The organism is Pseudarthrobacter sp. GQ63, assembly GCF_059758765.1.
In genome coordinates this window covers 57,101-112,156 of record NZ_JCAXEF010000010.1, presented here as the reverse complement: position 1 = coordinate 112,156, position 55,056 = coordinate 57,101, and the positions used below count along the sequence as shown (strand labels likewise).

Below are 55,056 nucleotides of genomic sequence, written 5' to 3'. Positions count from 1 at the left end.
ACCAACCTTGCCGACGAACTCGCCACCCGGGGCTGGACCAACATCACGGTGGTGGAACAGGGCCCGCTGGAACTTGCCGGCGGCTCCACCTCGCACGCGCCGGGCCTGGTGTTCCAAAACAACCCGTCACGAACCATGACCGAATTCGCCACGTACACCGTCAACAAACTGCTCGCCCTGAGCAAGGACGGCCAGTCCTGCTTCAACCAGGTGGGCGGCCTGGAGCTGGCCACCACCCCCGAGCGCCTGGCCGACCTCAAGCGCAAAATGGGCGTCATGACCTCCTGGGGCGTCGAAAGCCGGATCGTGGACGCCGACGAATGCGAAAAGATCTACCCCCTCCTGAACACAGGCAAGCTCACCGGCGGCCGTGAAGTCCTGGGCGGCCTGCTCATTCCCACCGACGGTCTGGCCCTGGCCGCCCGTGCGGTGCAGCTGCTGATGGAGCGCTCCAGCGAGGCCGGCGTGAAGTACCAGGGCAACACCACCGTGACCGGCATCGCCCAGGAGGGCGGCAAAGTGACCGGCGTGGAAACGGACAACGGACTGATCCCGGCGGACATCGTGGTGTCATGTGCAGGTTTCTGGGGCCGTGAACTCGGCAAGATGGTGGGCCTGGAAGTCCCGCTGCTGCCGCTGGCCCACCAGTACGCCATCAGCAACCCGCTGCCCGAACTCGAGGGCGTCAACGAGCTCCCTAAGGGCGCCAGCAAGCCCATCCTGCGCTACCAGGACAAGGACCTGTACTACCGCGAATGGGGCGACCGCATCGGCATCGGCAGCTACGCCCACCGCCCCATGCCGGTGGACATGTCCGCCCTGCCGAAGGTCTCCGCAGAGGAAATGTCGGACCACCGCATGCCCTCCCGCCTCGATTTCACCCTGGAAGATTTCCTGCCCGCGTGGGAGGACAGCCAGGACCTGCTGCCGGCGCTGCGCAACTCCGGGATCCAGGACGGCTTCAACGGCATCTTCTCCTTCACTCCGGACGGCGGCCCGCTCATGGGCGAGGCTCCCGACCTGCAAGGCCTGTTCGTGGCCGAAGCCGTCTGGGTGACACACTCCGCCGGTGTGGCCAAGGCAATGGCGGAGCTCCTGGTGGACGGCCACCCCCAGACGGACCTGCACGGCTGCGAGCTCACCCGGTTCGAAAAGGTGCAGACCTCCGACGCGTACGTCAGCGAAACGTCCCAACAGAACTTCGTGGAAATCTACGACATCCTGCACCCGCTCCAGCCCAAGGAATCCCCGCGGGACCTGCGTGTCAGCCCGTTCAACGTCCGGCAGAAGGAGCTGGGGGCCTTCTTCCTGGAGTCCGCCGGCTGGGAGCGTCCGCACTGGTTCGAGGCCAACCGCGGCCTGCTGGAGGAGCTTCCCGCAGAGTGGCAGGCGCCGGAGCGCGACGAGTGGTCCGCCATGTTCTCTTCCCCCATCTCTGCGGCCGAAGCGTGGAAGACGCGTACCGCCGTCGGACTTTTCGACATGACGCCCCTGAAGCGGCTCTCCGTGGTGGGTCCCGGCGCGCAGGCGCTGCTGCACCGGCTCAGCACGGGCAACATCGCCAAGAAGCCAGGTGCCGTGACCTACTGCCTGCTCCTCGAGCACGACGGCGGCATCCGCAGTGACGTGACGGTGGCGCGGCTGGCGGAGGAGGACTTCCAGCTGGGCGTCAACAGCAACGTGGACTTCGACTACCTCCGGGTGGAGGCCCGGAAGCAGTCGGCTGCCGATCCCGCACAGTGGGTGCATGTTTCCGACATCACCGGCAGCACCTGCTGCATCGGGCTGTGGGGGCCGCTGGCCCGCGAAGTGATCGGCAAGGTCTGCTCCGACGACCTGACCAACGACGGGCTCAAGTACTTCCGCACCAAGGAAATCTCCGTTGGCGGCATCCCCGTCACGGCCATGCGGCTCTCCTATGTGGGCGAGCTCGGCTGGGAGCTGTACACCACCGCCGAATACGGGCTGAAGCTGTGGGACCTGCTGTTCGAGGCGGGCCGGGAACACGGCATCATCGCCGCCGGCCGCGGCGCGTTCAACAGCATGCGGCTCGAGAAGGGCTACCGGCTGTGGGGCACGGACATGACCTCGGAACACCACCCGTACCAGGCCGGCCTGGGCTTCTCAATTGCCAAGGACAAGACCGGGTTCGTGGGGTGTGAGGCCCTTGCTGCGCGCAAGGAGCAGCCTTCCGCGCGGGAGCTGCGGTGCCTGACGGTCGACGACGGCACGTCCCTCGTGCTGGGCAAGGAACCGGTGTACGTGAACGGTTCCGCAGCTGGGTACGTCACGAGCGCCGCCTACGGTTACTCCGTGCGGAAGCCGATCGCGTACGCGTGGCTGCCCGCCTCGGTGTCCGTCGGTGATTCGGTGGAAGTTGAGTACTTCGGCAAGCGCATCGCCGCCACGGTCTCTGCCGAGCCGCTGTTCGATCCGGGCATGGAGCGCCTCCGGGGCTAGTCCGAAACCTGTCCGGACTTATCGTCGGCAACCGGGGGTCGCTTGTACAGGCGACCCCCGGTTTTTCGTGTGCTGGCTCGGTTCCCGCGTCATTGTCAGACCCCCTTGCGATGATGGGTTTATGGGCGGGGAAGCGGTGGCGGGGCGTTTGCGGATATCAGGGCCGCCCTTGCCGTGCTCAACGCGGAGGTGGACGGGTGCGGTGCGGAGCCGTTCTCGGCTGCTGATCCGTTGGCCGGGCTGGCGGATGGGAGCCTGGACATCCTTGCCGGCGCGGCGGCTGTGGAGGCCGGCGTGGCGGGCCTGAAGGCCCGAGCTGCCATGAAGTACGCCGGCACCGCCCATGCCCTGGCCCCTCCCGGGATGCCGGTGCAGGCGCAGGAAATGGCTGTGGCCGCCGAGATCGGGTGCGTGCTGGCCATTGGGCCGCGGGCCGCCAGCGCGTTCCTGTCCGTATCCCACGCCCTGACCAGCACCTTGCCGCTGACCCTCTCGGCCCTGCAGGCCGGCACGATCTCGTGGCAGCACGCCCGGGGCATGGCGGACGAGGCAGCCACCCTCGACCCCGCTGGCGCCGCCGGCCTGGAGGCTCACTTCCTGGACCCGGACACACCACGGCCTGCCGGTGCGGCGACGATCGGGGAGATGCCGGCGTACCGGTTCAAACACAAAGCCCTGACCTGGCGGGAACGCCACCACGCCGAATCCATCGGAAAACGCCATACCAAGGCCGCCGCGGACCGGCGGGTCGAATACAGGCCAGACCAGGACGGCATGGCCTGGCTTTCGGCCTACCTCCCCGCCCACCAGGCAATGGCAGGCTGGAACCGGCTCAACGCCCTCGCCCGCGCCGCACAAGGACCCCACGAACCCCGCACCCTCACCCAGCTCCGGGCCGACCACTTCGCCGAAGCCATCCTCACCAGCGGCACCAGCACCAGCAGCGGCGACGGGGCAGAGACAGGAACGGATCTCACCCCTTCGTCGCGGATCCGGGCGCAGGTTCTCGTCACCGTGCCGGTCCTCGCCCTCATGGGAGTGACCGACGAGCCAGCAATGCTCGACGGGTACGGACCCATCCCAGCCTCCATGGCGAGGGACCTGGTCGCGAACGGGGCGGAAGCGTTCCACCGGGTCCTGGTCGATCCGCGGGACGGGGCCCCGCTGGAGATCGGCCGGGCCAGCTACCGGGTCACCAAAGCCATGCGGAACTGGCTCCGGCTGCGGGACGGCAAATGCTCTTTCCCCGGCTGCAGCAACCCCTCTTTGGACAATGAGGCAGACCACCTCCTCGCCTGGCACCACGGCGGAACCACCGGCATCAGCAACCTCGGACAACCCTGCCCGAAACACCACAAACTCCGGCACACCAGCGGCTGGACACCAACACCAGCCACCAAAAACCAACCTCCCGGCTGGACCTCACCCACCGGCCGCCACTACAAAAGCGAACACCAGGACTGGCAACCACCCCACTGGCCGGACGAACTGATGCCGGAACTGATGCGCCTCAACGGATCAATCGTTGGGTTTGCAGACTTCGCCTACATCGGATTGTCCCCGGGGGAAGAGGGCCTGGCGCGCTTCCTGCACGCCCCACCCGCCTGATCGGCGGACAGATTCTGGAGGAATTTCAAAGCCGGCACCAGAGCGGGGTCATTCCCGCGGGCCCTGGGTGTCACCTGCTCAGTGCCAGCCTTGCTGGCACTGGACTGCCCTTGTCCCCATTGCCTCTTGCCCTTGTCCTGCAACTGGTGCTTGGCTGGAGGGATGGCTGATGACGAGGTTTCCAAGAACATTCCGGACGACGAGCACCTGCGGCAGGATGTCGCGCCGGAGTCGGGGGGAGAGCCCCAGGACGATCAGGGCAGCGGGTTCACGCCCGGACAGACCAACGCCGGACAGCAGGTGGCCGGGCTTGCCTCGGCCAGCGGCTATGGCAAGGACCTGGATCCGGAGGCCCAACCTGACGGCAGCAACCCGGTGTAGCCACACGGGGCACTAAAGAGCAGAAGACAGCGACGGCGACATCGGGCAAGTGCCGGAGGTCGCCGTCGTCGTCCTGCCCGTAGGAGTCCTGCGGGGACTATCCCGCCGTGGCAGGCTCCAGCTGCTCGGAAGAATCCTGGTCAGTGGTTTCCGCGAGGTGCGGCACGAACCGGACGAACATGGCTTTGAAACCTGGCGTGTTGGATTCCCGGGCCACGTTTTCCTTGTGGACCAGGGCGTTGGCTTCAGGGAAGTACGCGGCGGCGCAGCCCTTGGCGGTGGGGTAGGCGATCAGGCGGAACTTGTCGGCCTGCCGGTCGTGGCCGCGGAAGGTGCTGACCACGTCCACCAGGTCGCGGTCCTTGAAGCCCAGCTCCACCAGGTCCTCGGGGTGCACCAGGATGACGCGGCGGCCGCCGGAGATGCCCCGGTAGCGGTCGTCCTGGCCGTAGAAGGTGGTGTTGTACTGGTCGTGGCTGCGGATGGTCTGGAGCACCAGGTGCCCGCTTGGCGGGGTGAGGTATTCCAGCGGGCTCACGGTGAACCGGCCCCGGCCAATGTCGGTCTTGAAGGACCGGGTATCGCGCGGCGGGTTGGGCAGGACGAACCCGTTCTTGGTCCGGACGCGGGTGTTGAAGTCCTCGAAGCCGGGCAGCACGCGGGCGATGTGGTCGCGGATCACGTCGTAGTCCTCGGCCATGGCCTTCCAGTCCACGTGGTGGTCCGGGCCGAACGCCGCCTCGGCCATCCGTGCCACGATGACGGGTTCGGCGAGCAGGTGCTCGGAGACCGGCGTGAGCCTGCCCTGGGTGGAGTGGACCACGGACATCGAGTCCTCCACGGAGAGGAACTGTGCGCCGTTGGGGTGCTTGTCGTCCTTGTCCGTCCGGCCCAGGGTAGGCAGGATCAGCGAGGTGCGCCCGTGCACCACGTGGGAGCGGTTGGGCTTGGTGGAGATGTGCACGGTCAGGCCGATCCGCTGCATCCCGGCTTCCAAGGTCTCGGTGTCGGAGCAGGCCAGGGAGAAGTTGCCGCCCATGGACACAAAAACGTCCACCTCGTTGCGTTCGAACGCCTCCATCGCTTCCACGGCGTCATACCCGTGGTGGCGCGGAGAGGTGATCCCGAACTCGGTGTCCAGCGCTTCCAGCAGCCATTCCTTGGGTTTTTCCCAGATGCCCATGGTCCGGTCGCCCTGGACGTTGGAGTGCCCACGGACCGGGCAGGCGCCGGCGCCGGGCTTGCCGAAGTTGCCCTGCAGCAGCAGGACATTGACCATCTCCTTGATGGTGTCCACCGAGTGCGGCTGCTGGGTGACGCCCAGGGCCCAGCAGAAAATGGTGGCCTTGGACTTGATGAGCATCCCGGCCACAGTCTCGATCTGCTCCCGGGACAGCCCGGTGGCCTTCTCGGTTTCGGCCCAGTCCAGGCTGCCGCGGGCATCGCGGTAGGCGGCGAACCCGTCCGTCTGCGCCTCAATGAAGGAATGGTCGACGACGGTGCCCGGGTTCCGCTCTTCCTCCGCCAGGAGCAGGTGGCCAAGGGCCTGGAACAGTGCAAGGTCACCGCCCACCTTGATCTGCAGGTATTCATCGGCAAGCGGCGTGCCGCCGCCCACCACGCCGGAGGCGGTCTGCGGGTCCCTGAAATTGAACAGCCCGGCCTCGGGCAGCGGGTTGACCGCCACCACCTTGCCGCCCTTGTCCTTGCATTCCTTCAGCGCGGACAGCATCCGCGGATGGTTGGTCCCGGGGTTCTGCCCCACCACGAAGATCAGCTCGGAATCATGGATATCGTCCAGGGACACGGTCCCCTTGCCGATCCCGATGGTCGGGTTCAGCGCCGAACCCGAGGACTCGTGGCACATGTTGGAACAGTCCGGCAGGTTGTTGGTGCCCAAAGCCCGCGCGAACAGCTGGTACATGAACGCGGTCTCGTTCGCGGTGCGCCCGGAGGTGTAGAAAACGCAGCGATCGGCCGTGGTGGCCCGCACATGCTCGCCGATCAGGTCGAAGGCATCACCCCAGGAGATCGGTGAATAGTGGGTCTCGCCTGCCCGGATCACCACGGGTTCACTCAGCCGGCCCTGGTTGCCCAGCCAGTACTCGGTCTTCGTCGAGAGCTCGGAGATCGAGTGCTTCGCCCAGAACTCGGCGCCCACGGTCCGGAGGGTGTTCTCCTCCGCCACCGCCTTGGCGCCGTTCTCGCAGAACTCGGCGGTCTTGCGCTTCTTGTCCGACTCCGGCCACGCGCAGCCCGGGCAGTCGAAACCGCCCCGCTGGTTCAGCCGCAGCAGCGAGTGCGCCGTGCGGGCCACCCCGGCCTGGGCCACCGCGCGTTCCAGCGCCACCATCACGGCCTTCACACCTGCCGCCTCGGCCTTGGGCTTATGGACTTCGAGGTTGTCCTCGTCAATGTCCGCAACGGGGGCGGGCTGCTTACCGAACTTCATTGTTCCAACTTCCTTACCGGCATGCGTGGTGTTTGTACTGTGTTGCCTGGGCGCCATGAAGGCGCGGTTGCCTCTGGCGCCACGAAGGCGCGCCGGGCAATACCGGCGCGCCCTGCGCGATTCTCTCGAACCCGCCGCCTACTGAGAAACCTTCGCCAGCGTTTCCGTTTCCGCCGCGATGGTGGTGTTGTCCCCGTGGCCGGTGCGGACCACAGTCTCGGGCGGGAGGGTGAGCAGGCGTTCCCGGATGGAGGCCAGGATGGTGGGGTAGTCGCTGTAGGACCGTCCGGTGGCCCCCGGGCCGCCGTTGAACAGCGTGTCCCCGGTGAAGACCGTCCCCTCGCTTTCCAGGTAGAAGCACGTGGAGCCCGGGGAATGGCCGGGGGTGTGGATGGCCTTCAGTGCTGCACCGCCCACCTCGAACACGTCGCCGTCGGCCAGTTCCCGGTCCGGCTTGGAGTCCGGGTACACCTGTTCCCAGAGCACCAGGTCCTCGGGGTTCAGGTAGATGGGGGCGCCCACGGCGTCGGCAACCTCACGCGCAGCACCGATGTGGTCGTTGTGCGCGTGGGTCTGGAGGATGGCAAGGACCTTCCGGCCCCGGACCTGGCTGATGATCGCGGCGGCGTCGTGCGGGGAGTCGATGATCACGCACTCCTCGTCATTGCCTACGGTCCAGACGTTGTTGTCCACGTCCCAGGTGCCGCCGTCGAGCGAAAATGTGCCCGAGGTGACCAGGTTCTCGATGGTGACTGCCATTAGAGCTCCACCACCGAACGCAGGACCTTGCCCTCGTGCATCTTGTCGAAGGCTTCCTCCACCTGGTCGATGGTGATCCGTTCGGTCACGAACGCGTCCAGGTCAAGGTTGCCCTGCTTATAGTGCGCCACCAGCATGGGGAAGTCGCGGGAAGGCAGGCAGTCGCCGTACCAGGAGGACTTGAGCGAGCCGCCGCGGCCGAAGACGTCCAGCAGCGGCAGCTCAAGCTGCATGGCCGGCGTCGGGACGCCCACCAGGACCACGCGTCCGGCGAGGTCGCGGGCGTAGAACGCCTGCTTGTACGTTTCAGGGCGGCCGACGGCGTCAATCACCACGTCCGCTCCGTTGCCTCCGGTGAGGGCACGGATGGCCTCGATGGGGTCCTCTTTGCTGGAGTCGATGCCGTGCGTCGCTCCCAGTGACGTGGCCATGTCCACCTTATTGGCGTCGATGTCCACGGCGATGATGGTGGTGGCGCCGGCGAGCTTGGCGCCGGCGATCGCGGCGATGCCCACACCGCCGCAGCCGATCACCGCCACGGACTCGCCGCGCTTGACCTCGCCAGTGTTGATGGCGGCGCCGATGCCGGCCATGATGCCGCAGCCCAGCAGGCCGACGGCGGCAGCATCAGCCTCGGGGTCCACCTTGGTGCACTGCCCTGCAGCCACGAGGGTCTTCTCGGCGAAGGCCCCGATGCCCAGCGCGGGGGAGAGCTCCGTGCCGTCCTCCAGGGTCATCTTCTGGGTGGCGTTGGCGGTGTTGAAACAGTACTGGGGCTGTCCCTTGGCGCACGCGCGGCATTCACCGCACACGGCACGCCAGTTCAGGATCACGCGGTCGCCGGGGGCGACCGAGGTGACACCGTCACCTACGGCGCTGACCACACCGGTGGCTTCATGGCCGAGCAGGAACGGGAAGTCGTCGTTGATGGCGCCCTGCTTGTAGTGCAGGTCCGTATGGCAGACGCCACACGTCAAAATGTCCACCAGGGCCTCGCCCGGACCGGGATCCGGCACCAGGATGGTCTCCACTGACACCGGAGCGTTCTTTTCCTTGGCGATGACTGCCTTGACTTTATGAACCATGATTCCTGTGTTCCTTTCGTTGGCCGGACAAAGATCCCGGCCCGACTATCAAGTCTAGAAGCTGCGGCGCCTCCGGGCGGCTACCCAAAGGGGCGGGTGGCAGGCACCGAAAGGGTGGCCGTTCCACTCAAGGTCCTCCGCCTTGCCCCCTCTAATTGCGTAATGCACAACACGGTGCGTACAGCGCTTACTCGAAATATGTCAGCCGCCATAGGGGGTGTCAATAGGCCGGCCCGGTGCGACGTGCCTCAACGCCAGGCGGTTGGGGTCAGTGTGCGGCCTTTCCGCAACTCTATTGCATCTGGAGCAACTCCCTAGACTCGGGTCTCCATGCCTGTCCATGCCGCTCAACTGCTGGAGATGCCCCTCGCGTTCTTCGAACCAGATCGTCTCAATGGATTAACTCCCCACCTCGAAACCATTGACTGTGGTGGCCATCACGCCCTAGTCTGTTGCAACAGCGTTGCGCTGAATGCAACCACAACACTTTGGTGGATACATGAGTAACGAAACTTCCTCCCCGGGCAGCATCGTGAGCGGTCCGCGTCCCGCACCTGCCGACAGCGCGGTCAGCAAGGAAACGCGGCGCCGGGTCATCGCTGCCAGCTTCATCGGCAACTTCGTTGAATGGTTCGACTACGCCGTTTACGGCTACCTGGCCGTCACCATCGCAACGGTCTTCTTCCCGGAATCCGATCCGCAGACCGGGCTGCTGCTGACCTTCGCCCTTTTTGCCATCTCATTCCTGGTACGCCCGCTCGGCGGCTTCATCTGGGGCCATATCGGCGACAGGGTGGGACGGCGGACGGCCCTCTCCCTGTCAATCCTCATCATGTCCGGAGCCACGTTCTGCATAGCCCTGATTCCGGGCTATGACACCATCGGCATCTGGGCGCCCGTCCTGCTCCTGATCATCAGGGTGGTCCAGGGCTTCTCCGCCTCCGGTGAATACGCGGGAGCCTCGGCCTTCCTGGTGGAGTACGCCCCCGCCAACCGGCGTGGCCTGTACGCCGCCGTCGTCCCCGCGAGCACCGCCGCCGGCCTGCTCCTGGGTTCACTCATGGCCGGCCTGCTGACCACCCTGCTCTCCACCGAGGCGATGCAGAGCTGGGGCTGGCGGCTGCCCTTCCTGCTGGCGGCCCCCATGGGCCTGATCGGCCGGTACATCCGGACCAAGCTTGAGGACACCCCCGTATTCCGTGAACTGGCCGCCGAGGACCACGCTGTCAAGGCCCCTGTCTCCAGCCTCTTCCGCAACCACTGGCGCCAGCTGCTGCAAGCCGTCGGCGCCGTGCTGCTCAACGCCGTCGGCTTCTACGTGATCCTCAGCTACATGCCCACCTACCTGTCCTCGGAACTGGGCCTGGGCGAAACGGAATCATTCCTTGCCACCACCATCGCGCTGATCACCTACATCGGCTTCATCTTCCTCACCGGCATGCTCTCGGACCGGTACGGGCGCAAGAAGGTGCTGATCAGCGCATCGGTTGCCTTCATTGTCCTGACCGTCCCCGCCTTCGCGCTGCTCGGCACCGGCAACTTCCTGGTCATCGTCCTGGTACAGATCCTGCTGGGCGCGATGCTCACCCTCAACGACGGCACGCTCCCCAGCTTCCTGGCGGAAATGTTCCCGACCCGCGTGCGCTACAGCGGCTTCGCGGTCAGTTTCAACCTTTCCAACGCCCTGTTCGGCGGCACCGCCCCGTTCATGGCGACACTCCTCATCGCCGCCACCGCAAGCGACCTGGCTCCGGCCTGGTACCTGGTGGCTGCCGCCGTCGTCTCCCTCATCGCCGTGTCGCTCTCCAGGGAAACCTGCAAAGAGCCCCTGCGGCACGAATAGCTTCCCTCCACACCAAACCAGCTGCACCTCAACAAATGCACGAGAGAAAGGCATCGTCACGATGACCATCACCACCGAAAACGCCACCACTGTCGCCGAACTCGAGCGCACCAAGATCCTCAAGAACGGCGAGAAGGTCAGCCTCACGTTCTCCGACACCGAGTTCGAGCGCCGCCTGGCCGGCCTGCGCCGCATCATGGCGGAGAAGGACCTCGACGCCGTCGTCCTCACCAGCTACCACTCCATCAAGTACTACTCCGACTTCCTCTTCACCACCTTCGGCCGCTCCTACGGCATGGTGGTCACCAAGGATGACACCGTCACCGTCACCGCCAATATCGACGCCGGTATGCCTTGGCGCCGCAGCTACGGCGACAACATCGTCTACACGGACTGGCGCCGCGACAACTACATCTTCGCCATCCAGGAAGTCCTGCGGACCCGCGGCATCAACCCGCGCCGCCTCGGCGTCGAGGACGACTCGCTGCCGCTGGACAACCGCAACAAGATCCAGGCAGCGTTCCCGTCCGCAACCCTGGTGGACGTGGCCCAGGCAGCCATGCGCCAGCGCATGATCAAGTCCGCCGAGGAAATCGAGGTCATCAAGCACGGCGCCCGCATCGGCGACCTGGGCGGCGAAGCCATCCGCAACGCCATCACCGCCGGGATCACCGAGTACGAGGTTGCGCTGATCGGCACCGAGGCCATGGTCCACGAAATCGCCAGGACCTTCCCCGACTCCGAAATCCGCGACACCTGGGTGTGGTTCCAGTCCGGCATCAACACCGACGGCGCCCACAACTGGGCCACCACCCGCAAGATCCAGGAACATGACATCCTGTCCCTGAACTGCTTCCCCATGACCTCCGGCTACTACACGGCCCTTGAGCGCACCCTGTTCTACGGTGAACCGGATGCCCGTTCACTGGAGCTGTGGAACATCAACGTGGAAGTCCACAAGCGCGGCCTGGAACTCATCAAGCCCGGCGCCGTCTGCAAGGACATCGCCGCCGAGCTCAACGAGATCTACGTGGGCTACGGGCTCCTGGCCAACCGCACCTTCGGCTACGGCCACTCGTTCGGCGTCCTGAGCCACTACTACGGCCGTGAAGCCGGACTCGAGCTCCGCGAGGACATCGACACGGTGCTGGAACCGGGCATGGTGGTCTCCATGGAACCGATGATCACCGTCCTCGAGGGCCAGCCGGGTGCCGGCGGCTACCGCGAGCACGACATCCTGGTGGTGGGCGAGGACGGCGCGGAGAACATCACCAAGTTCCCGTTCGGACCCGAGTACAACATCATCGGCGCCTAACGTCCCCCACGGGCTCCACCAGCCCGGCGAACACCCGGAAGCGGCGTCATCCCCATGGCGCCGCTTCGGGCCCTCCCTTAGGGAATGATGGGTAACACCATGAGTGCAACAGAACCCGAGACCACAGGCAACGGCGACAGCAAGGGCGCTTCCGTCATCGTCAACGCGATTGCAGTCCTCCGGACCTTCTCGGCGGACGAGCCCCTGCTTGGCGTCACCGAGATCGCCAACCGCGTGGGGCTGCACAAGAGCACGGTCTCACGGATCCTGGCCACCTTCGAGCAGGAGCACCTGGTGGAGCGGGACGCCGAAACGCGGCGGTTCCGGCTCGGGCTGGGGCTGATTGCCGTGGCCGGGCCGCTCCTCGCCGAACTGGAGGAGCGCCGCGTTGCCTATCCCGTGCTCCGCGAGCTCTCGGAGCAGACTGGCGAAACAAGCGCACTGATGGTGTGGAGCGGCGATGAATCCATCTGCGTGGAGCAGATTGCCAGCCACCACCAGATCAAGCACACCACCCCGCTGGGGGCACGATACAACGACGCCCTCAGCGCCTCCGTGCAGGTCTTCCTGGCCCGCGAACCCGAACCCCGGGTCCGGTCCCTGCTCAGCAGCGGCGCCATCAGCTACCCGGGCCTGGACGACTCCAGCCTGGACGCCTACCTGGTCCGGCTCAAAGACGACATCCGGCGCGGCTGGGCCGTCAACTACGGCGAAACCTCCATCGATGAAGTGGGACTGGCAGCACCCGTCTTCGACCACCGGGGCGAGGTGGTGGCCGCCGTCCTGATCCCCGCACCCCGGTTCCGGGTGTCCCAGGACAGGCTGCAGGCCTTGGGGGAGGCCTGCGCCGCAGCCGCAGCGAAAGTCACCGCCCGGCTGGGCGGAAGGTCCCGGCGGGCCGGCCCTGGAGCGGCAAAAGACACAAAGTGATCCGGGCCTGGCTGTACGGAGTTTCCAGCGCATCCGGAGAGCGGTGCTGATTCGTCAGGCACGTTCGACAGGGAGCCACAACTCGCAGCTTGCTGTGCTGAAGTCGGCGCTGCGATCCAGGACTGCCACCATCGAGGGGCCCGGGCGCAGCCGCCACGGGTTCGACGGGAACCAGTCAGTGGCTGTGGATGCCCACGTGGACTGCAGAACCGCGGGGTACGCCCCTTCGGCACGGAACACCGCCCAGGTGCCTGCGGGGACCTCGATCGCGTCGAGCTCCCGGGGCACCGGCGTCGTGGGGGTGACGGCGACGCCATGGAGGTAGGTGAGCTCGCTGCCTTCCGTGTAGTCCGGGTCGACGTCGGCGCTCACCTGGAGCAGGCCCCTGGGGTCGGTGTTGCCCAGTGCTTTGAGCCGGGCGTGCTCTGCTGCCGGCAGTGAGGCGATATGCGCCTGGATGTGCGGGTTGGGGCCGTGGTGGATAAGCGGCACACGGGCCGAATGGCCGATGAGCCGGAAAGCCGGCCTGTCTGCGATGCGGGTGTCCATCGGGGTGTTCCCTTCTACGGTCAGGCGGAACCTGAGCTGCGGTTGCGTGCGAAGGGGTCCGCCTTCCCGGCGCACGTCGCTGGGCCCGGCGCCGTGCACTGACCGGAATGCCCGGCTGAAAGCCTCGGTAGAGCCGTAGCCATACCGCACCGCGATTGCCAGCAGCTCGCCGCCTTCGAGAACGTCCGTTGCCGCCACCGTCATGCGGCGCCTGCGGACGTACTCGGAGAGCGGCATGCCGGCCAGTGATGAGAACATGCGGCGGAGGTGGTACTCCGTCATGCCGAGACTGACCGCCAGGTCATCAATGGCGATCTCCTCAGTGAGGTGACCGTCGATGTAATCGACGAGTTGGTTGAGCGCTGAGATCACGGTTCCCCCTTCACCTATAAGCCTGCGCGCATGTGTCACCCCGCACCCTACTATCGCGGTTCGATTCGATCGCGCTCACCGTGGGCAGCGCCTTAAACCGGTCCCCACAGGGTTTTCCGGCCCATCCCGCAACGTAGACTGGCAGGATGCGGTTGGTAGCAAGCGATATAGACGGAACGATCCTCGGCCACGATGGCAAAATCAGCGACCGCACCGTCCGTGCCTTCCACGCCTGCCGGGAGGCCGGCGTCGAACTCGTTTTTGTCACCGGACGCCCGCCGCGCTGGCTGCACCCCCTGCAGGACCAGCTGGGCCACACCGGCACCGTCATCTGCTCCAACGGAGCCGTGGTCTGGGACCTTGAGGCCGAAAAGCTGGTCTCCGCCCGGACGCTGACCCTCGACGCTGTCCTGGAAGTACGCCGCGTCATCAAACGGCTGCGTCCCGCCGCGCTGTTCGCCGCCGAAACGCTCGGGGGGTTCCACCTTGAACCCGGCTTCATCGAAAACGGCTCCAGTGAGCTGCTCTCCGAATTTACGCCGGCGCCGCTGGCCGAAACGCTGGTAACGGACGACGCCGTGGTGAAGTTCCTGGCGATCGTCCGCGAAGGCACTGCCGACGACTTCCTCGCCGAGGTGGCCCCCGCCGTCGAACATCTCGCCTCCGCAACGCATTCCTCGCCGGGGGTGTCGATGCTCGAGCTCGCCCTGCCCGGGGTCAACAAAGCCGTCACCCTGGCCGAATACGCCGCCGCCCTGGGCATCGGCGCCGAGGACGTGGTGGCATTCGGGGACATGCCCAACGACATCGAGATGCTCCGCTGGGCCGGGCACGGCTACGCCATGGCCAGCGGGCACCCGGAAGCGATCCGCGCGGCCGGGCAGCAGGCACCACACTTTGACGACGACGGCGTTGCCCAGGTTTTGGAGTCCCGGCTGGCCTCGCTGGGCGTGCAGATTTCCTGATTCCCGGCGCCGGACTCCCTCGCCGGCCGGACGCAGCGCCGTTTTCACAGCTGGCGCTCACCTCGCGTTCATCTTCGCTCCCTAACGTTGGCGATGGAGGGCCCAACCCCTCCATCCCGGCTCCGGGTAACAGGCTCAAGGGGTAACGATGGCAAGAAAAGTGAAGCTTGGAACCGCTGACGCGCCGCCGCGCCAGGCAACGCCCGCACCGCACTGGAAAAAGCTCACGCCGGGCGACCGCGTCCGCGTGCTCCTCGCCCCGGGATTCGAAGCCGGCGGCCTGGTTGACGCAGTCACTGCCGACCACTCCGCGGTGTGGATCGATTTCGACGGCGGCCGCGGCCGGACGCTGCTGCACTGCAGCGACGGCGTGGACATCGTCCTCCAGGCAGACGCCGTTGCGTACGAGGGCTGACGCTGCCTGACCGGGGGCCGCCGCTCCTGGAGTACGCTCGCAGTGTGACCCTCCCGTTCTTCGACCATGCCGCCGCGGACGGGTCCCCGATACCCATCGCCATGGCGCATCGCGGCTTTTCCCGGGACGGCCTGGAAAACTCCATGGCCGCCTTCCGCGCCGCCGTCGACCTCGGCTACCGCTACCTTGAGACTGATGTCCACACCACAGCCGACGGCGTGGTGCTCCTCTTCCACGATGAAACGCTGGACCGGGTAACCGACGGCAGCGGCCGGGTGTCCGAGCTCCCCGCCCATGAAATAGCCAAGGCGCGGATCGGCGGGCGTGAGCCCATCCCGCGGTGGGACGAGCTGCTTGCGGAGTTGCCCGGGGTCCGGCTCAACGTGGACGTCAAGGACTGGAACTCGGTCCGCAGCATCGCAGCCGCAATCGAAGAGCATCAAGTGCACCACAGGGTACTGCTGACCAGTTTCTCTGACCGCCGGCGGCGGGCGGTGCTGAAGCTGCTGAGCCAGCCCGTGGCGGCGTCGGCAGGTGTTGTGTCCGTGGGTTTGTTCACCGTGCTGGGCCGCCTGCTCCCCGGGCCGGTCTTCAGGCGGAGCATGCGCTGGAACCTTCGCGGAGTCCACGCCCTGCAGGTTCCGGTGCGCTACGGCAGGGTGCACGTGGTGACGCCGGGCTTTGTCCGGCGCGCGCACTCCCTGGGCCTCGTGGTGCATGCCTGGACCATCAACGATCCGGACGAGATGCGCCGTCTCCTGGAGATGGGCGTGGACGGGCTGGTCACCGACCGCGCGGACCTGCTCCGCGAGGTGCTGCTCGAGCGCGGAGAGTGGCCGCACGGCTGACTGCGCCGGCGGCCCTGTCCGAGGCAGGATTGCCCAGGACTCGCGCTGACCTCCGGCTGGCTGCGCCCTGTGCTGCTAGCCGCCGGCCTGTGCTGCTAGCCGCGGCCAGTGCTGGTGGACGGGTCCTGGTCGCCTTCGGACGGGTCGGCCCGCAACTCGTCCGGGTTGGGCTCCGGAAGGCCGCCTGACCCGGGGACGCCGCGTTGGGACGCAGGCGATCCGCCCGCCGGTGCGGACGCGTCATCCCCCGGTGCGGACGCCCCGCCAGCCGGCCCGCCGTCGTCGTCCGCCCCGTCCGGCTCCAGGTCCCCGCCAAAGGGGGATTCCGAGGCAGGGCCCGGAGCTGCTCCGGTTGTGGGGCCCGGGGCCTTTTGCTTCTCCGCATCCATGGCGTTGGAGCCTTCGCTGATGGAGGAATGGACCTCCACGTCATCGTTCGGGTCCGTGGGCTCGGGAACATGCGCTGTTTCAGTGGGCTTTGATGTCCCTGCCAGATCCTCCATGGCGTTTTCTGCTGCCTTGCCGATGCTGTCGCCGATACCCATGTGACTGCTCCTTCCGACCTCGCGTGCCGGGCACCCCAGCGGATGCCCGCAGCATTACCCTTCCGGAATATCAGCATGCTTACAATTAGTCCAGAGCCGGGGCAAGGAACCGCGGCCGGGCAGGAAGGACGCAAGCACCATGAGCAGCTACCATCCCGAAAATGATCCCGCGAATCCGGACCAGCCGGGCAAGACCCCGCCGGCCGACGCCAGGGAAGGCGTTGGCCAGCCACCTGCGGGCCAGCCGGGCGGCAGCGGGCAAGGCGTGAAGGACTCTGCCGGCTCGTCGAATCCGGATCCCGCCGAAGGCAACATCACGGGGCTGGAACCGGGCGGTGGAGTGCCTCCGGGCGAGACGCCGCCTGCGGAAGACCAGATGAGCGGCGACCAGGGCCACAGCGAATAGCACCCTTGGGCGGGCGGTCCTTCGGATGGTGTCCGGAGGACTCCGCCGCTGGCCGGGTCAGTGCTGTTCGCTGGCGACCGGAGACTCCTCGGCCTGCTCTCGTCCGGCAAGGTGGCGGTTGAGTCCGTCCACGTCCAGGCGGCCGTTCCAGCCGGCCCAGTCCTTGGGCCGGACGGAGGGCCGGCCCAGCAGGTAGCCCTGCCCGGCGCTGATTCCGAGTTCGGTGAGGACCTTGAGTTCCCCTACAGTCTCGACGCCCTCAGCCACCAGCGTGGTGCCGAGCTGTTCCGCGAAATCCACCAGGCAGGCGGCCAGGGCGCGCTGGATGCCGTCCTTGTCCACATCGCCGATCACATTCCGGCCCAGCTTCAGGAAATCCGGCCGCAGGTGCACCATCCGGCCCAGCGCCCCCGCCCCGGAATGGGTGTCGTCCACGGCGATCCGCAGTCCCCTGTCCCGCAGCGGATTGATGGCGGAAATGAACTGCGGGTACTCCTCATCCTTGACGGTCTCCGTCATTTCGAGCACCACGCGGTTGATGGGGAGATCAATGTGATCGAACAATTCAGGCAGCCGGGGGTCCAGGCAGGAGGCGGGCGAAATGTTGAGGGACACGAACAGGTTCCCGGGAAGCGACTTCGCCGCAGCGGCGGCAGATCCCAGCGCGGCGAATTCCAGGTTAGCTCCCAAACCGACGGCGGCGGCCTCGGCAAACCACAGTTCCGCGGCGGCTCCGTCATCGCTGACGAACCGGGACAATGCCTCGACTCCCACCACGCTCTTTTCCTCCAGTCCGTAAATTGGCTGGAAGGCGGTCATCAGCATCTGGTTTTCGAGCAGCGCGCTGATGCGGGACATACTGCGGATCGCGTCGATTTGCTCCGCCACTTTCGGCGGGACTGCGGGGGTAAGCCGCATTTCCCGGGCGCTCTCCAGCGTTTCCACGGTATTGGCGTCGCTGCGCCGGGTATCCAGGAGATACTCGAGCAGCGCCCGTTCCGGCACTCCCGGATTCTCATCCAGGCTGTTGCTCAGCCGCTGCCGGACAGCCGCTCCGGACGGATCCGTATCCGCCAGTACAGCGGCAATAATTCCCCATGCCTGTATTCGAACCGACATTAGCTACGCCCCCAGTTGACGAAGTAATGACCCATTGGCCCCGATGTTGTTCAATTTCCAAACGCCTTTAAATTCCGGTGTCCATGCTGAAACCTGATTTTCGCGGCGACGAAAACCAGACACCGCACGATGATCGTATATCGCGGGAAACAAAAGCGCAGTACTTTACCGGGCTGCGCTTTCCGCTTGGCCCGCCAACAATTCCGGAATTTGTTCAGGCGGGACCGGCCTGCTGAAGAAATAGCCCTGTGCGCTGAGGCAACCCAGGCCGCGCAGCAGCTCGGCCTGCTCTGCAGTTTCCACGCCTTCCCACACGGCTTCCAGCCCGCAAGCCCTGATGAGCTGCAGGACCGCTGCCACCAGTGCCGGCTGCGTGGGGTCGGTGCCCAGTCCGGTGATGAGCGACCGGTCCACCTTGACCCGGTCCACGGGCAGCCGGCGCAGATAACTGATGGACGAGTAACCGGTGCCGAAGTCATCGATCTCGATTCCCACGCCCAGGCCCCGCAGGCCGCCCAGCGAGTAGCGGTCCAGTTCGTTCCCTTTGACGATTGCCACTTCCGTCAGCTCCAGGACCACCTGTTCCGGCCTGACGCCCGTTTCCTTCAGGACGTTCCTGACGTCCTCGATGAACTGCAGGCTCTGCAGGTCTGTGGCCGAGATATTGATCCGGACGGAGAACCGGCTGTCCACCAGCGATGCTTCGATCCAGTCGCGGAGCTGGTGCACCGCGGCCCGGAGGACCCACAGCCCCAGCTCGGAGATCAGCCCTGCCTCTTCGGCGAGGGGAATGAACTCATCGGGCATGATGAAGCCGCGCGTCGGGTGGTTCCAGCGGACCAGGGCCTCCACGCCTTCGATCCGCCCCGTGGCGAGCTCCACCACGGGCTGGTAGTGGAGCGTGAGGCCTCCGTCCTTGAGGGTGGCACGCAGGTCGTCCACCAGCTGGCTGCGGAGCCTGCGGACCAGCAGAAGTCCGGGTTCGAAGCGGTGCAGCCGGTTCTGCCCTTCGGCCTTCGAGGCATACATGGCGACGTCGGCTTCCATCAGCATGTCCTCGGGGGTCTTGCCGGCGCCGCCGGCGCTGAGCCCGATGCTCGCGCCGCAGCGCACGCTGCGGCCGGGCAGCTCCACCGGCTGGCCCAGGGCCGCCAGGATGCGGTGCCCCACGATGCCTGCCTGGTCCGGGGAGGCCGCAGGCAGGACGATGGCGAACTCGTCACCACCCAGGCGGGCAACGACGTCGGACTCGCGGACGGCGCTGCGGATCCTCTCGCCCACGCTCACCAGGACATGGTCACCGGCGGTGTGGCCCAGGCTGTCGTTGATGGATTTGAAGGCGTCCAGGTCCATCAGCAGGAGGGCCGGGCCCTCCCCGGAAGGGGACGGCGCGTCCGGCTCCAGCGCATCCTTGAGTGCGTCGATCAGGGCGGAGCGGTTTGCCAGGCCCGTGAGCGGGTCCTGCATGGCCATCTTTTGCATTTCCAGGTGGGCTTCGTGCAGGAGCTGGGTGCGCACCTGCACGCGCTGCTCGAGCTCCTCGTAAATGATCTGCAGGTCCTCGGCGAGCAGGTTGGTGCCCATGATGATCGCGTCGAGTTCGTCGCGCGCGGGGGACACCTCGATCCGGGAAGTGAGGTCGCCGGACGCCAGCCGCACAATGCCTTCCAGGAGCTGGGAGAGCCGCGGGTCGTTATCCGCAAACATCGTGTTCCTGCATTGTGCTCAGTTTTCCTGGCTGCGGGTATCGAGGGGCAGGCTGACGGTGACGGTGGTGCCGCTGCCCAGGGTGGAGGACACGTCGATCCGGCCGCCGTGGCGGGACACGATGTCCTTGGTGATCGCCAGCCCCAGGCCGGTCCCGGGAATGGCGCCGGTCATGGCGTTGGAGGCCCGGTAGAAACGGGTGAAGACGTGGTCGATCTCGTCGCTCGAAATGCCGATGCCGGTGTCCGCGACGCTGACGGTGGCCCAGCGGGAGCCGTCCGAGGCCGCGTGCGACTCGCTGCCCACCTCGATCCGACCACCGCTCGGGGTGAACTTGATGGCGTTGGAGACCAGATTCGTGAAAACCTGCTGCAGCTGCACCTCATCGGCGAGGATCTCCGGGTCCTCCGGAACCGGGTCCACGGCGATGGTGACGTTTTGCTGCGTGGCCAGGGGCCTGAGTGCTGCCGCGACCAGGTCCAGGGTTTGTCCCAGCCGCACGGGGGTGAGGTGCATCAGGCTGTCATCAAGCCCATTGCGGGAGACGCTCAGCATGTCCTCGATCAGGATCCGGAGCCGCTCCGTGTTGCGGACCACGATGTCCAGCATCTGGTGGACCTCGGGGGAGACAGGCTGCTCGGTGCTCTCCTGGATCATGTCCAGGTACGCCATGATGGACGTCAGCGGCGTCCGCAGCTCATGGTTCACCGTGGCCAGGAAATCGGTTTTGGCCTTGTCGAGCTGCTGCAGCTGCTTCACCACCTGCTGCTGGCTGCTGATCAGGTGGCTCTGGATGAGTCCGTGCGCCGCATTGCCGGCCACATGCTGCATGAGCCCGAGCTCGGTACCGGACCATGTCCGCGGTCCGTCAAGCATCGCAATCCAAATGATGCCCAGCGATGAGCTTCCCTCGCCCATGGGCACCGCCAGCGAGGAGACCGCGTTGGCGATTCCCGGTGCAGGGGCATCACCCGCCGGCGGCTCCTCCGTCCCGGCGGTGGACATTGTCTCGGCGCCGGCCCACAGCCGGTCCGCCGTCTGCCGCGAGTACTGTTCATCCGGAAGCGCCTGTTCGGGGAGGGATTCCAGCCCCGGCCTGCTCCAGGAAGCATTGATGCGGGGAACCCGGCTGTCCTCGAAGGTAGCCAGCCAGACATGGTCAGCCTTGAACGTCCGGCCGAAGCCGGCCACCACGTGCCGGGCTATTTCCTCTGGATCGTTTGTTGCCCGAACAGCGGCGGATACCTCCCGGAGCTGTTCACGGAGGGCTTCGGTTTCCTGCCGCGCGGCCTTGCGGCGGGCCACTTGGTCAATCAGTGCGGTGGCGCGGTGGACCAGTTCCCTGGGAGGCGGCGGCTTGGCGATGCAGTCGTGGACGCCGGAGGGCATCATGGCTGCGAGTTCCGCCGGATTGTCCAGGTCCACCACCACCAGGACCGGCGCGGCCGTTTCCACGGCGGAGAGCGAAGCGTCGACGACCACCACGGAGGGCTGGCGGGAGTCCACCGAGGCGGCGAGTTCGTCAGCGTTCCCCGCGCACAGGACACTGTAGCCGGCGTCCCGCAACGTCCTGGCGTACGATTCCAGCCGCCCGGCGTCGGGATCTGCCACAACGGCGGTGCGCGGCGCGCGCAGGTCACTCGGCGATTCAGCCGCCACAGTGCCCCCTTCCCTCCCAGTTGAGTACATTGTATGGCGATGCCAAGCGGGCGGTGGGCTTCACCCACCCCTGCGCGGCGGCGGAAGTGCCGGAATTGTGGACGTGCAGGCTGCAACAATCCGGCAGATCGCGTCCGGGAGTGGCGGGGCGCCTATATTTGTTCCGTGTCCTCCCCAGCAAAGTCCCCTGCCGCAAAGTCCGTGCGGTCCGCCCTGCAGAAGTACCTGATGCTCCCCAAGCTCATCAGGCTGTCCCGCTCTGCGCCCAAGGACCGGCCGGTGGCATGGGACACGTACTGGGCGGGCATCCGGGGGCGGGGGGCCGGCACAGAAATTCTTTGGGATCCGGGTACCGACGATGAATTCCTCGGCTACAGGGACGTCCTGCTCCGATACCTGGACCGGGAACTTCCCGTCATTGACGTGGGCTGCGGGCATGGCCGTTTCACCAGGGCGCTGGCCGGCGTTTTCACCGAGGCCGTGGGCGTGGACGTGTCCGGCCACGCCGTAGCCCATGCCGATGGGCACACCCGGGCCGACGGCCTTGCAGCCAGGGTCCGTTACCAGGCCCTGGACATGACCGGGGCCGGCGCAGCCGGCGCTCTCGCTGTCCAGGGCGATGCGAACGTCTTCATCCGGGGCGTCCTGCACGTCCTGGACGCGGCGGACCAGTCGGCGATGGTCGACAACCTGCGGCTGCTGGCCGGCAGCACCGGCACGGTGTTCCTGGCGGAGACCAATTTCCAGGGCAACCCGGTGCAGTACGTCTCCCATCTCGGCGCCACAACCCGCAACATCCCGGCTCCGCTGGAACGGGCCATCCGCGGGCTGCCCATGCCCGGCCACTTCGGCCCGGAGGAGCGCTCGCGGGCCTTTCCGCCGGAGGCCTGGGACCTCCTGGCGGACGGTGAGGTGGCCATCGAAACGAACCCGATGACCGGGGTGGACGGGCAAAGCCGGGTTCCGGGCTATTTCGCGGTGCTGCGGCCGCGGGGCTAGCCTGGCCCACTTCCCGCAGCCGCTGGTGATCCCGGTTGGTGATCCCCACAGTTGTTCCACAACAGAGATCCAAAGCCCTTGACACAAGGGAGGGTCGGGAGGCTACATGGTAAGTAGTCTTACTAGTTATAGCTTCCGGGGGAAAGGCTGGCTACCGTGGCACAGGTCAAGGGCAACAAGGGCAAGGGAAACAGGATCGGCGGCGCCGGAAGGTGCCGGAACGGGGGCGGCACGGTTGCCGGCCCCAGCGATGGCAGGGCCCGCAGCGGCCCGCTCTTCCGCCCGAAAAACGCCGGCCGCGACCCCGCCTAAGCCACCACCCTCCCGCCGCGTACAGCCCGGCACCGGCTTTCCGCGCCGGCGCCGCTCCGCCAGCGGCGGCCCCAGAACCTACAGGAACCACGATGCGCAAATTCATTCCCTCCGGCGGCCTTCGGGGGATGCTGCTGCCGCCAACCTACGGCCAGCACGTCACCCACCGCACGGAGTTCACCATCCTTTCGGTCGAGATCTGGGCCACCGGGCTGGTGGTCAACATCCAGTTGGCCTCCGCCGACGGCCCCGAGCCGCGCCTTATCCTGCAGGACCACTTCGGCACCGAGTACTCCTTCCGGGACTCGGCCACGGTGGAGTCCCGGAACCTGCAGACCTTCACCCCTTCCGTGCCCCCGGGAACCAGGAGCCTGACCATCCGGTCGGCCGATGATCCGGAGGGCCGCCCGGTGGTGACATTCGCAGTCCCGCTGATGGCGGTACCGGAAGAGCCCGACTCTCCGCAGAACGGCGAGTACCCGCCGTCGCCGGAGCTCCGCCGCCCGGCCTGACCCGCTGGAATTATCTCCTGCTGGAAGCTTCGTCCACCGAATGCCCACCGCTGAAGGCGCCACCACTGAATGCTCCACGCTTTCGGTGCGTGACCGACTGAAAGGCTGCCGCCATGCATGACACCGCAGGATTCACTCCACGTACCGCCATCGTGACCGGATCGGACTCCGGAATAGGCAAGGCTGCCGCCGTCGCCCTTGCCCGCGCAGGAATGGACGTCGGCGTCACCTGGCACTCGGACAAGGCCGGCGCCGAGGACACTGCGGAGGAGATCCGCCGCCTGGGCCGCAAGGCCGTGGTGCGGCAGCTGGATACCACTGACCTGCGTGCCGCCGGGGCCGTCGTCGACGAACTGGCGGACGGGCTGGGCGGAGTGGACGTCTTCGTCAACAACGCCGGAGCCGGCGACGGGACCAAGTTCCTGGACCTCGACGTCGACACCTGGATGCGCACCCTGGACACCAACCTCAACGGCGCGTTTGTGTGCCTGCAGGCCGCTGCCCGCCGGATGGTGAAGGCAGGCAGGGGCGGGCGCCTCATTGCCGTCACCAGCGTCCATGAATTCCAGCCGAGGGTAGGGGCCGCCGCCTACGACGCGTCCAAGCACGGCCTCGGCGGACTCATGAAAACGCTGGCCCTTGAGCTTGCCGGGCATGGAATCACCGCCAACAGCGTGGCGCCGGGGGAGATCGCCACGCCGATGACCGGACAGGAAGATGAGGACCCCACCACCAAGGACAGGCCTGGCGTCCCGCTGGGCAGGCCCGGCGACGCACGGGAAGTTGCTGCCGTTATTGCCTTCCTTGCCTCACCCGCTTCCAGCTACGTGAACGGCGCCTCCTGGGCGGTGGACGGCGGAATGCTGCAGATGGGGCCGCAGGCCGGATCCCACATCACCAGCCAGGAGTGGCGCGAAGGGTAGGCCGTACGGCTGCGGTGCGGTGGGCGAGCTGTCCGGATGACGGATCCGGCAAGCGCTTTCCCGGCGACTGCTGGCATGATGGAGCGCATGCGCATTCTTATTGCTCCGGACAAGTTCAAGGGTTCCCTGACGGCGGCTGAAGCCGCTGCAGCCATCGCGGAAGGCGCGCTGCGCGTGTACCCGGAGGCCGTTGCCACCCAGTTCCCCATTGCCGACGGCGGCGAGGGAACACTGGAGGCGGCAGTGGCCGCCGGCTTCGAGGAACGGCTCAATGCCGTGGTCGGCCCCATCCTGGCCCCCCTCGGAGCCGCCTGGGCCATCAACAAGGCCGACGACGGCAAGGTCACCGCCGTCATCGAAACGGCCCAGGCCTCCGGCCTCGCGGACATGGAACCCACCCCGGCCAACGCACTCCGGGCCCACAGCTACGGCTGCGGACAGCTCATTGCGGCGGCCCTGGAGGCCGGAGCCACCGAAATAGTGCTGGGCCTGGGCGGATCGGCCATGACGGACGGCGGCAGCGGCGCCCTGCGCGCCCTGGGCCTCAAGCCGCTCGACTCGGCCGGAAACGTGGTGCCCCTGGGTGGCGGGTCACTTGCCGACGTCGCGGCACTGGACACCAGCGGGCTGGACCCCCGGCTAGCTGCCACCACCTTCAGGATCGCCGTGGATGTCAGGAATCCGCTCTTTGGAACGTCCGGCGCCGCGCACGTGTTCTCGCCGCAAAAGGGTGCGGACGCGGACACCGTGGAACTGCTCGACGCCGGCCTCCGCAACTGGGCGTCCATCCTCCGTGAGGCCACCGGCCGGGACGTGAACGTCCCCGGCGCCGGCGCCGCCGGCGGCTTCCCGGCGTCGTTCCTTGCCTTCACCGGTGCCACGCTGGAAGGCGGCTTCGCGCTGGTGGCGGGACTCACCGGCCTGGCCGGGCAACTGGGTGGCGCGGACCTGGTGATCACCGGGGAAGGCTCCATGGACTCGCAGTCCCTGACCGGAAAAGCGCCCATCGCGCTGGCGGACGCGGCACGGGAGCGCGGCATTCCCGTGATCGTCGTGGCCGGCCGCATCCTGGTGACGCCCGAGGAGCTTGCTGAACATGGCGTGGTGGCTGCCGCGCAACTGCTGGACGTGGCTCCCAGCCCCCAGGACGCCGTCGCGCACGCCGCCAAGTACCTGGCGTGGGCAACAAGCCAGGTCCTCGAGGGCGCTTAAGGGGTACGGGCGGGCCCTTTGTCGCACTGGCTAGTCCCCGTTAGGTCCGGGCGATCCCTGCCCTGCGGCGGCGCGCCTGTTGAGGTGGATAGGGACGTAGACCAGCAGGACCACCATCACTGCCATCAGCGCTCCGCCGGCAGTGAGGCCGGCCGTGCGTCCCGCGGTCACGTCGAAAACCAGGGCCGCGGTACCCGCGCTCAACAGCGCGATTCCGGCGAGGGTGATTTTTGCGATGGTGTCCCCGCTGGCTACCAGGGTTTCCTTGAGCCGCTTCCGGAAGAGCCGCCGGTGCACACTGACCGGCAGGAGGATAAGCGCGGTGGTGAGCGCCGCAACCACCACGTTGGTGAGGTAGAGGCCAACCTGGAAATCGTCCAGGGTCTCAAAGCGTTCCTGGAAGGGGAGCGTCAGCAGGAAGCCTGCCAGGATCTGGACGCCCATCTGCAGTACCCGCATCTCCTGCAGCAGTTCGGCCCAGTTGCGGTCCAGCTGCTCCTCACGGGTTTCGTTCCTGCCTGTCCTGCCCGTGTAATCCTCCACCTCGGACATTGCCTTCCTCCCTCCACCTGCCTGCTCCCTTTCGGCTCTTCCGGCGCCGGGAAACACGGCAGGCGTTGCACCGCGACCTACATTTGATAAGTTTACTGATTATTCGCTCCGATCGGTGGACTTTGTTCCTCCGGCCGGGATAGCTTCGAAGAGCAGGTGCACGGCGGAGCTCTTCGAAAACCGACACAGTGAGCAGGCGGACTATGAGCGACACAGACAAGCAGAGGGACCAGCCAAAGGATCCCCGGGGCGGCTACCACTCCGGCCCGTTCCCGGAGCAGGAGCAGAAGCAGCCCGGGCTCACGGCACCAATGGACCCGAAACCTGACCACGGGGAACTGAGCTACGAAGGGCATGGAAAGCTCCAGGGCAAGGCCGCCCTCATCACGGGCGGCGATTCCGGAATCGGCAAGGCCGCCGCCATCGCCTTCGCGCGTGAGGGCGCCGATGTAGCCATCTCCTATCTTCCGGAAGAGGAAGAAGACGCGCAGGACACCGCGGACTGGATCCGCAAGGCCGGCCAGCGGGTCCTGCTGTTTGCGGGAGACGGCCGGGAAGAGGACTTCAGCACCCGCATCGCTGAGGAAACCGCGTCCGGATTCGGCCGGCTGGACGTGGTGGTCCTGAACGCCGCGTACCAGAAGAACCGCGAAAGCCTGGAGTCGCTGCCCACCGAGGAATTCGACCGGGTCTTCAAGACCAACCTCTACTCGCTGCTGTGGACGGCGCGGGCCGCGGTACCCCATCTGAAGCCGGGCGCGTCCATCATCACCACTGCATCGATCCAGGCCTTCAACCCGTCCCCGGCGCTGATCGACTACGCGATGACCAAGGCCGCCCAGGTGGCGTTCACCAAGGCACTGGCGCAGGAACTCGGGCCCAAGGGCATTCGGGTCAACGCCGTGGCCCCCGGGCCCATCTGGACCCCGCTGATCCCCGCAACGGAATGGCCGGACAAACTCCCAACGTTCGGCCAGGACACGCCCCTGGAACGGGCCGGCCAGCCGGCCGAGCTCGCTGCCGCCTATGTGCTGCTGGCCTCAGAGGACGGTTCGTATATTTCCGGGGCGGTGCTGCCGGTAACCGGCGGCAAGGGCCTCTAGGGCTGCACCCACGCCAGCAAAACAGCTTCATCCGAATCCACAACAGGAGGAAACCATGACGCAGGAAAACCAGCACGCCCAGCCCGAATCGGACCCGGGCGGATACGGCACTCCCACCGCTGAGCAGGAAATGGGCGGATCGCAGGCACCAGTGGATGGTTCCGGATCCGGCACGGGCAGCGCCGACACCAACGCGCCGCAGTCCGATCCGGAGGCGGATCCGGTGCCCCGCGACGTCGACCTTCCCTCCAGCGCCGCCGAGATTGATGAGTCCAACGACGACTCGCAGGGTTCGGCCCCGGTCTCGTCCGAGTCCGGACAGGAAGCCGCCGGCCTTCCGGACGGCAGCGGCAACGACCTGCCCGAGGAGAAGTCACCGAACGACGACGGCGGCGAGAGCTTCGACGCCGGGTAACGGCCTGGGTGCCGCTCCATTGGGGCGGTGACCGCCTTCCCTTGGAGGCCTCCGCCCCGCGATTCCCTGCGAACCCCGGGCGGGGGCCTTCGGCATGTCCGGTGGGCGTTGTCTTCGGCGTCGTATCCGCGGCGTGAACCCCGCAGGCTGACGCGCACTGCCCCTCCCTTGAAACGCGCGGGCGACGTATTCTTAGAAAGAGGTTTTGCAGTAGGCCGGAGCGCTTCAACCAAGGCGTAAATCATGGCGGCTGAACCCGCAGCGCAGCTCGGCTGGGGACCCCTTCCAGTACCCCCGGAACAGGTCTTCGACAGCAAGGACGTCGAAACGTACCTCTGGGAAGTCACCCGTGACTTCATGGCGGACATCAAGGGTGAGCAGCGCGGTATCAGCTGGGCGGCCACGCTCTTCCGCCTGGGACAGGCACGCACTGTCGCCGCCAGCACCGAGAAAGCACTCGAAGCAAACCAGGAACAGTGCTCCTTTGCTGACGGGCCGGCCCTGGAAGCCCTCCGAACCGGCGAATTCGTGCTGCTGTCCGACGTCAGCCGGGACCGGCGCTGGCCCGGGTACGCCAGCGCGGCCGCCGGCCACGGGATCCAGTCACTCCTGTCCATGCCCATCGCCTCCGAGGGCGGGACGAGCGCCGCCATCAACCTCTACGCCGCGCTCCCGCACGCTTTCAGCAGCGACGACCTCCTCCGGAGCCGCAGCTACGCGCACCAGGTGGCCCGGGCCCTGCGTGTTGTGGTGCGGACAGCCGAACGCGCCGAGGCCAAAGCAGGCATCGCCGTCGTGCAAAGTTCCCTTGTCCTGGTGGACCTGGCGGTGCGCAGTCTCATGGACGAGTACGGCCTCAGCCGCGAGGGGGCACTGCGGTTCCTGCAGACACAGGCGGTGCACCACGAACTCGACCTGCGCGATGCCGCGCTGAACGTTGTTGCGCCGGGTCCCGGGCGGGAGAACCCCATGCCCGGGGAGCCCGGCAGGGAGCCCGCCGGACTCAGGCAGGGAACGCCCGACGGCGTCGCGGACTTCCGCCTGCTGCCCCCGGCCGAGCTGGAGCAGGAGGAACAGCCCCGCCGGCGGAGAGCCAGGCGGGGCAAGGACGCATCCCGCACAGCGGAAGGGAGGACGGCATGACAACGCCGAAGCAGGAGCAGTCGCCCGGCCGGCCGGTTGGCCTGGATGTGGCACGCCCGGTGGAACAGGCTCCTGGATTAGGGGAGCACCCCTGGCACCGCTATGTGGCCCTCGGCGACTCCTTCACGGAGGGGGTGGGGGACCCCGAGCCCAAGAACCAGGGCGGGCTGCGGGGCTGGGCTGACCGGGTGGCCGAGGAGCTCAGCGCGGGACAGCCTGATTTTGCCTACGCCAACCTCGCGATCCGGGGCCTGCGGCTGCAGCAGATCCTGGATCAGCAGGTGGGCCCGGCGCTGGCCGCACAGCCTGACCTGGTGACGCTGTCCGCCGGCGGCAACGACATTGTGTTCCGCCGCAGCGATCCGGACAAGCTGGCTGAAAAGATTGACGCCGGCGTAGAGCAGCTCACCCGCTCCGGGGCCACCGTGGTCCTCTTCGCCGGCCCCGACTGGGGCGCCACCCCGGTCTTCGGCCAGATACGCGGCAAAGTGGCCATCCTCAACGAAAACCTCCACGTCGTGGCGTCCCGGCACAACGCTGTGATGGTTGACCTGTGGTGCCTGCGCGACCTCACCAGGCCTGGCATGTGGGACCCTGACCGTCTGCACTTCTCGCCGCTGGGCCACCACACCATCGCCTTGGGAGTGCTGCAGGCCCTGGACGTTCCCCACAGCCTTGAACCGTTGCAGCCCAAGGCACTTCAACCGCATAACTGGAAGGAAGCCCGGGCCAAGGACATCGCCTGGGCTCGCGAATACCTGGTTCCCTGGGCAATCCGCCAGGTCAGGCACCCCGCGGAGCCCCCGCTGGTTCCCAAACGTCCGCGTCCCGGGCCCGTCTTCGGGCACGGGCACCTGCCAATCGTCCATCCGCAGGGACTGCCGGCCGAGCCTTTGTCCCTGAAGGAGGCCTAGCGCTTTTTCGGGGCGCGCCTGGCGGCAGCGTTCCCCGCAGCCTTGGCCTGGGGAGGCAGCCCCGCCTGCTCGGTTTCGGGCTCGGCTGCGGTGCCCCGGGCCTTCGCGATGGCCTTCATGCCGTGGTAGATCACCAGGGCCGCGGCTGACCCCAGTGCGATGCCGGTGAACGTCAGGTCACCGATGGTCCAGGTGTAGTCCGCGATGCCGATGATGAGGGCCACCGCAGCGGTGGTCAGGTTCACCGGGTTCGAGAAGTTCACCTTGTTCTGCACCCAGATCTTCACGCCGAGGATACCGATCATGCCGTACAGCATGGTGGCCGCGCCGCCCAGCACTCCGGCCGGGACGGTGGCGATGAGCTCGCCGAACTTGGGGGAGAAGCTCAGGATGATGGCGAAGACGCCTGCCACCCAGTAGGCCGCCGTCGAATAAACCTTGGTGGCGGCCATGACGCCGATATTTTCGGCGTAGGTGGTGGTGCCGGAGCCGCCGCCGAAGCCGGCCAGGACGGTGGCGGCACCGTCAGCCATCAGCGCCCGGCCGGACACGCCGTCGAGGTTCTGGCCGGTCATTGCCGCAACGGACTTCACGTGGCCGATGTTCTCCGCCACCAGGACCAGAACCACGGGCACGAACAGGCCCAGGACGCCCACATGGAACTCGGGAGTCTGGAACTGTGGCAGGCCCACCCAGGCCGCGGCCTCCATCTTGTCGTAGCTCACCTCGCCGCGCAGCATCGCCACAAGGTAGCCCACCACCACGCCCACCAGGATGCTGAGGCGGCCCAGGATCCCGCGGAACAGCACGCTGACCAGGATGATGGTGGCCAGCGTGACCACGGCGGTGACGGGGGCGGCGTCGAAATTCTGCTTGGCCGCCGGTGCGAGGTTGAGCCCGATCAGCGCCACGATGGCGCCGGTGACGATGGGCGGCATCAGCCGGTTGATCCATCCTGCGCCGAACTTCTGGACGATGGCACCCACCAGGGCCAGGGCCGCGCCGGCCAGGACCACGCCGCCCAGGGCTCCCGGCACGCCGAACTGCTGCTGGGACGCCATGATGGGCGCGATGAACGCGAAGCTTGAGCCGAGGTAGCTGGGAACCCGGCCCTTGGTGATCACCAGGAAGAGCAGCGTTCCGATGCCGGAGAAGAACAGTGTGGTGGCAGGCGGCATTCCGGTGATGATGGGCACCAGGAACGTGGCGCCGAACATGGCCACTACGTGCTGCATGCCCACGCCGATGGTCAGCGGCCAGGCCAGGCGCTCATCGGGGGCCACCACGTGCCCTGGCTTGATGGACTTGCCTGTGCCGTGCAGCTTCCATTTGATTCCGAGCATGCTCATGGGCGGGAGGCCTTTCGGGGCTTTCGGGGGGTGCCGCGGAGGGCGGAGATTAACTGGGACAAGGATACCGCCCGCGCCCCGCCCACGGACTGCTGTGTCCGATGTCACGGGCCGTCGCGGGAAGAGGACACGGCTGGTTGAAGTTGCAACCATTGAAAGCCCCGCAGCAAACGGGGACGAGCAGCGAAAGGTAAGCCAATGACCATTGCCCACGAAGAAGCGGTTATCGATCCGGCCGCTGTCGACGCTATTTTCGCGCAGGCCCGCACCGCCAACTCGTTTACCGGCGAGGTGACCGACGAGCAGGCGCAGGCCATCTACGAGCTCACCAAGTTCGGCCCCACGGCTTTCAACTCCCAGCCGCTGCGCGTGACCTATGTCCGCTCGGACGAAGCCCGCGCCAAGCTGGTTGACGCCCTCATGGCAGGCAACCGCGCCAAGACCGCTTCCGCCCCGCTGGTGGCCATCCTCAGCTACGACACCAACTGGGCGGGCCAGTGGGACACCTTCCTCCCCGGCTACAACGCCCCCAAGGCCATGTACGACGCCAACCCGGAACTCGCCGCCGCCACGGGCAACAACAACGCGCACCTGCAGGCCGGCTACTTCATCCTGGCCGTCCGCTCGCTCGGGTTCTCCGCGGGCCCCATGACCGGCGCCGACTTCGGTGCCATCGATGAGGCGTTCTTCCCCGCGGGCGGCCAGAAGAGCTTCCTGGTGGTCAACATCGGCCAGCCTGCCGCGGACGCCTGGGGCGAAGCCAAGCCCAAGTTCTCCTACGAGGACGTCGTCCGCACCGTCTAGGACGCTCTCTCACTTAATGCACCCTTTCGGCCATCGCTCTCTCATGCGTGAGAGAGCGATGGCGGTTAAGGCGCATTAAATGAGAGAGCGTTGGGGCGCGCGGGCGGGCATAGGGGAGTGGCACACTGGGCGGATGCGGAACTTCGTCCTCGTCGCATTCGTGGAGCCGGTCGCTGAAGGCCAGGTCTTCCCGCGGACGCAGTGGCCCCTGCACATCACACTGTTGAGGTTCGACGTCGACAACGCCGTTGCCGGACAGGTTGCGGCGCTTGCCGGGCCACCCGCGGAGAAGGCACTGGGCGCCGCGCTGACGGTGGGGGAGGACGCGGGTTTCGGCCGGAACGGCTCCGTGCCCGTCAGCCTTGTCCAGCCGCAGCCGGACCTGCAGGCCCTGCACGAGCAGTTGGCCACGGGCGTCGAAAGCGCCGGCGGCAGGATCCTCACGCCGGCCCACACCAGGTCCGGCTACCGGCCGCACATCTCCCACCTGCACGGCCGCCGGCTGCACCCGGGCGACACCCTGGTGCTTGACCGGGTGGCGCTGGTGGACATGGCGCCGGACGGTGACCGCACCGTCCGGCGCATCCTGCAGCTCTGGAGCCTGCCGGAAACCGGGGCAGCTAGGCGATGACGCTGTCCACCAGTGCCTTGGCTTCCGCCTGGACCTGCTTGAGGTGCTCCTCGCCCTTGAAAGACTCGGCGTAGATCTTGTAGACGTCCTCAGTACCGGACGGGCGGGCGGCGAACCAGGCGTTCTCCGTGACCACCTTGAGACCGCCGATGGACGCGCCGTTGCCGGGCGCCTCGGTCAGCTTGGCCAGGATGGGTTCCCCGGCCAGGCTTGTGGCGGTGACGTCCGACGGCGACAGCTTGCCGAGTGCCGACTTCTGCTCCCGCGTGGCTGCTGCGTCAATGCGGGCGTAGACGGGGGCGCCGAACTGGTCCGTCAGGCCCTTGTAGAGCTGGGACGGGGACTTGCCGGTGACCGCCGTGATTTCCGAGGCGAGCAGGGCCAGCAGGATGCCGTCCTTGTCCGTGGTCCAGACGCTGCCGTCCAGCTTGTTGAAGGAAGCGCCGGCCGATTCCTCGCCGCCGAAGGCGCCCTCACCGGAGAGCAGGCCCGGCACGAACCACTTGAATCCGACCGGAACCTCCACGAGCTTCCGGCCCAGGCTCTGGGCTACCCGGTCGATGATGGAGGACGACACCAGGGTCTTTCCCACCACGGAGGCCGGGTTCCAGCCGCTGCGGTTGCGGTAGAGGTAATCGATGGCGACGGCGAGGTAGTGGTTGGGGTTCATCAAGCCGCCGTCCGGGGTGACGATGCCGTGCCGGTCAGCGTCGGCATCGTTGCCGGTGGCGACGTCGTATGCTGCGGTCCCGTCCGCACCGGCAGCCATCCGCTGGATCAGCGAGGCCATGGCGGCCGGGGAGGAGCAGTCCATCCGGATCTTCTCGTCCCAGTCCAGGGTCATGAAGGCCCACTGTGGATCCACGGTGGGGTTCACCACGGTGAGGTCCAGGTGGTGGCGCTCTCCGATCTCGCCCCAGTAGTCCACGGATGCACCGCCCATGGGGTCGGCGCCGATGCGCACGCCGGCGTTGCGGATGGCGTCCAGGTTCAGGACGGCGGGTAGGTCGTCCACGTAGCTGCTGAGGAAGTCGAACTTGCCGGTGGTGTCCGCAGCCTGGGCATCGGCCAGCGGAATCCGCTTCACCCCGCGCAGGCCGTTCTCCAGAAGCTCGTTGGCGCGGTTGGCGATCCAGCCGGTGGCATCCGAATCGGCCGGGCCGCCGTGCGGCGGGTTGTACTTGAAGCCGCCGTCTGCCGGCGGGTTGTGGCTCGGCGTGACAACGATGCCGTCTGCCTGCGGGGCGCCGGCGCCGGCGTTCCGGTTGTAGGTGAGGATTGCATGGCTGAGCGCCGGCGTGGGGGTGTAGCCGTGGCGGGCGTCAACGAGGACCTGGACGCCGTTGGCGGCCAGGACCTCGAGCGCGGAGTTCTGCGCGGGCTCGCTGAGGGCGTGCGTGTCCTTGGCCAGGAACAGCGGCCCGGTGATGCCCTGCCCAGCCCGGTACTCCACGATGGCCTGGGTGATGGCAACGATGTGTTGCTCGTTGAACGACGCCTTCAGGCTGGAGCCGCGGTGTCCGGACGTGCCGAACGCCACGCGCTGGCCGGGATCACCCAGATCGGGCGTGATGTCGTAATACGCGTCAAGGAGCGCAGTGATGTCAACAAGGTCCTGGGGTTGGGCAACTGTGCCCGCGCGGCTAGCCATGCCACCAGCATGCCAGACAGGGACCTGAGTCAAAACGTTCCGTCCGGAATCCGGCCACTGTGTCCGGCCTGTGACGGAAGATCGTCATCAAACGAGTAGTCAACCTGAGTACAGACCCCACCAAAGTACTTATATACCGGCCGCCGCACGCCCTGTTACTTTCGAAAAAGTCGGGGAAATCATCCGAGAGCAAGGCACGACGGCGGCCCCCCGCCGTCGTCCTTCCGGCAGGGAAGCAGGGGCGGCCATGGGGGCAGGAGACGGGAAAGCCGAGCAGTCCAGGCTGGCCGCCGAAAGGGTGGCCAGGCTCAAGCGCCGGCTGGACGAGGCCGAAGGCGCCACGAAGCCCTGGGACGCGGATGCCGTCAGCGAGAAGATGGTGGCGGAGAAGCTGGGCGAGCTGGTCCCGCGTGGCTGGTACGTGCTCCATGACGTGCACTGGCCCGGCCGGCCGAAGGCCAACCTGGACCACGTCCTCGTGGGGCCTGGCGGAGTGGTGGTGGTCGACTGCAAGAACTGGACCGGCGAGGTCCGGGTGTTGTCCGGGGTGCTCTGGCAGGGGCGGTACGCACGGACGCAGGCTGTGGAAGGCGCGCTGGCCCAATGTGCCGCGGTGTCGTCCGTGGTGTCGCCTCCGTACCGGCGGCTGGTCCGCCCCCTGATCTGTATGGCTGCCCAGCCGGACCTGTTTGGGGTGACAGCCTCGGATGTGGCGGTGGCCGGTACACAGCGTGTGGTGGGTGCCATCGAAGCCCTGCCGCAGGTGCTGGACCAGCGGACCGTGGCGGGACTGTACGCGCAGCTCGGCCAGGACCTCACCCATGAACAGGAACCGGGCATCATGGCGTTCCGGCACGTCCGCCCGGGCACGGTGGTCCCGCCCGCGGCGCCACCCACGAATGCCGGAACTCCCGCCCTCAGGACGGGTTCGTCAGCGCGTCCGGTGGCCCGGGGCAACCCTTCGGCCGCCGGGGCCGGGGAAGGCTACCGTCCAGCGGGTCACCGCGCGGCTCCAAAGGCCCGCCGGCACGGTACCGGCGGGGCCGGACGCTTGGCCCTGCTGGCGGCGTTCGTCATCTTTGCGGTGTACATATTGCCCTATTGGGGGCAATAGATCCGCCCCTGGGCGGGGGTAGGCTGGGATCAAGATTCCTAGGGGGAACCATGTCTGACCAGCCCAGCCAGCGGCCCGAATCCGGCCAACCCGACTCCAGCACGCCGTCCGGCCTTGAACCGCCCCGGTTCGCGCCGCCCTACGGCAGCCAGTCGCCGTCCGCGCCGCCCTACGGGCAGGGCAGCTACGAGCAGGGCGGGCTCGGGCAGGACAGCTACGGACACGATGGCCGCGGGAGCAGCTACGGGCAGGGCGCGTACGGCGAACCCGGCCAGTATGGCGGTGCCTACGGCCAGCCGCCGAGCCCCTACAACCAGCAACCCTCCCCCTATGGCCAGCCGGCCGGCCCGTACGCCCCGCAGGGGTACTACGGCATGCAGGCCGAACCGAAGACGCTGAGCATCGCCAGCATGGTGTGCGGCATCGCCTCGGTGATTATGGGCTGGCTCCTGCTACCGCAGATTGCAGCAATCATCACCGGCCACATGGCGCTCAAACGCGAACCGTCCGGCAGGGGTATGTCCATTGCCGGGCTGGTCCTGGGCTACCTGTGCCTCCTGGGCTACGGCGCGTTCTGGCTGCTGGCCATCATAGGCCTGGCGATCGCCAGTTCCACCAGCGGTCCGACGTACACGTTCTAGGGCCGCTCACCCCCATCACATGGGCGCCTCCGTTGGCGGGATGTTGTGGTTGAGGCGGAAGAGGTTGTGCGGATCGTAGCGGTCCTTGAGGGCCGCCAGGCGCCGGAACTTCTCCGGTCCGTACGCTGCTCGGGCGGCGTCCACGTCCCTCGGCCCCACCTCGGCGCCAAGGAAGTTGACGTACTCGCCGTGCTCCGCGAACGGCCGCATGAGCCCGTAGGCTTTCCGTGCGAACGCGGTCAGCCGCTCGTCCTCGGAGGGGTCCCGCCAGAAGCCGTAGACATTGAGCCAGTAGCGGGCAGAACGGTTGGGGAACGCTGTTGCATCCTCCGGTACCCGCCCGAACGCCCCCTCCATGTGGTGGATGTCAATGCCGGTACCCTCCCATGCCAGCTCGGAGGCGAAACTCAGCAGGACATCCACTGACTCCCCGTCCAGCCGCGAAAAGGAGACGTTCTTCCAATAGCCGCGCGAACCTTTGGGAAACACGCTGTCCATGGCGCTCTGCCAGTCAAGCCAAGAGGTAGGGCCAACTTCCTCTTCGTCAGGCGGGGCGGCGGCCCGGAGCTGGTCAACCAGGGCAAGCCCTGCCTGCTGGTCCTCCGCCACCCACACGAACCCGATGATCATCCACGGGTCGCTGCCCATCCCGAACTCCGCCGGGAAGACAAGGAACGAGATGATCGGATTCATCCCGTCCGGCAGGTCCCGGGTCCAGGCGGCAAAAGCCAGGAGGGCGTTGCGCCAGTGTTCCGGGCGGTAGAACAGGTTCCCTCCCAGCGGCTGGGGCGGCAGGGGGCGGGCACGGAAGGTGAAGGAGGATGCCACCCCGAAGTTTCCGCCGCCGCCGCGCAGCCCCCAGAACAGCTCAGGATTCTCCTGCATGCTGGCGCGCAGGTGTTCCCCGGTGGCGGTGACCACGTCCACGGATTCCAGGTTGTCCAGGGTCAGGCCGCTGGAGCGTGTCAGCCATCCCACGCCGCCGCCGAGGGCAAGCCCCGCAACGCCTGTTCCGCTGATCACTCCCAGCGGGACGGCAAGGTTGTGCGCGGCAGTTGCGTGGTCGACATCGGCAAGGGTGGCTCCGGGTTCCACGGTCACCAGCCTGCTCCCGGCGTCCACATGGACGTGCTTCAGCGGTCCCAGGTCCAGCACCAGCCCGCCGTCAACACTGCCGTGTCCGGCGACGTTGTGCCCGCCGCCACGGACGGCCAGCGCCAGGCCGCTTCGCCGGACGGCGTCCAGCACGGCGTCGATGTCGGTTATCGCCCCGGCACGGACGACGGCGCGTGGCCGGAGATCGATCATGCCGTTCCATACCGGCCGGGCTTCCTCGTATAACGGATCATGCGGCTCGATCAGGGATCCCGACAGCCTGGCGCGCAGCCCGTGCAGCGCCTGTTCTATTTCCAGTTCCCGGTTGGTGCCATGGACTGTGGACATCATCAGTGCTTCCGCTAAGGGTCTAAGCCCTGTGCATTATGAAGGGAAGTGAAAGGCGCCCGGAGGCACCTCGACGGAAAGATGCCTGCGAACACCAGGGGGCAGGCTCATGCGATGTCCAGATTTTAGGATCGCCGAAAGGCCCGGTCAACAGCTTTTTGGCGGCCTGGCCCGGTGACCGCGCGCACCTCATCGCCGTGGACACCGCGGCTCCTTGATCTCCCGTGCCATCACCTCCCCGCAGACATGCACATCGCGGAGAGAGCCTGTTCAACAGAGCCCGTTCAACAAGGCGCGATCGGCGCACGGTGAGCTGACCGCGCCGCGCTGGGGCCGCCGTCGGACTCCAGCCGGGCTGCGCTCTACGGGAGACTTCGCAGTGCCTGGCTGCGCTGCGGCGCTACTTCCGTTGCCGCAGCCGTGCGCGGTGGGCGTTCCTGCGGAGCTGGAGGATGCGGGCACCGCCGGCCATGGCAACCAAGACCCCTCCGGTCACGCTGGCAATAAACAGCGCCATGCCCAGCGGCACAAGGCCTTCCAGGCCGAAGTACCGCACTGCCACCTGGTCCTGGTTCTGGAGGATGAAGATGATCAACAGGATCAGGAGCACCAGGGCCGCTACGACGGCTGCCCACACCACCCCTGCCCGGGTCACCCTTGGCTGGTCCGCAGCGGACGACGGCTGTGGCCCAGGCGTGCCGGTTCCGGCTGGCCGGGGCGCGTCCGGACGGGTGAGTGCGGAGTCCGCAGTGGAATCCACGGGGGAGGGCGTGCGGGCCGGTGCCGGGGGGACGCCGGCATGGTTCCCGGTTCCCGGTTCCGGCTGTCCTGCGGATGGGTAGTTTCCGGTACTCATGCTGGTTCCCTTCGTCACGTGCGGATAATAAGCATGCTTATGGTTCAACCATAGTGGGAGGGTTTGCCGCAGCACAATGCGGGGCGCGCGCCGCTCCGGCCCGCCGCCAGCCTGGGAACAGCGGAAGGGCCTTCAGTGAAGACCCTTCCGTTGACCTTGGCGCGGCCTCAGACCTTCTCCTTGCTCCGTTCGGCTGAAGGGGTGCCCGGCGTCCGCGTCTTCCGCCAGCCTGGGAATGCCCAGAACGTGAAGTCCTGCGCCTTGACCGGCTTCTCCGGAGTTTCCGCCGGGGCTTCGTGCTTTGCCTCGGGCTTGCTCTCGGCTTCTTTCCTGATGCCCCACCCGAAGTCCTTGCTGGATGAATAGCACATCACAGACCTCCTCACAGTGACTGCCCTTTAATCGTCCTCCTGATCCGCGGCGGAGTCGACACTTTTGCGCAAGGCCCTGGCCCGGCTTCCGGCGCTGGTGCCCTTCAGCGCTGTCACCCGCCGGCGACGACGTCGTCGGCTTCCTGCGGGCGGTGGAACTCGCACGCTCCATGGTGCCGGAGTGGCAGGAGGCAGGTCCGTCCGGTGGGGAGATGGACCAGGGCGCAGCGGCCCCGCCAGGCGAGGTCCTCCCTGATAGTGGCGTTGCTGAGGTCCGGCCTGGCTCCGTCCGGTTGAGGGCGCACCTCTCCGGCAGCCGTGCTGGGATTTTCAGCTTTCATAAGGGAACTCCTCGTCGAGCAGTGGCTGGCGGAAGGGTGCCGCGGCCTGGCACGTCCACAAGTCTGCTCCCCACGGGTTACAGGCGTATTAAGCCGGCGTTAGGAGGAGGTCAATAACGGACCCGGCTGCACAAATATGCTGGTCAGAACCCCAGCTGGCGCGCCACCTGCAGCAGGAGGGACTCCGATCCCGGAGGACCCACAAGCTGTATTCCCATCGGCAGCCCCTGCCGTGGGGCCCCGCCGGTCCAATGCACAGGGATCGTGATGGCCGGCAGTCCGCAGACGTTCACCATGGAGGACCAGGGCGCGTATTCGCACTGTTTGCGGTAATCGCCGTCAGCATCTCCCGGCCACTGCGCCGAGGGCCACCGGTCAGTGCCGTGCATGGCGCCGGTAAACCAACCCACAGGGCGCGGTGCCTGGGCGAGCGACGGCATGAGCATCAGGTCCCACTGCGCGTACTGCGCCGCAGTGTCATGCTGGAACTGCCGCAGGAACGCCAGGGACTCGGCGAGCTTGGCCGGGCTCCGCTGCTGGGCGCGGCGCCGGAAGGTGCGCGTGAGGGGTGCCAGCAGGGCCTCCCGGTGGGGGCTGATCCTGGCCGCGCCCACGGCTGCCGTCCATGCCGACGTGAAGGCGTCCGGGTACCGGTTGTCGTACCGGATGGAAGCTTCGCTGAGGGCATGCCCGGCATGCTCCAGGAGGTCCCCGCCCACCCGGAGGGCATCCAGCGCCTCCTGCTCCGGGACGAACGGGAAGGTGCCGGACCACGGGCTGTCCAGGCTGATGCCGATCCGCAGCCGCGGGGGCTCCAGGCCCACCGCTGCAAGGTAGCCACCATCCGGCCTGCCCGCCGCGTCAGGTGCCGCCAGGGCGTCCATCATGAGCGCCGCATCTACGGAGTCCCGGGCAATCGGACCGGCCACCACCAGACGCGCGGGATCACCAACGCTTTCACCGGCAGGAACCACGCCGCGGCCCGGCTTGAGCCCTAGCAGCCCGCAGGCGGCTGCGGGGATCCGCACCGAGCCGCCGCCGTCGGTGCCCGGGGCGAAGGGCAGCAGTCCTGCGGCCACGGCCGCAGCGCTGCCGCCGGAGGAGCCGCCTGAGCTCCTGCTCAGGGCATGGGGATTGCGCGACGGCGGCGCGATCCGGTTTTCGCTGTAGGCCGTCAGTCCGAATTCGGGAACCTGGGTCTTGCCCAGCGGGGTCACGCCCGATTCCTTGAACAGGGCAACCAACGGCCCGTCCGCGGGCGCAGGCTTGTGGTCCAGGGCCGCGCTGCCGTGGGTGGTCACCACCCCTGCCACGTCGGTGAGGTCCTTGAACGCCAGGGGCATGCCGTGGAGCAGGGGCAGTTCCCCGGAGGGGATGCTGGAACGCACCGAGTCGGCGGTGCGGGCGTCAGCCATCGCCTGTTCCGCCGTCACCGTAATGAAAGCTCCCAGCAGCGGGTTCTGCTGTTCGATCCGGGCGAGGAAATGCGCCGCGGCCTCCGCTGCTGACACGCGCCCCTCCCGCAGGAGGTCCCGAAGGGCGGCGGCCGGCAGTTCGTGGAGTTCAGTCAAGGCCGCACGCCTCCACGTCAGGGCAGTGCCGGGGCGGGAAGCTTCGGCTTCCCGCAGTGGCCAGGGCGGGCTGCTCAGGGAACAACGGTTCCTCCTAGGGTCACTCAGAAGCTTAACGTGGGCCTGGCCCGCCACCAGGTGGAGGCGGAAGTACTAGGCTTTAATCCGACACCGATCCGCGAAGGCAGGACCCTCCATGAGCGATTTCGACAACGTCCCCGTCGGCGACATCCCCGATGACGCCGTCATCCTTGACGTCCGGGAGGACTATGAGTGGGTGGCGGGCCATGCAGATGGTGCCCTCCACATTCCCATGGACCAACTCCCGGCGCGGCTGGATGAACTCGATCCGGACGAGGATGTCTACGTCATCTGCCGCACCGGCGGGCGCTCGTTCCGCGCTGCCCAGTGGCTCACCGGCCAGGGATACACCGCTATCAACGTTTCCGGCGGGATGGACATGTGGCTGGAGGCCGGCAAGCCGCTTGTCTCGGACAACGGCCTGAAGCCGATGGTGCTCTAGCAGGGACGCCAGGAATCGGGCACGTCACCGCTGCCGCTTCTGCCGGTGCCTCCCGTCGGCGCTTATACCGATAAAGGAATGTGTATGTCCGCGTCCTCCTCCACCTATGCCTTCCTGGGGCCACAGGGTACCTTCACCGAGGCAGCCCTCCTGCAGGTGCCGGACGCTGCGCAGGCCACCCGGGTCCCGGCGTCGAACGTCAACGCTGCACTGGACTGGGTGCGCGACGGATCAGTCCACGCCGCGATGGTCCCGATCGAAAACTCCGTTGAAGGAGGCGTCACCGCCACCCTGGACGCGATCGCCGGGGGTGGCGAGCTGCGGATCATCCGCGAAGTCCTGGTGCCCATCAGCTTCGTGCTGGTCGCAAGGCCCGGTGTCCGCCTGGCCGACGTGCGGCGGGTATCAACCCACGGCCATGCCTGGGCCCAGTGCCGCCTGTGGATGGATGCGAACATTCCGTCAGCCGAATACGTACCCGGCCCATCCACGGCTGCCTCGGCAATGGGGCTCCTCGAGGAAGACTGCCATTATGACGCCGCCATCTGCGCTCCGCTGGTGGCCCGGGAGCAGCCCGGACTGGCGGTGCTGGCTGAAGACATCGGTGACAATCCGGACGCCGTGACCCGCTTTATCCTGGTCAGCCGGCCGGGTGTCCTGCCCCCACGCACAGGTGCGGACAAAACCACGCTGGTGGTCCCTCTCCCCGAAGACCGGCCCGGCGCCCTGATGGAAATCCTCGACCAGTTCGCCAGCCGCGGGGTGAACCTCAGCCGCATTGAGTCCCGGCCCACCGGACAGTACCTGGGGGACTACTTCTTCAGCATCGACGCCGACGGGCACGTGGGCGACGAACGGATGGCCGACGCCCTGGCCGGGATCCACCGCATCAGTCCAGCCACCCGCTTCCTGGGGTCATATCCCCGGGCCGACATGCAGGCTGCGCGGGTAGAGCCGCACACTGCTGACCAAGCCTTCCGGGCGGCACGGGCCTGGGTGGCGGGCATTCTCCGGCCCGCAGCTGAGCCCGCCGAAAGCGGTTCCCCCGCTTCGCCCAAAGCGTAGGTGAATGCCGTTCCAACTACTTCCGCGGGTTGTGGACAATGCGTATGCTTACTTGATCCACACGGGGGATGGCCCCTAACGAAGGGAGCGCGTCATGACTGCCAGCGGCACCGAAAACGACGGCCAGGGGATGATCGTCAACCCCCGGCCCACTGCCGACAACCAGGACTGGGACGGGGACGACGCCGACCGTGCTGACCGCCTGCGGTTTGAGGAAGAGCAGGCCATGATCCGTGAGCAGTCCGAGGCCCACGCGGCGGCGAAGGCGGCCGAGGAGAAGAAGCGCAAAAGCGAATAGCCGCTAATCCTGGCCCTTGACCCGGATCAGCAGGGACCGCGGCTCCACCTGGACGGTGAGCCTGGTGGCTTCACCGGCCGTGTCTCCGTCCAACTGGATGGCCATCGGTTCGGGGCATTTGATGACCACCCTCCCGGACCGGTAGACGGTCATGACGGGCAGTTTCCCGCTGTGCTTGAACATGATCTTGACGTACATCAGCAGCCAGCCGAGGGCACTGCGGGGGCTCATGACCACCACGTCCAGCATGCCGTCGTCAATCATGGCCTGCGGAATGAAGTCGATGCCGCCCGGAATCAGGCCACAGTTCGCGAACAAGACGCTGCGGATGTTCCGGACCTGCTCCGGGCTGCCGTCCAGGGAGATCGAGACCTTTTTCCGGCGCCCGGGCAAGTGCCGCATGCCTGCCTCGGTATATGCCAGCCAGCCCACCGCTTTTTTCAGCCCGTCGTTGGTGTCGGCGAGGATTTCGGCATCCATGCCTATACCGGCGATCACCAGGAACACGTGCTCGGAGGAGACGCCGGTGCGTGAGTTTTCGATGCCCATCCGGGCAGTGTCGATATGGCGCTGCCGGCCGAACAGGGCGGTGTTGACGTTGGCGTGCAGGTCGTTCAGGTTCAGCTCCACGTTCCGTGCCAGGAGGTTGCCGGTGCCCAGCGGGATCAGACCCATGGCCACGTTGGTGTGCACGAGGGACTCGGCCACCACGCGGACGGTCCCGTCGCCGCCGCCCACCAGGACGACGTCGGGCTTGTACGCGAGGGCGGCCGCCACCTGTGAGTAGCCGGGGTCCTCCGCCGTCGTCTCGAAAAAGACGGGATCTTCCCAGCCTGCCGCCAGGCAGCCGCGCTGGATGAGGCGTTTCGCTTCGTCCGACTGTGCCTTGATGGGGTTGAGGATCACCGCGACACGCTGTTCCGTGAGGCCCGGATCCTGGGCATCGCCGCCCACGGTACTGCGGATATGCAGGGCCTTGAGCCTGCGGACGCCCCACCAGCTGGAGATGGCAAACGCAAGGGCCACCCCGGTCAGCAGGTACAGGATCCAGTCGCTCATGGTGCCTCAACAGTAGCCCGGCGGAAGCCAGGCGGGCCCGCACGTCCGCTGCCGCCCGCCGTCGTGCGCGGGATTGGATACCCTTGTGTGGTGATCGACGTAAAAGACCTCAGCGAAAACCCGGACAAATACCGTGCCAGCCAGCGCGCCCGCCGCGCGGACGAGTCAGTGGTGGACGCGATCATCTCCGCGGATTCCGCCCGCCGGGCGGCGCTGATCCGCTTCGAGAACCTCCGGGCAGAGCAGAACGCGTTCGGCAAGAAGGTGGCGCAGGCGAAGGGCGACGAGAAGAAGGCCCTGCTGGCCGAGGTCAAGGAACTGGCCAACGCGGTCAAGGCTGCCTCCGCCGAGGCCGACGCCGCGCAGAGCAAGCAGGATGAGCTGCTGCGCACCATCCCCAATGTCATTGAGGACGGCGTTCCCGAGGGCGGCGAGGACGACTATGTGGTGGTCAAGACGGTGGGCACGCCGCGTGAATTCCCCGACTTTGAGCCCAGGGACCACCTGGAAATCGGTGAACTGATCGGCGCCATTGACATGGAGCGCGGCGCCAAGGTTTCCGGTGCCCGCTTCTACTTCCTCCGCGGCGTTGGTGCCCGGCTGGAGATGGCGCTGCTGCAGATGGCCATGGACCAGGCCATCCAAGCCGGCTTCGTCCCGATGATCACGCCCACGCTGGTGCGCCCGGAGACCATGCAGGGCACGGGCTTCGATGTAAAGCACGACGCCGAGATCTACCGGCTTGCCGAAGACGACCTTTACCTGGTGGGCACCTCGGAAGTTGCGCTGGCCGGGTACCACGCGGACGAGATCCTGGACTTCTCCGCCGGCCCCATCCGCTACGCGGGCCAGAGCTCCTGCTACCGCCGCGAAGCCGGCTCGCACGGCAAGGACACCCGCGGCATCATCCGGGTCCACCAGTTCAACAAGGTGGAAATGTTCATTTACACCACGGTGGAAGAGGCAGCCGCCGAGCACCAGCGGCTGCTGGCGTGGGAAGAGGAAATGCTGGCCAAGTGCGAGCTGCCCTACCGGGTGATCGACACTGCAGCCGGCGACCTTGGCACGTCCGCCGCACGGAAGTACGACTGCGAGGCCTGGGTCCCCACGCAGGGCGCGTACCGTGAGCTGACCTCCACGTCCAACTGCACCACCTTCCAGGCCCGCCGCCTGAACATACGCGAACGAGCAGTGAATCCGGAGGGGGTTACCAAGGGCACCCGCGCTGTAGCCACCCTGAACGGCACGCTGGCCACCACCCGCTGGATTGTGGCGCTGCTGGAGCACCACCAGAACGCGGACGGTTCGGTCAACGTGCCCAAGGCGCTGCAGAAGTACCTGGGCGGCCTTGAGGTCCTCCCGGTCCTGTAGCTCCCACTCCTCCTGCGCCCGGGTTGCACCCGCGTATGGACGTGGCACCCCCGAACCCGCGGGTGCCACGTCTACAGGCGGGTGCTTCTTGTATTGCTGGGGCTGTTCGTTAAGCCCGCCTGCCGCAGGCATGCTTCAAACCGCGCAGGATCAGAGGCTGTCGCCCAGTCCCATCGGACTACACGAAACCCCGCCGCCCGGAGTTTGTCCTCGCGCTTCTTCTCCGCCAGGACGGCCTGGCGCGCCGTTTGAACTCCGAGGTACTCGTCGCGCAGATACTTGGCGTCGCCGTCGAACTCCCCAATCAACCGGTGGCGGGGCCAGAGGAAGTCAGTTCGAGCAATGAGGACCCCTTCCACATGCACTCTTGCCTGCAGAAGGGGAGCCGGGAACCCGAGAACGTGCATTTGTGCCCTGCTCAGTGACTCGCCCGGGGACTCCGCGTCCGTCCCCGCGAAATCGAGGACCTGCGTGACCCATCTGCGCCTTGCCTCCGAAGTGAGCAGGGAGGCCTGCCTGAGCAGATCCTCTCTGCCCAGATGGGGGCCAGAAGCCCGCCGCCGGCTCATGGCGTGGTCGGCCAGGACCACTCCGGCAGCGAAGTTTTCCTTGGCAATGACGCCCACCACTGTCTCCGGTAAGGGCGTCACCAGGAGGTTTTTGTGGCGTACCGCTGCTGTTGGTCCGGGGTGCCGGCGGACGCCGTAGGAGGTGATCCGTTCCAGTCCGGTTTCACCCGATGATCGTGGTGCGGCGGAAGTTGTTGGCACGCTGCGGCCGACGTGGCCCCTCGATGCTCCTGACAGGTGAACGAAGCCCGGCACTTCCAGGAGATTCAGGTCCCACACAACAGCAGCCGTATGCAGGCACAACGTTGACTGCGGCAGTTCAAGATCCACAGCCAGGACTGTCTGGCGGTACCTTTCCCACGGCGGCAGCGAAATCCACTCTTCTTTCGATGCATAGACGCCCTTCCTGACGCGGACCAGCTCGCCGCGGGCATAGCGGCGGCTGAGCGAGCGGACGTCTCCCGTGCTGCGCCGGACGTTGCCGGCATGAATCAACTGCATGGGACTATCGTCAGGCTGCCCGCAGGACGGTTGAACCGTGGAGCGGGTGAATGTGGATAACTGCAAATAGCGGTGGGCACCCCGGAGCGGTCAACGCACCAGCGAACTCCGGGGTGCACTGTCCGCCAGGTGGTGTCCCGCAAGGCGGTACCCACATGGTTGCAGCCAAACAACAAGTGTTAATGCGGAGTTCAACATATCTGTGGCCTGCGTCCTAGCGCCGCCGGGGGTCGTCTGGTTCACTATGTGAATGACAACGCTGACTGAAACCTCAGTCGCCGGCAACGATGACCGGCGAGACAACGAAAACACCAACGGGCACAAGCTCATGGTCGCCCTGGACGTGGACGGCACGCTGGTTGACCACGACGGCCACATGTCCCCGGGCGTCCGCGAATCGGCGCAGGCAGTAGTGGCTGCCGGGCACGAGGTCATGATCGCCACCGGCCGGTCCCTCAACGCCACACTGCCCATCATCGAGAAGATCGGGATCGAGCGCGGCTACGCTGTCTGCTGCAACGGCGGTGTCACCCTCCGCCTGCACCCCGGGCTGGACGGCGGTTACGAGGTCATCCACAAAGCCACCTTCGACCCAGGACCCGCCCTCCGGGCGCTCCGGGAACGGCTTCCCTCGGCCAAGTATGCGCTGGAGGATGCTGACGGGAACTTCCTGTCCACCGAGCGCTTCCAGGATCCCAGTTTTGGCGTCGAGGCTGTCGGTGTCGATTTCCACACCATGCTCGAAGCCACGGCCGTGCGCGTGGTGGTCTTCAGCACGGAGAACACCCCGGAAGAGTTCAACGAAGCGATCGAGCACATCGGCCTCGCCGGAGTCACCTACTCCGTGGGCTGGACGGCCTGGCTGGACATCGCCGCCGCCGGCGTGACCAAAGCGAGTGCGCTGGAGAACCTCCGTGGGAGGCTCGGCATTGAACAGCACCTCACGGTGGCCATCGGCGACGGCCGCAACGACATCGAGATGCTCACCTGGGCCGGGCGGGGAGTGGCGATGGGTCAGGCGCCCGAGGAAGTCATCGCCGCTGCGGACGAGGTCACCCACTCAGTGTTCGACGACGGTGCCGCCCACGTGCTGCGCAGCCTGCTCTAACGCAGTACAAGGCAGAATGGACAGCATGACCCTCACGACGTTCGCCCTCATTCGCCACGGCCAGACAGACTGGAACGCGCAGCGCCGGCTGCAGGGATCCACCGACATTCCCCTGAACGACGTCGGCCGGGCCCAGGCACGCGACGCCGTCGCGGTGCTGTCCGCCTACGAATGGGACGCGATCGCGTCCTCGCCCCTGAGCAGGGCCGCCGAAACCGCGGACCTGATCGCGGCCGGGCTGGGCCTCAGCGATGTCCGCCGCGTCCCGGAACTGACGGAGCGCAGCTTTGGCCCGGCCGAGGGCATGCAGGCGGGTCCCGAACTGGAAGCGTTGCGCATTCCCGGCGGCTTCCGGGGCGCCGAAAGCGAGGACGAGGCAGCGGACCGGGGACTGGCAGCCCTGGAGGCACTCGCCGAGGAATTCCGCGGCAGCCGGCTCCTCGTCGTCGCGCACGGGACGCTCCTGCGGGTCAGCCTCAGCCGCGCCGTAGGGAGCACCCTGACCAGCATCGACAACGCGGTCCTGAACCTGGCGCACCACCATGCCATCGACGGCTGGCAGCTGGAGTACTTCAACGGCGAACCGGTGATGGCCGCAACGCAGCGGTAAGGCAGGCAGCCGCTAGCGCACCTCGAGGATCAGGGCCAGCAGCCTCGCCGCCGCAGGCCGTGCGGCGTGCTCCTCATTCCACTGCGCCCGCGCCACTGCCTTGCTGACGGCCTGCGTGGTAATGCCCAGCTCCTGGGCCACCGCCTTCTGCTGGCCGCGGACGCCGGGGGTCATCAGGTCCAGCACCCGCCACTCGGCCCCGGAGCGGTCCCGCACAATATGCCCCAGCAGCCGCAGCACGGCCTCGGCGTCGTGGGCTATGTCCGCCAGCGGCCCCTCCACCGCAACGGGCACCCGCTCCTTGCTGTTGCGGAGCCGGTCCACGGCCCGCCGCGCGTACACCAGCCCGTGGCCCGAGGCGTCCTTGATCTGGTTGGGCAGCGGCTCGTTGACGGGCCCGACGCCGATCCCCACGTACCAGGAACCGCACCGCAGGGCGATCATCGCTGCCTCCACCGCCTGGTGCGGGCAGTCCACGATGCCCTGGACCTCGTCCTCCACCGACCGGTCGAAGTCGAGGCGCGCAGGAATATGCCGCAGGTCCTTGAGCAGCTGCGGCACGCGGTCGCCATCGCGCCGGCTATCCGTCTGGTTGATTGTCAGCGTGAACATTTGAATCCAAAGACTACCGGTTGGTAGCAGCCCCAGGGCAAGCGGGGTTGCCTCGGGCTGGCCCATCTGGTGCGATGGGGGAACGGCCGCACCTGCCTCATGGCGACAGCGGGGGAACACGCTACGTGAGGACGGTTATGACCAGCAGCATGGGGCACGACGAACTTGAGCTTGTGGACCGCTGGTGGCGCGCCGCCAACTACCTGTCCGTCGGGCAGATCTATCTCCGCTCCAACCCGCTGCTGCGCGAACCGCTGAAAGCCGAGCACACGAAGTCCCGGCTGCTGGGCCACTGGGGCACCACCCCCGGCCTGAATTTCGTCTATGCCCACCTGAACCGCGTCATCCGCCGCGACTCCGCCGAGATGCTCTTCGTGGCAGGTCCCGGCCATGGCGGCCCCGCCGTCGTCGCAAACGCCTGGCTGGAAGGCACCTACTCCGAGATCTACGGGCACGTGGGCAACGACGCCGACGGCATGGCAGAGCTCTTCCGGCAGTTTTCCTACCCGGGCGGCATCCCCAGCCACGCCGCCCCCGAGACCCCCGGGTCCATTAGCGAAGGTGGTGAACTCGGGTACTCCCTGGCCCACGCTTACGGATCGGTGCTGGACAATCCCCAGCTGGTCACCGCCGTCGTCATTGGCGACGGGGAAGCCGAAACCGGCCCGCTCGCCGCCAGCTGGCACTCCCACAACTTCCTGGATCCTGCCGCGGACGGTGCCGTGCTGCCCATCCTGCACCTGAACGGCTACAAGATCGCCAACCCCACCATCCTGGCGCGCATGCCGGAGCAGCAGCTGGAACAGCTCCTGCGCGGGTACGGCCATGAGCCGTATTTCGTCACGGTGAAGGATCCGGACAACACCGAACAGGCGCACAGGGACTTCGCCGAAGCAACGGACCGCAGCCTTGCCGGCATCCGAGCCATCCAGGAATCGCGCCGGGCGCCGGAGGCCGGAACGGACGAGTTGGACGGTGCCCCGCGCTGGCCCATGATCGTCCTGCGCTCGCCGAAAGGTTGGACGGGACCCCGCGTGGTGGACGGGCTGCAGGTGGAAGGGACGTGGCGGAGCCACCAGGTTCCGCTCTCTGAGGTCCGCACCAACGGGGAGCATCTGAAGCAGCTGGAAGAGTGGCTGCAGTCCTACCGGCCTGCGGAATTGTTCGACGGCGACGGCCGGCTCCGGCCCGACGTCGCCGTGGCCGCCCCCACCGGCTCCTTGAGGATGAGCGCCACGCCGCATGCCAACGGCGGCCTGCTCCGCAAGGCGCTGAAGCTGCCCGCGTACCGGGACCACGCCGTCGAGGTCCCGGAGCCCGGAACGGACCGCGTCAGCCCGATGATCACGCTCGGCTCGTGGATGCGGGACGTCATCTCGCTGAACATGGAAAATTTCCGGCTCTTCGGCCCGGACGAGACCGCGTCCAACCGCCTGCAGAACGTCTACGAGGCCACCGACAAGGTGTGGCAGTACCGGATTGACGACGTCGACGAGAACCTCGCGCGGTCCGGCAGGGTGATGGAGGTGCTCAGCGAACATCTGTGCCAGGGCTGGCTGGAGGGCTACCTCCTGACCGGCCGGCACGGCGTCTTCAGCTGCTACGAGGCCTTCATCCACATTGTCGACTCCATGTTCAACCAGCACGCCAAATGGCTGAAGGTGCACCGGCAGTTGCCGTGGCGCCAGCCGGTACCCTCGCTGAACTACCTGCTGTCCTCCCACGTCTGGCAGCAGGACCATAACGGGTTCTCGCACCAGGACCCCGGATTCATTGACCACGCCGTGAACAAGAAGGCGGAGGTCATCCGGGTGTACCTGCCGGCCGACGCCAACACCCTGCTGTGCGTTATGGCCCACTGCCTGGCCTCCACGGACTACGTGAACATCGTGGTCAGCGGCAAGCAGCCCTCGCCCACGTGGCTGGGCCCGGCCGACGCCGCCAACCACTGCCGCAGGGGGCTGGGCATCTGGGACTTCGCGGGGTCCGAGGTGCCCGGCGAGGAGCCCGACGTCGTGATGGCCTGCGCGGGCGACGTCCCCACCGTGGAGACCGTGGCCGCGGCGGAACTGCTGAAGGAGGGCGCGCCGGGGCTGAAGGTCCGGGTGGTGAACGTAGTGGACCTGATGCGGCTCCAGGACGAGAGCGAGCACCCCCACGGGCTTCCGGCGCGGGACTTCGACGGGATCTTCACGGCGGACAAGCCCATCATTTTCGCCTACCACGGCTATCCCGCGCTCATCCACCGGCTTGCCTACCGCCGCAACAACCAGGACGGGCTGCACGTGCGGGGCTACAAGGAAGAGGGAACCACCACCACGCCGTTCGACATGGCGATGCTGAACGGTATTGACCGGTTCCAGCTGGCCATCGACGCCATCGACCGCGTGCCCGGGCTGGCCGAGCGGCATTCATCCCTCCGCCAGAGCCTCCAGGACCGGCGGATGCGGGCGCGCGAACACACCCGCACGCACGGTGAGGACCCGGAAGAGATCCGGAACTGGACCCTCGGCTAGCCCCGTCTAGGCGGCCAGTCCGTCGAGGCCGCAGGACGGCAGGTGGATCCAGCCCTCGGTGCGGGCGGCTGCGGCGTGCGCGTCGTCAGGACCGGCCGTCAGCCCGAGGGCAACGGCCCGGGCCGTGAGCGAGGCGATGACGGCGTCGAACATGTCGTCCGAGGCGGCCAACCGGTCCCCGTAGCCGTCCAGGTCCAGCCAGGGAGCCTGCTCCCTCAGGGTGCCGAGGAGCGCGGCAAGCCGCCCCGCCTCGGAGCTGCCGCGTCCCTTGTAGCCCCGGGCGTTCAGGCCCCACACTTTCAGCGACGCGGCCGGATAGACCTCCGCAAGGCGTCCGGAACCGTCCCTGGGCTGCGGCCCATGGAGCGCTGCGATCTTTGCCTGGATCACGGCGCACCGCATGGCGGGATGCGCCAGCCTGTCAGCGGAAACACTGAGCGGAATCAGGCCCGTCCGGCCCGTGACGAAGCGGTCCGTGTCCCGGTAGGCCAGCAGCCGCCGTCCCTCTATCCCGTCGTGCTCCAGCACGGGTCCGGCGTCGAAGGCAAGGTGCCCGGCCAGGAAGGGAATGAGGGCGTCCGGCCAGCCAACCGGGCAGTCCACGCCGGTCATGTCGCTGGCGCCGAAGAGGGAAACGATTTCCTGGTCCTGCACGTCCAGGCCGAGGTGCACCAGCCGGGCTGATCCGCGGCTCCACTCGATGACGGCCACGGCCGTCTTTTTGGCAGCCGCGGCCAGGTCCACTCCGAGCGTCTTCACGTGACCAGACTCTACCGCCGGCGGCCAGGCCCGTACCGGCGTGCGCGAGCCGGTACTGGACAGCGGATGACGCCCCGCCTGGGTTCTGCAAGGCTGGGGCGTGGTGGGCCACCCCGGCTGACCAGGCCCGAAAGGAATATCCCCATGCCCTGGCTCGATCTGCTCGGCAACGACATCCACTACACGGACTCCGGCCGCGGCCGGCCGGTGGTGCTGCTGCATGGCCATGCCTCGGCCGCGGCGTGCTGGGAACCGATCATCCAGGACCTCGAGCGGGACTTCCGGGTCCTGGCATACGACACCTACGATCACGGCTGGTCATCGAACTCCCCGCGGCAGGGACCCCTGGTTGACCGGGCTGCGGAGCTGGAGCACTTCATAGGTTCGCTGGGGCTGGAAGACCCGGTCATTGTGGGGCAGTCCATGGGCGGCATGACCACGCTGCGCTGGGCCGTCCGCCACCCCGGCAGCGCGGCTGCCCTGGTGGTCTGCGGGATGGGCTGGCCCCTTGTGGTGCCTCCCCCCGGGCAGGCAGGCCAGCCGGAAAAGTTCGAGGTGTTCAGCTCCCTCGACCAGGACGAGCGGATCTGGCTTGGCGTGGGAAACTCCTTCACGGAGCAGTGGATCGCGGACAACCCGAAGGACTTTGCCCGCTATATCAGGGTCCGTTCAACCGCCACCGCCATTGAAGCAGCCAGGTATCCGCGCAGCCTCGAACAAAGCCAGGGGGAGTTCCTCAGCGCTGACCCACGGGACGTCGAAGCCTTCCAGCAGGGACTGGAATCAGTAACCAGCCCGCTGGTGGTGCTGATCGGGGAGGAAGAAAGGCCGCGGATCCGCCGCGGGGCGGAGCACGTTGCCGCCACGGTGCCCGGCGCCCGTCTCCTGGTTGTCGGGGACGCCGGCCACAATGCCTACTTCCAGCGCCAGGACATCCTGGTGGACGCTGTCCGCAGCACGGTTTCCACTACCCGGGGCCGCCGGCGGGGCTGATGCGGCCGCTCCGACGTGTAGTCCAGGGCGCCCGGAATGCCGCCCTCTTCGCCAAGGCTGTCACCGCGCGCAAAACGTGACCACAGTGCACGCAGTTCCCGTCCCACGGCGTCCACGTCCTCCCAGGCCGCCCCGGCAACCAGTCCTGCTCCCTCCCACGTGCTCCGCTTTCCGAAGAGCAGCGGCAGGTCAATGGTGTGCGCGGCGCCGAGGACGTTCCCGGGGGCATGCCAGTGCAGCACGTAACGGTGGGCGCTGCCGCCGGCCAGGACGTGCCGGCGGGCGAATTTACGGGCTGCCCGGCCATAAACAGTCTCCGTGACCGCCCAGTTGATGGCCCGGAGGAGGGTGGGGCCGGCGACGGGAACACGGTCCAGGCGGCTGAGGTAGGGGCTGCGGGGAAGGAACAGCCTCGCCTCCTCGGAGGTGTGGCCTATCAGGATCTCGACGCCGGGCGCGGAGCGGTTCCAGGCGGCCTCGATCCCGGTTTCCTCCGGCAGGGGCGCGTGACCGTACTGGGTGCCGAACGGCATCGCAGCCAGCATCCCGAACTTCCGCGCCACCTGCGCCACGTGGTCCTCCCGTTCCACCACCTCCATGGCGGGAGTCTCCTCGGTGACGGCCTCAGCGGCGATGCCCATGGCGTGGTTCATCCTGGCCCGTCCGCGCGAAATGCCCAAGGGGGCGCTTTGAATAATGGCGCGCTGGAACAGTGCCGGGGCTTCGGGCGTCGCCATCAAGTGGGCGATCGCGTCCCCGCCTGCGGACTGGCCGAAGGCCGTGACCCTGCGGGGATCGCCGCCGAATGCGGCGATGTTGCGCTGCACCCAGCGGAAGGCCTCGAGCTGGTCCAGCAGGCCCAGGTTGGCAGGCCGGCCCGAGCGGGTTGCCAGGAAGCCGAACAGCCCCAGCCGGTAGGTCACCGAGACCACCACCACGCGGTTCTCGGCCACCAGCACCGCGGGGTCGAAGATGGCGAGGTCGCCCGATCCGGTGGTGTAGGAACCGCCGTGGATCCACACCATCACGGGCAGCCGCGCGCTTTCCGGGCTGGACAGGTCAATGTCCGCGGGCATCGTGATGGACAGGTTCTGGCAGTCCTCGCTCCCTGGCAGTTCGCCGTACCGGGTGCCCAGGATGTCGTCCAGGAAGGGCACGGGCCCTTGTGGGCAGGCGGGCGCGGGCGAGGTTGCGGCGTACGGCGCGGTCCAGTCGGGGGCCGGAGCCGGTGGCTGGAAACGTCCGGCGGTGGCGTACGGAATCCCGGTGGCGCGGAGGACGTGGCCGTCCCGCCAGCCTGTGACGGGACCGCAGGGGGGACTAAACAGGGGCTCGGAACTCACAGGGCAACGATTCCACAAATTCCTGGGAGTTTTTGTCCAGATATGCAGGCTTTGAAGGCGTTGAAGCCTGCATATCTGGACAAAAGTTCCTGGAATGACGACGGCGGGTGGTGCGGTTCCTGAAGAACCGCACCACCCGCTGTCGAGCGTTATATGGGCCAGCGGGGGACTAGTGGCCCGTGGGCACGTACCGCTTGATGGAGGCTTCCAGTTCGGCCTCGGCGGCGGCGCGGTCGCCCCAGCCCTCGGCCTTGACCCACTTGCCCGGCTCCAGGTCCTTGTAGCGGGTGAAGAAGTGCTCGATTTCCTTGATCAGGAAGTCGCTGACGTCGGTGACTTCCTGGATGTGGTCAAAGCGGGCATCCACGGGGACGCAGAGGATCTTGGCATCTCCGCCGCCATCGTCGGTCATGTTGAAAACGCCGATGGGGCGGGATTCAACGATGACGCCGGGGTGCAGGTCGAAGTCCTGGAGGAGCACCAGCGCGTCCAACGGGTCGCCGTCCTCGCCGAGGGTGTTCTCGAAGTATCCGTAGTGCGTGGGGTACTGCATGGAGGTGAAGAGGACGCGGTCCAGGCGGACGCGGCCGGTCTCGTGGTCGACTTCGTACTTGACGCGCGATCCCTTGGGGATCTCGATGGTCACGTCATGCTTCATGGAATGCTCCTCGGCAAGTCAGGGGGTTCGCGGCACTTCTGACGGGCAATAAAAAGGACTGTCAGTGCCGCCGACTATTATCGAGGATATAGCGAGAGGCCCTGGAATCAGGAACTTGTGGGGAAATTTCAGGACTTGAGGACCGGCGCAGGCATGACCAAAACCAGCAGTACGGATCAGTGGCTTGGCCGTGCCCGGCAGGCAGCGGGGAGCGGCGCCAGTGGCGTGCGGCGGTCCTGGCCGTTGGTCCTGCTCTCGGCGCTTCTGGTGGCCCTCGCGGTCCCGGCCGCACTGCTGGTGGCGCCAGGCTTCCTCGGTCCCGAACCACCAGCGCCCGCTCCTCCCCCGCCCGCCTGGCAGCAGGTTCCAACAGCACTTTCTCCCGTGCCGGGGCTCGCCCCGCCGGACGGCTCCGCTCCCGTTCCGCTCCCGTCCGCCGTCAGTGCCCAGCTGGAACCGCTGCTGAAGGCCGATGGCGGCGGAACCTTCACCGCTGTGGTGCAGGATGCGCTTACCGGCCAGGTCCTGTTTGACCGTGGCGGTTCGGAAGGCCGGGTGCCGGCGTCCAACATGAAGCTGCTGGCGGCGGTCGCCGCCCTGCGGGCCCTCGGCCCCGAGCACAGGTTCGCCACCCGGGCTGTCGCCGGGCCGGAGCCAGGCCAGGTGGTGCTGGTTGGCGGCGGCGACGTCCTTCTTGGACCCGGAGGGTCCGCCCCGGAGCAGGTGATGGGCCACGCAGGCCTGGCAACCCTGGCGGCCCAGGCCGCGGAGGCCCTGCAAACGGGCGGCGCCACAG

General features: G+C 67.2%; 54 protein-coding genes (2 of these 54 only partly in view). 32 read left to right on the top strand and 22 right to left on the bottom strand.

Annotated elements, in window-relative coordinates:
- The 3 genes from AC6CHP_RS15895 to AC6CHP_RS15885 all read left to right on the top strand — a co-directional run.
- Positions 1–2,460, top strand: partial view of a GcvT family protein gene (locus AC6CHP_RS15895; RefSeq protein WP_498230899.1) — the 3' portion only. The gene continues 48 nt to the left of window position 1, outside the view; only the last 2,460 of its 2,508 coding nucleotides appear in the window; its start codon lies beyond the left edge, outside the window; the stop codon is at positions 2,458–2,460.
- Positions 2,461–2,634: 174 nt separating this feature from the next.
- Positions 2,635–4,068, top strand: coding sequence for an HNH endonuclease signature motif containing protein (locus tag AC6CHP_RS15890; RefSeq protein ID WP_498230897.1), 1,434 nt, complete (start codon positions 2,635–2,637; stop codon positions 4,066–4,068).
- Positions 4,069–4,230: 162 nt separating this feature from the next.
- Positions 4,231–4,449: a hypothetical protein gene (locus AC6CHP_RS15885; protein WP_427117633.1), complete on the top strand. Its 219-nt coding sequence runs from the start codon at positions 4,231–4,233 to the stop codon at positions 4,447–4,449.
- A 97-nt stretch (positions 4,450–4,546) separates the two neighbouring features.
- Here AC6CHP_RS15885 and AC6CHP_RS15880 read toward each other — a convergent pair whose 3' ends face one another.
- The 3 genes from AC6CHP_RS15880 to AC6CHP_RS15870 all read right to left on the bottom strand — a co-directional run bounded on the left by AC6CHP_RS15880 (position 4,547) and on the right by AC6CHP_RS15870 (position 8,745).
- Positions 4,547–6,901 (bottom strand): FdhF/YdeP family oxidoreductase, encoded by a 2,355-nt coding sequence (locus AC6CHP_RS15880; RefSeq protein ID WP_498230895.1) that lies wholly within the window; start codon positions 6,899–6,901, stop codon positions 4,547–4,549.
- A gap of 138 nt (positions 6,902–7,039) precedes the next feature.
- Positions 7,040–7,660 carry an MBL fold metallo-hydrolase gene (locus AC6CHP_RS15875; RefSeq protein WP_498230893.1) on the bottom strand — a complete coding sequence of 207 codons (621 nt, stop codon included), beginning with the start codon at positions 7,658–7,660 and terminating at the stop codon, positions 7,040–7,042.
- Positions 7,660–8,745, bottom strand: coding sequence for an S-(hydroxymethyl)mycothiol dehydrogenase (locus tag AC6CHP_RS15870; RefSeq protein WP_188728805.1), 1,086 nt, complete (start codon positions 8,743–8,745; stop codon positions 7,660–7,662). The genes AC6CHP_RS15875 and AC6CHP_RS15870 overlap by 1 nt, the downstream gene beginning before the upstream one ends.
- Before the next feature lie 499 nt (positions 8,746–9,244).
- On the opposite strand from AC6CHP_RS15870, the gene AC6CHP_RS15865 reads away from it, so the two are divergent.
- From AC6CHP_RS15865 to AC6CHP_RS15855, 3 genes are all read left to right on the top strand, one after another.
- Positions 9,245–10,588, top strand: coding sequence for an MFS transporter (locus AC6CHP_RS15865; protein ID WP_104185755.1), 1,344 nt, complete (start codon positions 9,245–9,247; stop codon positions 10,586–10,588).
- 61 nt (positions 10,589–10,649) lie between these two features.
- The gene (locus AC6CHP_RS15860) at positions 10,650–11,903 is read left to right on the top strand and encodes an aminopeptidase P family protein (RefSeq protein WP_174179015.1); all 1,254 of its coding nucleotides are present in this window, start codon (positions 10,650–10,652) and stop codon (positions 11,901–11,903) included.
- A 99-nt stretch (positions 11,904–12,002) separates the two neighbouring features.
- A complete protein-coding gene (locus tag AC6CHP_RS15855; RefSeq protein ID WP_498230890.1) occupies positions 12,003–12,833 on the top strand; it encodes an IclR family transcriptional regulator in 831 nt (276 codons plus the stop codon).
- Positions 12,834–12,887: 54 nt separating this feature from the next.
- On the opposite strand, the gene AC6CHP_RS15850 is transcribed toward AC6CHP_RS15855, so the two are convergent.
- Positions 12,888–13,754, bottom strand: a complete 867-nt coding sequence (locus tag AC6CHP_RS15850) for an AraC family transcriptional regulator (RefSeq protein ID WP_498230888.1) — start codon at positions 13,752–13,754, stop codon at positions 12,888–12,890.
- 146 nt (positions 13,755–13,900) lie between these two features.
- On the opposite strand from AC6CHP_RS15850, the gene AC6CHP_RS15845 reads away from it, so the two are divergent.
- The 3 genes from AC6CHP_RS15845 to AC6CHP_RS15835 all read left to right on the top strand — a co-directional run bounded on the left by AC6CHP_RS15845 (position 13,901) and on the right by AC6CHP_RS15835 (position 15,982).
- Positions 13,901–14,719 carry an HAD family hydrolase gene (locus AC6CHP_RS15845; RefSeq protein ID WP_498230886.1) on the top strand — a complete coding sequence of 273 codons (819 nt, stop codon included), beginning with the start codon at positions 13,901–13,903 and terminating at the stop codon, positions 14,717–14,719.
- 148 nt (positions 14,720–14,867) lie between these two features.
- The gene (locus AC6CHP_RS15840; RefSeq protein ID WP_498230884.1) at positions 14,868–15,134 is read left to right on the top strand and encodes a hypothetical protein; all 267 of its coding nucleotides are present in this window, start codon (positions 14,868–14,870) and stop codon (positions 15,132–15,134) included.
- 44 nt (positions 15,135–15,178) lie between these two features.
- The gene (locus AC6CHP_RS15835; protein WP_498230882.1) at positions 15,179–15,982 is read left to right on the top strand and encodes a glycerophosphodiester phosphodiesterase family protein; all 804 of its coding nucleotides are present in this window, start codon (positions 15,179–15,181) and stop codon (positions 15,980–15,982) included.
- 95 nt (positions 15,983–16,077) lie between these two features.
- On the opposite strand, the gene AC6CHP_RS15830 is transcribed toward AC6CHP_RS15835, so the two are convergent.
- Positions 16,078–16,527 (bottom strand): hypothetical protein, encoded by a 450-nt coding sequence (locus AC6CHP_RS15830; RefSeq protein ID WP_498230880.1) that lies wholly within the window; start codon positions 16,525–16,527, stop codon positions 16,078–16,080.
- Positions 16,528–16,666: 139 nt separating this feature from the next.
- Between AC6CHP_RS15830 and AC6CHP_RS15825 the strand changes: the two genes are divergently transcribed.
- Complete coding sequence (locus AC6CHP_RS15825; RefSeq protein WP_188728818.1) at positions 16,667–16,933, top strand: DUF6480 family protein; 267 nt, start codon at positions 16,667–16,669, stop codon at positions 16,931–16,933.
- Between the two features lie 57 nt (positions 16,934–16,990).
- Here AC6CHP_RS15825 and AC6CHP_RS15820 read toward each other — a convergent pair whose 3' ends face one another.
- The 3 genes from AC6CHP_RS15820 to AC6CHP_RS15810 form a co-directional block, all read right to left on the bottom strand.
- Positions 16,991–18,052, bottom strand: coding sequence for an EAL domain-containing protein (locus AC6CHP_RS15820; RefSeq protein WP_498230878.1), 1,062 nt, complete (start codon positions 18,050–18,052; stop codon positions 16,991–16,993).
- Positions 18,053–18,217: 165 nt separating this feature from the next.
- Positions 18,218–19,759, bottom strand: a complete 1,542-nt coding sequence (locus AC6CHP_RS15815; protein WP_498230877.1) for a putative bifunctional diguanylate cyclase/phosphodiesterase — start codon at positions 19,757–19,759, stop codon at positions 18,218–18,220.
- An 18-nt stretch (positions 19,760–19,777) separates the two neighbouring features.
- Positions 19,778–21,448: an ATP-binding protein gene (locus AC6CHP_RS15810; protein WP_498230875.1), complete on the bottom strand. Its 1,671-nt coding sequence runs from the start codon at positions 21,446–21,448 to the stop codon at positions 19,778–19,780.
- A 198-nt stretch (positions 21,449–21,646) separates the two neighbouring features.
- On the opposite strand from AC6CHP_RS15810, the gene AC6CHP_RS15805 reads away from it, so the two are divergent.
- The 5 genes from AC6CHP_RS15805 (at position 21,647) to AC6CHP_RS15785 (ending at position 25,376) form a co-directional block, all read left to right on the top strand.
- Positions 21,647–22,417, top strand: coding sequence for a class I SAM-dependent methyltransferase (locus AC6CHP_RS15805; RefSeq protein ID WP_188729210.1), 771 nt, complete (start codon positions 21,647–21,649; stop codon positions 22,415–22,417).
- Positions 22,418–22,573: 156 nt separating this feature from the next.
- Positions 22,574–22,729, top strand: a complete 156-nt coding sequence (locus tag AC6CHP_RS15800; protein ID WP_188728823.1) for a hypothetical protein — start codon at positions 22,574–22,576, stop codon at positions 22,727–22,729.
- A gap of 92 nt (positions 22,730–22,821) precedes the next feature.
- Entirely contained in the window at positions 22,822–23,241 is a 420-nt protein-coding gene (locus tag AC6CHP_RS15795; RefSeq protein ID WP_188728825.1) for a hypothetical protein, read from the top strand.
- A gap of 113 nt (positions 23,242–23,354) precedes the next feature.
- Complete coding sequence (locus tag AC6CHP_RS15790; RefSeq protein WP_427117615.1) at positions 23,355–24,164, top strand: SDR family oxidoreductase; 810 nt, start codon at positions 23,355–23,357, stop codon at positions 24,162–24,164.
- Between the two features lie 87 nt (positions 24,165–24,251).
- Positions 24,252–25,376 (top strand): glycerate kinase, encoded by a 1,125-nt coding sequence (locus tag AC6CHP_RS15785; protein WP_427117613.1) that lies wholly within the window; start codon positions 24,252–24,254, stop codon positions 25,374–25,376.
- A 30-nt stretch (positions 25,377–25,406) separates the two neighbouring features.
- On the opposite strand, the gene AC6CHP_RS15780 is transcribed toward AC6CHP_RS15785, so the two are convergent.
- Positions 25,407–25,928 (bottom strand): DUF6328 family protein, encoded by a 522-nt coding sequence (locus AC6CHP_RS15780; protein WP_188728828.1) that lies wholly within the window; start codon positions 25,926–25,928, stop codon positions 25,407–25,409.
- A gap of 203 nt (positions 25,929–26,131) precedes the next feature.
- On the opposite strand from AC6CHP_RS15780, the gene AC6CHP_RS15775 reads away from it, so the two are divergent.
- From AC6CHP_RS15775 to AC6CHP_RS15760, 4 genes are all read left to right on the top strand, one after another.
- Positions 26,132–27,031, top strand: a complete 900-nt coding sequence (locus AC6CHP_RS15775; protein ID WP_377195638.1) for an SDR family oxidoreductase — start codon at positions 26,132–26,134, stop codon at positions 27,029–27,031.
- A 55-nt stretch (positions 27,032–27,086) separates the two neighbouring features.
- On the top strand, positions 27,087–27,446 hold the full coding sequence (locus tag AC6CHP_RS15770; protein WP_188728832.1) for a hypothetical protein: 360 nt from the start codon (positions 27,087–27,089) through the stop codon (positions 27,444–27,446).
- 243 nt (positions 27,447–27,689) lie between these two features.
- Complete coding sequence (locus tag AC6CHP_RS15765) at positions 27,690–28,589, top strand: GAF domain-containing protein (protein ID WP_377195637.1); 900 nt, start codon at positions 27,690–27,692, stop codon at positions 28,587–28,589.
- Positions 28,586–29,503: an SGNH/GDSL hydrolase family protein gene (locus tag AC6CHP_RS15760; RefSeq protein WP_377195636.1), complete on the top strand. Its 918-nt coding sequence runs from the start codon at positions 28,586–28,588 to the stop codon at positions 29,501–29,503. The genes AC6CHP_RS15765 and AC6CHP_RS15760 overlap by 4 nt, the downstream gene beginning before the upstream one ends.
- On the opposite strand, the gene AC6CHP_RS15755 is transcribed toward AC6CHP_RS15760, so the two are convergent.
- Positions 29,500–30,852 (bottom strand): uracil-xanthine permease family protein, encoded by a 1,353-nt coding sequence (locus AC6CHP_RS15755; protein ID WP_188728839.1) that lies wholly within the window; start codon positions 30,850–30,852, stop codon positions 29,500–29,502. The two genes, AC6CHP_RS15760 and AC6CHP_RS15755, sit on opposite strands and share 4 nt — an antisense overlap.
- A 198-nt stretch (positions 30,853–31,050) precedes the next feature.
- Here AC6CHP_RS15755 and AC6CHP_RS15750 point away from each other — a divergent pair, with 198 nt between their 5' ends.
- Both AC6CHP_RS15750 and AC6CHP_RS15745 read left to right on the top strand, forming a co-directional pair.
- Positions 31,051–31,656 carry a malonic semialdehyde reductase gene (locus AC6CHP_RS15750; protein WP_188728841.1) on the top strand — a complete coding sequence of 202 codons (606 nt, stop codon included), beginning with the start codon at positions 31,051–31,053 and terminating at the stop codon, positions 31,654–31,656.
- A gap of 133 nt (positions 31,657–31,789) precedes the next feature.
- Positions 31,790–32,287, top strand: a complete 498-nt coding sequence (locus tag AC6CHP_RS15745; RefSeq protein ID WP_188728843.1) for a 2'-5' RNA ligase family protein — start codon at positions 31,790–31,792, stop codon at positions 32,285–32,287.
- Here the strand turns inward: AC6CHP_RS15745 and pgm are convergent.
- A complete protein-coding gene (gene pgm / locus AC6CHP_RS15740) occupies positions 32,277–33,938 on the bottom strand; it encodes a phosphoglucomutase (alpha-D-glucose-1,6-bisphosphate-dependent) (RefSeq protein ID WP_498230868.1) in 1,662 nt (553 codons plus the stop codon). The two genes, AC6CHP_RS15745 and pgm, sit on opposite strands and share 11 nt — an antisense overlap.
- Positions 33,939–34,185: 247 nt before the next feature.
- Here pgm and AC6CHP_RS15735 point away from each other — a divergent pair, with 247 nt between their 5' ends.
- Together AC6CHP_RS15735 and AC6CHP_RS15730 are read left to right on the top strand one after the other, a co-directional pair.
- Positions 34,186–35,052, top strand: coding sequence for an NERD domain-containing protein (locus AC6CHP_RS15735; protein ID WP_498230866.1), 867 nt, complete (start codon positions 34,186–34,188; stop codon positions 35,050–35,052).
- A 50-nt stretch (positions 35,053–35,102) separates the two neighbouring features.
- Complete coding sequence (locus AC6CHP_RS15730; protein ID WP_498230864.1) at positions 35,103–35,693, top strand: DUF4190 domain-containing protein; 591 nt, start codon at positions 35,103–35,105, stop codon at positions 35,691–35,693.
- Between the two features lie 15 nt (positions 35,694–35,708).
- Here the strand turns inward: AC6CHP_RS15730 and AC6CHP_RS15725 are convergent, their stop codons facing one another.
- The 5 genes from AC6CHP_RS15725 to AC6CHP_RS15705 form a co-directional block, all read right to left on the bottom strand.
- Entirely contained in the window at positions 35,709–37,136 is a 1,428-nt protein-coding gene (locus AC6CHP_RS15725; protein WP_188729211.1) for an FAD-binding oxidoreductase, read from the bottom strand.
- 400 nt (positions 37,137–37,536) lie between these two features.
- Positions 37,537–37,992: a LapA family protein gene (locus AC6CHP_RS15720; RefSeq protein WP_229675266.1), complete on the bottom strand. Its 456-nt coding sequence runs from the start codon at positions 37,990–37,992 to the stop codon at positions 37,537–37,539.
- A gap of 167 nt (positions 37,993–38,159) precedes the next feature.
- A complete protein-coding gene (locus tag AC6CHP_RS15715; RefSeq protein WP_377195631.1) occupies positions 38,160–38,363 on the bottom strand; it encodes a hypothetical protein in 204 nt (67 codons plus the stop codon).
- Between the two features lie 113 nt (positions 38,364–38,476).
- Positions 38,477–38,704 (bottom strand): hypothetical protein, encoded by a 228-nt coding sequence (locus tag AC6CHP_RS15710; protein ID WP_427117607.1) that lies wholly within the window; start codon positions 38,702–38,704, stop codon positions 38,477–38,479.
- Between the two features lie 143 nt (positions 38,705–38,847).
- The gene (locus tag AC6CHP_RS15705) at positions 38,848–40,275 is read right to left on the bottom strand and encodes an amidase (protein ID WP_498230861.1); all 1,428 of its coding nucleotides are present in this window, start codon (positions 40,273–40,275) and stop codon (positions 38,848–38,850) included.
- Between the two features lie 196 nt (positions 40,276–40,471).
- On the opposite strand from AC6CHP_RS15705, the gene AC6CHP_RS15700 reads away from it, so the two are divergent.
- From AC6CHP_RS15700 to AC6CHP_RS15690, 3 genes are all read left to right on the top strand, one after another.
- Complete coding sequence (locus AC6CHP_RS15700; RefSeq protein WP_174178959.1) at positions 40,472–40,798, top strand: rhodanese-like domain-containing protein; 327 nt, start codon at positions 40,472–40,474, stop codon at positions 40,796–40,798.
- An 84-nt stretch (positions 40,799–40,882) separates the two neighbouring features.
- Positions 40,883–41,863 (top strand): prephenate dehydratase, encoded by a 981-nt coding sequence (gene pheA / locus AC6CHP_RS15695; RefSeq protein WP_188728854.1) that lies wholly within the window; start codon positions 40,883–40,885, stop codon positions 41,861–41,863.
- Between the two features lie 94 nt (positions 41,864–41,957).
- A complete protein-coding gene (locus AC6CHP_RS15690; protein ID WP_059319417.1) occupies positions 41,958–42,161 on the top strand; it encodes a hypothetical protein in 204 nt (67 codons plus the stop codon).
- A 3-nt stretch (positions 42,162–42,164) separates the two neighbouring features.
- Here the strand turns inward: AC6CHP_RS15690 and AC6CHP_RS15685 are convergent, their stop codons facing one another.
- Positions 42,165–43,220, bottom strand: a complete 1,056-nt coding sequence (locus AC6CHP_RS15685; protein WP_188728856.1) for a diacylglycerol/lipid kinase family protein — start codon at positions 43,218–43,220, stop codon at positions 42,165–42,167.
- Positions 43,221–43,310: 90 nt separating this feature from the next.
- On the opposite strand from AC6CHP_RS15685, the gene serS reads away from it, so the two are divergent.
- Positions 43,311–44,591 (top strand): serine--tRNA ligase, encoded by a 1,281-nt coding sequence (gene serS / locus AC6CHP_RS15680; protein ID WP_188728858.1) that lies wholly within the window; start codon positions 43,311–43,313, stop codon positions 44,589–44,591.
- Positions 44,592–44,662: 71 nt separating this feature from the next.
- Here the strand turns inward: serS and AC6CHP_RS15675 are convergent, their stop codons facing one another.
- A complete protein-coding gene (locus AC6CHP_RS15675; RefSeq protein ID WP_498230858.1) occupies positions 44,663–45,661 on the bottom strand; it encodes a PDDEXK family nuclease in 999 nt (332 codons plus the stop codon).
- A 250-nt stretch (positions 45,662–45,911) separates the two neighbouring features.
- Between AC6CHP_RS15675 and AC6CHP_RS15670 the strand changes: the two genes are divergently transcribed.
- A complete protein-coding gene (locus AC6CHP_RS15670) occupies positions 45,912–46,769 on the top strand; it encodes an HAD family hydrolase (RefSeq protein WP_188728862.1) in 858 nt (285 codons plus the stop codon).
- Between the two features lie 25 nt (positions 46,770–46,794).
- Complete coding sequence (locus AC6CHP_RS15665) at positions 46,795–47,379, top strand: histidine phosphatase family protein (RefSeq protein ID WP_104185716.1); 585 nt, start codon at positions 46,795–46,797, stop codon at positions 47,377–47,379.
- A 12-nt stretch (positions 47,380–47,391) separates the two neighbouring features.
- Here AC6CHP_RS15665 and AC6CHP_RS15660 read toward each other — a convergent pair whose 3' ends face one another.
- Positions 47,392–47,991: a hypothetical protein gene (locus AC6CHP_RS15660; RefSeq protein ID WP_066273089.1), complete on the bottom strand. Its 600-nt coding sequence runs from the start codon at positions 47,989–47,991 to the stop codon at positions 47,392–47,394.
- Between the two features lie 137 nt (positions 47,992–48,128).
- On the opposite strand from AC6CHP_RS15660, the gene AC6CHP_RS15655 reads away from it, so the two are divergent.
- Positions 48,129–50,507 carry a phosphoketolase family protein gene (locus AC6CHP_RS15655; protein ID WP_498230855.1) on the top strand — a complete coding sequence of 793 codons (2,379 nt, stop codon included), beginning with the start codon at positions 48,129–48,131 and terminating at the stop codon, positions 50,505–50,507.
- 6 nt (positions 50,508–50,513) lie between these two features.
- On the opposite strand, the gene AC6CHP_RS15650 is transcribed toward AC6CHP_RS15655, so the two are convergent.
- Entirely contained in the window at positions 50,514–51,266 is a 753-nt protein-coding gene (locus AC6CHP_RS15650; protein WP_498230853.1) for a DUF429 domain-containing protein, read from the bottom strand.
- Between the two features lie 144 nt (positions 51,267–51,410).
- On the opposite strand from AC6CHP_RS15650, the gene AC6CHP_RS15645 reads away from it, so the two are divergent.
- Positions 51,411–52,259 carry an alpha/beta fold hydrolase gene (locus AC6CHP_RS15645; protein ID WP_498230852.1) on the top strand — a complete coding sequence of 283 codons (849 nt, stop codon included), beginning with the start codon at positions 51,411–51,413 and terminating at the stop codon, positions 52,257–52,259.
- On the opposite strand, the gene AC6CHP_RS15640 is transcribed toward AC6CHP_RS15645, so the two are convergent.
- Both AC6CHP_RS15640 and AC6CHP_RS15635 read right to left on the bottom strand, forming a co-directional pair.
- Complete coding sequence (locus AC6CHP_RS15640; RefSeq protein ID WP_229675267.1) at positions 52,181–53,602, bottom strand: carboxylesterase family protein; 1,422 nt, start codon at positions 53,600–53,602, stop codon at positions 52,181–52,183. The two genes, AC6CHP_RS15645 and AC6CHP_RS15640, sit on opposite strands and share 79 nt — an antisense overlap.
- 169 nt (positions 53,603–53,771) lie before the next feature.
- Complete coding sequence (locus AC6CHP_RS15635; protein WP_104185712.1) at positions 53,772–54,260, bottom strand: inorganic diphosphatase; 489 nt, start codon at positions 54,258–54,260, stop codon at positions 53,772–53,774.
- Between the two features lie 153 nt (positions 54,261–54,413).
- Between AC6CHP_RS15635 and dacB the strand changes: the two genes are divergently transcribed.
- A protein-coding gene (dacB, locus tag AC6CHP_RS15630; protein WP_188728869.1) for a D-alanyl-D-alanine carboxypeptidase/D-alanyl-D-alanine endopeptidase crosses the window boundary here: on the top strand, positions 54,414–55,056 show its beginning. 887 nt of this gene lie beyond the right edge of the window; only the first 643 of its 1,530 coding nucleotides appear in the window; its start codon is at positions 54,414–54,416; its stop codon lies beyond the right edge, outside the window.

Bases quoted from the DNA above. Each gene is read 5' to 3' on its own strand.
- AC6CHP_RS15660 (WP_066273089.1), bottom strand. From the start codon at position 47,991: ATGTTCACGCTGACAATCAACCAGACGGATAGCCGGCGCGATGGCGAC.
- AC6CHP_RS15700 (WP_174178959.1), top strand. From the start codon at position 40,472: ATGAGCGATTTCGACAACGTCCCCGTCGGCGACATCCCCGATGACGCC.
- AC6CHP_RS15670 (WP_188728862.1), top strand. From the start codon at position 45,912: ATGACAACGCTGACTGAAACCTCAGTCGCCGGCAACGATGACCGGCGA.
- AC6CHP_RS15815 (WP_498230877.1), bottom strand. From the start codon at position 19,759: ATGTTTGCGGATAACGACCCGCGGCTCTCCCAGCTCCTGGAAGGCATT.
- AC6CHP_RS15810 (WP_498230875.1), bottom strand. From the start codon at position 21,448: ATGTACTCAACTGGGAGGGAAGGGGGCACTGTGGCGGCTGAATCGCCG.
- AC6CHP_RS15760 (WP_377195636.1), top strand. From the start codon at position 28,586: ATGACAACGCCGAAGCAGGAGCAGTCGCCCGGCCGGCCGGTTGGCCTG.
- AC6CHP_RS15840 (WP_498230884.1), top strand. From the start codon at position 14,868: ATGGCAAGAAAAGTGAAGCTTGGAACCGCTGACGCGCCGCCGCGCCAG.
- AC6CHP_RS15770 (WP_188728832.1), top strand. From the start codon at position 27,087: ATGACGCAGGAAAACCAGCACGCCCAGCCCGAATCGGACCCGGGCGGA.
- AC6CHP_RS15845 (WP_498230886.1), top strand. From the start codon at position 13,901: ATGCGGTTGGTAGCAAGCGATATAGACGGAACGATCCTCGGCCACGAT.
- AC6CHP_RS15730 (WP_498230864.1), top strand. From the start codon at position 35,103: ATGTCTGACCAGCCCAGCCAGCGGCCCGAATCCGGCCAACCCGACTCC.
- AC6CHP_RS15875 (WP_498230893.1), bottom strand. From the start codon at position 7,660: ATGGCAGTCACCATCGAGAACCTGGTCACCTCGGGCACATTTTCGCTC.
- pgm (WP_498230868.1), bottom strand. From the start codon at position 33,938: ATGGCTAGCCGCGCGGGCACAGTTGCCCAACCCCAGGACCTTGTTGAC.
- AC6CHP_RS15830 (WP_498230880.1), bottom strand. From the start codon at position 16,527: ATGGGTATCGGCGACAGCATCGGCAAGGCAGCAGAAAACGCCATGGAG.
- AC6CHP_RS15715 (WP_377195631.1), bottom strand. From the start codon at position 38,363: ATGTGCTATTCATCCAGCAAGGACTTCGGGTGGGGCATCAGGAAAGAA.
- AC6CHP_RS15855 (WP_498230890.1), top strand. From the start codon at position 12,003: ATGAGTGCAACAGAACCCGAGACCACAGGCAACGGCGACAGCAAGGGC.
- AC6CHP_RS15745 (WP_188728843.1), top strand. From the start codon at position 31,790: ATGCGGAACTTCGTCCTCGTCGCATTCGTGGAGCCGGTCGCTGAAGGC.
- AC6CHP_RS15635 (WP_104185712.1), bottom strand. From the start codon at position 54,260: ATGAAGCATGACGTGACCATCGAGATCCCCAAGGGATCGCGCGTCAAG.
- AC6CHP_RS15790 (WP_427117615.1), top strand. From the start codon at position 23,355: ATGCATGACACCGCAGGATTCACTCCACGTACCGCCATCGTGACCGGA.
- AC6CHP_RS15795 (WP_188728825.1), top strand. From the start codon at position 22,822: ATGCGCAAATTCATTCCCTCCGGCGGCCTTCGGGGGATGCTGCTGCCG.
- AC6CHP_RS15865 (WP_104185755.1), top strand. From the start codon at position 9,245: ATGAGTAACGAAACTTCCTCCCCGGGCAGCATCGTGAGCGGTCCGCGT.
- AC6CHP_RS15685 (WP_188728856.1), bottom strand. From the start codon at position 43,220: ATGAGCGACTGGATCCTGTACCTGCTGACCGGGGTGGCCCTTGCGTTT.
- AC6CHP_RS15725 (WP_188729211.1), bottom strand. From the start codon at position 37,136: ATGTCCACAGTCCATGGCACCAACCGGGAACTGGAAATAGAACAGGCG.
- AC6CHP_RS15655 (WP_498230855.1), top strand. From the start codon at position 48,129: ATGACCAGCAGCATGGGGCACGACGAACTTGAGCTTGTGGACCGCTGG.
- AC6CHP_RS15665 (WP_104185716.1), top strand. From the start codon at position 46,795: ATGACCCTCACGACGTTCGCCCTCATTCGCCACGGCCAGACAGACTGG.
- AC6CHP_RS15785 (WP_427117613.1), top strand. From the start codon at position 24,252: ATGCGCATTCTTATTGCTCCGGACAAGTTCAAGGGTTCCCTGACGGCG.
- AC6CHP_RS15825 (WP_188728818.1), top strand. From the start codon at position 16,667: ATGAGCAGCTACCATCCCGAAAATGATCCCGCGAATCCGGACCAGCCG.
- AC6CHP_RS15765 (WP_377195637.1), top strand. From the start codon at position 27,690: ATGGCGGCTGAACCCGCAGCGCAGCTCGGCTGGGGACCCCTTCCAGTA.
- AC6CHP_RS15820 (WP_498230878.1), bottom strand. From the start codon at position 18,052: ATGTCGGTTCGAATACAGGCATGGGGAATTATTGCCGCTGTACTGGCG.
- AC6CHP_RS15775 (WP_377195638.1), top strand. From the start codon at position 26,132: ATGAGCGACACAGACAAGCAGAGGGACCAGCCAAAGGATCCCCGGGGC.
- AC6CHP_RS15860 (WP_174179015.1), top strand. From the start codon at position 10,650: ATGACCATCACCACCGAAAACGCCACCACTGTCGCCGAACTCGAGCGC.
- AC6CHP_RS15710 (WP_427117607.1), bottom strand. From the start codon at position 38,704: ATGAAAGCTGAAAATCCCAGCACGGCTGCCGGAGAGGTGCGCCCTCAA.
- AC6CHP_RS15755 (WP_188728839.1), bottom strand. From the start codon at position 30,852: ATGAGCATGCTCGGAATCAAATGGAAGCTGCACGGCACAGGCAAGTCC.
- AC6CHP_RS15750 (WP_188728841.1), top strand. From the start codon at position 31,051: ATGACCATTGCCCACGAAGAAGCGGTTATCGATCCGGCCGCTGTCGAC.
- AC6CHP_RS15645 (WP_498230852.1), top strand. From the start codon at position 51,411: ATGCCCTGGCTCGATCTGCTCGGCAACGACATCCACTACACGGACTCC.
- AC6CHP_RS15885 (WP_427117633.1), top strand. From the start codon at position 4,231: ATGGCTGATGACGAGGTTTCCAAGAACATTCCGGACGACGAGCACCTG.
- AC6CHP_RS15675 (WP_498230858.1), bottom strand. From the start codon at position 45,661: ATGCAGTTGATTCATGCCGGCAACGTCCGGCGCAGCACGGGAGACGTC.
- pheA (WP_188728854.1), top strand. From the start codon at position 40,883: ATGTCCGCGTCCTCCTCCACCTATGCCTTCCTGGGGCCACAGGGTACC.
- AC6CHP_RS15735 (WP_498230866.1), top strand. From the start codon at position 34,186: ATGGGGGCAGGAGACGGGAAAGCCGAGCAGTCCAGGCTGGCCGCCGAA.
- AC6CHP_RS15780 (WP_188728828.1), bottom strand. From the start codon at position 25,928: ATGTCCGAGGTGGAGGATTACACGGGCAGGACAGGCAGGAACGAAACC.
- AC6CHP_RS15880 (WP_498230895.1), bottom strand. From the start codon at position 6,901: ATGAAGTTCGGTAAGCAGCCCGCCCCCGTTGCGGACATTGACGAGGAC.
- AC6CHP_RS15720 (WP_229675266.1), bottom strand. From the start codon at position 37,992: ATGAGTACCGGAAACTACCCATCCGCAGGACAGCCGGAACCGGGAACC.
- AC6CHP_RS15870 (WP_188728805.1), bottom strand. From the start codon at position 8,745: ATGGTTCATAAAGTCAAGGCAGTCATCGCCAAGGAAAAGAACGCTCCG.
- AC6CHP_RS15805 (WP_188729210.1), top strand. From the start codon at position 21,647: ATGCTCCCCAAGCTCATCAGGCTGTCCCGCTCTGCGCCCAAGGACCGG.
- AC6CHP_RS15690 (WP_059319417.1), top strand. From the start codon at position 41,958: ATGACTGCCAGCGGCACCGAAAACGACGGCCAGGGGATGATCGTCAAC.